Below are 57,671 nucleotides of genomic sequence, written 5' to 3'. Positions count from 1 at the left end.
GAAGGCGCTCTGGCTCGGCGTCAGACTCTTGCAGTCCGTGTTGTAGTAGGCGCGGGCCGCCGCCTGGCAGCCGTAGGCGCCGCGCCCGTAGTACGCGGTGTTCAGATAGCCGGCGAGAATGTCGCCCTTGTCCATGGTCGCGCCGACCTTGACGGAGATGAACAGCTCCTTGACCTTGCGCGTGAGCGTCTGCGACTGGTCCAGGTAGGTGTTCTTCACGAACTGCTGGGTGATGGTGGAACCACTCTGTGTGGCCCCGCCCTTGGCCATGTTCACGACCGCGCGGGCGATACCCATCGGGTCGACGCCGGCGTCGTCGTAGAAACTGGCGTTCTCCGCGGAGATCACCGCGTTCTGCAAGTCCTTGTCTATGTCGTTCAGCGGCACGATCTGGCGGTTGAGGTCACCACTACCGCCCGAGACGACCATCTGCGTGTTGTCCGACCAGTAGTAGACGTTCTTCTCGACCTTGGACGCGGCCTGTGCCGTGGGAACCTCCACCAGCCACAGCCCGATGCCCACGGCACCGACAAGCATCACGAAGAAGAAGAGGAAGGTCCCGGTCACCAGCTTCCAGGACGGGACCCAGCGCCGGAAACCGTCCTTGCCCGCGCGCGGGTAGTCGATGAAGCGCTTCTTCGCGGGGCGCCCATCACCCCCCGCTCCACGGCCGCGACCGCCACCGCCGCCGGCACGCCGGCCGCCGCCGTGGCCACCGCGGCCCGCGCCCCCGGCATCGGGATCGGCTCCTCGTCTGCGGCCGGTGCCGCGCTGTGCGGCGCGCCGGGCTTCGGCCCGGCCGCCATAAGGACGCTCCTCCCCATGCGGGGCGGATTCCGACCCGGTGGCGCTATGCGGTTGGGCCGCGCGGCGGCCTGAAGACTGCTGCGCGGCGCGCCGGGCCGCTGCTCGTCCGCCGCTCTGTGGCTGCGGCGGCTTGCGACGGTGCTCGCTCATGGAACGACTACTCCTCGGGCAGGCGCTATCGCCTGAAAGCGGCAGGTGGCTTCCGGTCCCCCCGATGTGCGCTCCGGCCGCCACCGGCAACCGGGCACACTGCATCCAGGACGAGGACGCCTGCGGGCGTCGCTTGGTTCCCAGTGCTGTGCATGGCGAACAGAGTACGCACGGTCAAAACCCGCGAAGGCGTGATCTTCACTCCATAACAGTCAGTTCGCGTCCCACGAATTGGTGATGTGACGCCGTTCACCATGGCTGCCCTTGTTCCCACCAGGATCACGGTTCTATCGTCTGGATGTATCGAGCCGATACATCAGCTCGGCATAAAGGACTGGGAGACAGGAGAGGCGGGAATGGGCAGACGCTCGGGCATCCTTGAGTTCGCCGTCCTCGGCCTGCTCCGCGAGTCCCCGATGCACGGTTATGAGCTGCGGAAACGCCTCAACACCTCGCTTGGGGTGTTCCGTGCGTTCAGTTACGGCAGCCTCTATCCATGCCTCAAGACGCTGGTCGCCAATGGCTGGTTGATCGAGGAGCCCGGCAGCGCGCCCGAGGAAGCTCTCGCGGCGACGCTCGCCGGCCGCCGCGCGAAAATCGTCTACCGGTTGACGGCGGAGGGGAAAGAGCGCTTCGAGGAGTTGCTCGCCCACACCGGCCCGGACGCGTGGGAGGACGAGCACTTCGGCGTCCGCTTCGCCTTCTTCGGGCAGACGTCGCGGGATGTGCGGATGCGGGTCCTGGAGGGGCGGCGCAGCCGCCTCGAGGAGCGCCTGGAGAAGATGCGCGCTTCTTTGGCCCGTACCCGTGAGCGGCTCGACGACTACACCCTCGAGCTGCAGCGGCATGGCATGGAGTCGGTGGAGCGTGAAGTCCGCTGGCTGAACGAGCTGATTGAGAGCGAGCGGGCCGGGCGCGATCAGCGCGGCGGCCCCGCGGACCAGGACCGGTCTCAGGAGCAGGAGCTGGACCGGTCACCCGAGCTGGCCCCGCCAGGAGAGCAGGACCAGTCAGGAGATACGGGCGGCCTGCCCCGGCACCGGGGTGGTTCCCGGCCGGATCCGTCCGATGACACCGCCAAGTGAGGCCCCGCATCCCGCAGGGCTTCGTCGAGTACACACAGGGAGCAACCGGAATGGGTTCGGTTCGTGTAGCCATCGTCGGCGTGGGCAACTGCGCCGCCTCGCTGGTGCAGGGCGTCGAGTTCTACAAGGACGCCGACCCGGATACCCGCGTGCCGGGTCTGATGCACGTCCAGTTCGGCGACTACCACGTGCGTGACGTGGAGTTCGTGGCCGCGTTCGACGTGGACGCGAAGAAGGTCGGCCTCGACCTCGCCGACGCGATCGGCGCCAGCGAGAACAACACCATCAAGATCTGCGACGTGCCCTCGACCGGTGTCACCGTCCAGCGCGGCCACACCCTCGACGGTCTGGGCAAGTACTACCGCCAGACGATCGACGAGTCCGAGGAGACCCCGGTCGACGTCGTCCAGATCCTCAAGGACAAGCAGGTCGACGTTCTGGTCTGCTACCTCCCGGTGGGTTCCGAGGACGCCGCGAAGTTCTACGCCCAGTGCGCCATCGACGCCAAGGTCGCCTTCGTCAACGCGCTTCCGGTCTTCATCGCCGGCACCAAGGAGTGGGCGGACAAGTTCACCGAGGCGGGCGTGCCGATCGTCGGAGACGACATCAAGTCGCAGGTCGGTGCCACGATCACGCACCGGGTGCTGACCAAGCTGTTCGAGGACCGCGGTGTGGTCCTGGACCGCACCATGCAGCTGAACGTCGGCGGCAACATGGACTTCAAGAACATGCTGGAGCGTGAGCGCCTGGAGTCCAAGAAGATCTCCAAGACGCAGGCCGTCACCTCCCAGATCACGGACCGCGAGCTGGGCGCCGACAACGTGCACATCGGCCCGTCCGACTTCGTGGCCTGGCTGGACGACCGCAAGTGGGCCTACGTCCGGCTCGAGGGCCGCGCGTTCGGCGATGTCCCGCTGAACCTGGAGTACAAGCTCGAGGTGTGGGACTCCCCGAACTCCGCGGGCGTCATCATCGACGCGGTGCGCGCCGCGAAGATCGCCAAGGACCGCGGCATCGGGGGCCCGATCCTCTCGGCCTCCTCGTACTTCATGAAGTCGCCGCCGGTGCAGTACTTCGACGACCAGGCGCGGGAGAGCGTCGAGAAGTTCATCAAGGGTGAAGTCGAGCGCTAGCGAGACAAAGCGCTGTGCGCTGAGCGAGAGCAAGCGCTGCGCGTTAACACGGCTTGATCACGGGCCTCCGGGTAATCCACCCGGAGGCCCGTGTGGTGTGTGAGGCTGGCGCCATGCCCGTTGTGCGTGACCTCCGCGTACTGCTACAGCTGCGCGACTTCCGGCACCTTCTGGCCGTTCGCCTGCTGTCCCAGACGGCCGACGGCGTCTACCAGGTCGCGCTGGCCGCCCATGTGGTCTTCTCCCCCGAGAAGGAGACCTCAGCCGCGGCGATCGCCTCCGCCATGGCGGTCCTCCTGCTCCCCTATTCCCTGCTGGGCCCCTTCGCCGGGGTCCTGCTGGACCGGTGGCGCCGCCGCCAGGTCCTCCTCCATGGCAACGCCCTGCGTTCCGCGCTGGCCGCCGGGACGGCCGTTCTGATCCTCGCGCAGGTTCCCGACTGGCTCTTCTACGTCTCCGCCTTGTCGGTCACGGGCGTCAACCGCTTCGTGCTGGCCGGGCTCTCCGCCTCGCTGCCGCGCGTCGTCGACAGCCAGGAGCGCTTGATCATGGCCAACTCCCTGTCCCCGACCGCGGGAACGCTCGCGGCCACCCTTGGCGGCGCCCTGGCCCTCGTCGTGCGCATCGCGGTCCCGGACGGCGCGTCGTCGGACGCCGTTGTGGTCCTGATGGGCGCGACGCTCTATCTCAGCGCCGCGATCGCTGCGCTGAGGATGGCGCCCGGACTTCTGGGGCCCGACCCGTCGGCGCTCCAGCCGCGTCTGCGTGCGGCCCTGTTGAGCACCGTACGCGGCCTGGTCGCCGGTGTGCGCCATCTCCTGGAGCGCCGAGATCCCACGGTGGCTCTGGCGGGGATGACAGCGATGCGCTTCTGCTACGGCGCGCTGACGGTGATGGTGTTGATGCTCTGCCGATACGCATGGGCCAAGACCGAGTCGGACGGCTTGGCACTCCTGGGATTCGCCGTGGCCCTCTCGGGCGCGGGCTTCTTCGCGGCGGCAGTGGTCACGCCCGGGGCGGTGGCCCGGCTGAGCCCCGCCTCCGACCCGGACGGCCGACTGCGCTGGATGGTGACGTGCGCGGCGGCGGCGACCGTTTTGGTGCCGGGGCTGGGGCTGTTCTTCGAACCGGCTCCGATGCTCGCCGCCGCCTTCGTCCTCGGACTCGTCACCCAGGGCGCCAAGATCTCCACCGACACCGTGGTGCAGTCCTCGATCGCCGACGACTTCCGCGGCCGGATCTTCTCCCTGTACGACGTGCTCTTCAATGCGGCCTTCGTCGGGGGAGCGGCGGTCGCCGCACTGACGCTGCCCCCCGACGGACGCTCGGCCACCCTGGTGATCCTGGTGGCCGTGCTCTACGCAGCGACCGCCCTCGTCGCCATGTTTCACGTGAAACATGGCGAGCGCGAGGCGGGGCGGACCGATGTTTCACGTGAAACCTGATGCGTCAGCTCCGCAGACGCTTCAGCCCTGAGGCTGAGCCGCCCACCAGTCCTGGAGCGCCGTGACTGCGGCGTCCCGCTCCATGGGGCCGTGCTCCAGGCGCAGCTCCAGAAGATGCTTGTACGCCTTGCCGACCTGCGGGCCCGGTCCGATCCCGAGAATCTTCATGATCTCGTTGCCGTCCAGGTCCGGCCGGATGGCATCCAGCTGCTCCTGCTGCTGCAACCGCGCGATGCGCTCCTCCAGCCCGTCGTATGCGCGCGACAGAGCGCCGGCCTTCCTCTTATTACGCGTGGTGCAGTCCGAGCGGGTCAGCTTGTGCAGCCGCTCCAGGAGCGGTCCCGCGTCCCGTACATAGCGCCGTACCGCCGAGTCCGTCCATTCGCCGGTGCCATAGCCGTGGAAGCGCAAGTGCAGCTCGACCAAATGGGAGACGTCCTTCACCAGCTCATTGGAGTACTTGAGCTTGGTCATCCGCGACTTGGTCATCTTGGCGCCCACCACCTCATGGTGGTGGAAGGAGACCCGGCCGTCCTTCTCGAAGCGGCGCGTCTTGGGCTTCCCGATGTCGTGCAGCAGGGCCGCCAGCCGCAGCACCAGATCGGGCCCGTCCTTCTCCAGGGCGATGGCCTGCTCCAGCACGGTCAGCGTGTGCTCGTACACATCCTTGTGACGGTGGTGCTCATCACGCTCCAGGCGCAGCGCCGGAAGCTCCGGGAGGACATGGTCGGCAAGCCCGGTGTCGACCAGGAGCCGCAGCCCCTTGACGGGGCGGGCGGCCAGGATCAGCTTGTTGAGCTCGTCACGTACCCGCTCCGCCGAGACGATCTCGATCCGCCCGGCCATCGCCTTCATCGCGGCGATCACCTCGGGCGCCACATCGAAGTCGAGCTGGGCCGCGAAGCGCGCGGCGCGCATCATCCGCAGCGGGTCGTCGGAGAAGGACTCCTCAGGGGTGCCGGGTGTGCGCAGCACCTTCGCGGCGAGGTCTTCCAGGCCGTTGTGCGGGTCGATGAATTCCTTCCGCGGGAGCGCGACGGCCATCGCGTTCACCGTGAAGTCCCGACGGACCAGGTCTTCGTCGATGGAGTCGCCGTACGAGACCTCGGGCTTCCTCGACGTGCGGTCGTAGGCTTCTGACCGATAAGTCGTGATTTCGATCTGGAAGCTCTGACTCGACCCGTTTCCGTTCCCGCCCTCCTTACGGCAGCCGACCGTGCCGAAGGCGATGCCGACCTCCCAGACCGCGTCGGCCCACGGACGGACGATCTTCAGCACGTCCTCCGGACGTGCGTCCGTGGTGAAATCCAGATCGTTACCAAGACGGCCCAGAAGCGCATCCCGTACCGATCCGCCGACCAGGGCAAGGCCGAACCCCGCCGCCTCGAAGCGGCGGGCGAGGTCGTCGGCTACGGGAGACACCCGCAGGAGCTCGCCCACGGCGCGGCGCTGCACCTGGCTGAGCTCGTTGTTCGACTGCGGGTAGTGGCTGTCAGTGTTGGCGTTCGGCACAACAGAACAGGGTACGTGTCCGCACGCCCGGGAGCCTCCTCGCCGACCCGACGCATCGAACCGGTGACGATCTTGTGGAGCCCTCCACAGCACTTCATCACAGCGGACATCGTTACCATTTCGTGGACGCATTTTGTGGGACGACTGACGATCACTGACGACGAGGGACGGGCGAGCGCGTGGCCGAGCCGGCAGAGCTCCAGGGGACAACTTCCGCTCGCGCCCGTCGTTGGCTGCGGCGCACGGCAGCGGTGCTCACCGCTGCGCCCGTGCTCGCGGGTGTGCTGCAGATCCCGGCGGCTCCCGGTGCCCACGCCCGGACCGCCCCGGCCCGGACCGCGCCCACCCAGCAGACCGCACCGGCTCAGGCCAAGGCCACCGGTTCGCGCACCGTCGATGTCGCCATCGACTCGCTCACTCCCACCACACCGTCCGGGAACGACACACTCACCGTCAGCGGCACCGTCACCAACCACGGCAGCTCGACGATCAGCGCCTCCTCCGTCGGCCTCACGGTCGGCCCGACCATGAACGGCCGCAACGACATCGATACGGCCGCCAAGCGGAAGGGCTATGAGATCGGCCTCGACGGCACCGAGGTCTCCGACAAGTACAAGCAGAAGATTGGCAAACTCCCCGTCGGCATCAGCCGTGACTTCACCCTCTCCATACCGGTCAGGGAGCTCCACCTCGGCGGGAACGGCGTCTATCAGCTCGGTGTCACCCTCAGCGGCCAGACGCGGAGCCAGCCCTGGTCGCAGGTCATGGGCATCGAGCGGACCTTCCTGCCCTGGCAGCCGAGCGCCGCCACCAAGAAGAGCAAGCTCACCTTCCTGTGGCCGCTCATCTCCTCCACCCACCTGGCCGCCCGGACGGGTACCGGCGCCAATGAGCAGCAGACGCCGATCTTCCAGAACGACGACCTCACGGCGGAGCTCGCCCCCGGCGGACGGCTGCACCAACTCGTCGCGCTCGGCAAGAACCTGCCGGTCACCTGGGTGATCGACCCGGACCTGCTCGCCACGGTCGACGCGATGACCAAGCCGTACGAGGTCCAGAGCCAGACGGAGAACGAGACGACGGACGGCCGGGGCCAGGCCGTGGCCAAGCAGTGGCTCAACGACCTGCAGCAGGCCGTCGAGGGACACCAGGTGGTGGCCCTGCCCTTCGCCGATCCCGACCTCGCCTCGCTCGCGCACCGCGGCAAGAACTCGGGCGCCCTCAGCCACCTCCAGACCGCCACCGCGCTCGCCTCGACGACCGTGGACACCGTTCTCCATGTGAAGCCCCGTACGGACTTCGCCTGGCCGGTGAACGGCGCCATCGACTCCTCGATCGTGGACGTCGCCACCTCCGCCGGCGCGCACAACATCATCGCCCGCAGCGACAGCCTGCGCGAGACGGGCAACCTGCCCTACACCCCCACAGCGGCCCGCCAGATCGGCGGAGGCAACACGGCGGTGGTCGCGGACGCACGGCTGTCCACCGCTTTCATGGGCGACATGACGCGGGCAGAGAACGCCACGCTGGCCGTCCAGAAGTTCCTCGCCCAGACCCAGATGATCACCCTGCAGGCGCCGGACAAGCAGCGGAGCATCGTCGTGGCTCCGCAGCGGACGCCCACCACCAGCCAGGCGCAGGCCATGGCGGCGGCCCTGAACGGCCTGTCCGGAAGCTGGACACAGCCGCTCAGCCTGGGGCAGGCCGCCAAGGCCCAGCCCGACCCGCTCGCCACCCACCGGGTTCCCGCCGCCCGCTCGTACCCGGCCGCGCTGCGCCGCCAGGAGCTGCCCACCGACGGATTCGAGAAGATCCGGCTGACCCAGGCCGCCCTCGACAAGTTCGAGGTGATCCTCACCGCCAAGGACCGCGTGGTCACCCCGTTCGGCGCCGCGATCATGCGGGAGATCTCCACATCGTGGCGCCAAGACCTGCGAGGCTCGACCGGCTTCCGCGACTCCGTCCAGGCCTACCTCCAGGACCTCACGGAGAAGGTGCGCCTCATCAACAAGACGGACATGACCCTGTCCGGGCGCAGCGCCACGATTCCGGTGACCGTCCAGAACAACCTGCTGCAACCCGTCGAGCTGCGGCTGGTCCTCCGGTCCCAGCAGGGCAACCGCCTGGAGGTCAGCGACCCCCAGGTGGTCACGGTCCAGGGTGGACACAGCCAGTCGGTGAAGTTCGGCACCACAGCCAACGCGAACGGACGCGCCTGGGTGACGGCCCAGCTGTACACCGTGGACGGCCAGGCATACGGCCCCGAGATGTCGTTCAAGGTGAATGTCACCGAAATCACGTCCACGGTCATTCTGGTGATCGCGGGCGGGGTGCTGCTGCTCGTTCTCGCCGGGATCCGGATCTACCTCCAGCGCAAGCGGTCCGCCGCCAGGAGTGATGAAGACGCTGCGGGGAACGGCGAGAAGCAGGACGGAGAGACGGCGGAGGACGAGCCGACCGAGCCCGGCGAGGGGGAGCGCCCGGGCACCCTGGTGCCCGGGCAGGCGAGTGACCCGGCGACGGACACCGGATCGCAAAGCGCTGGCCCCTCCGGCTCAGGTGAGAAAGTGGACCATTGAGCGATGGCGTGGCCGACCGGCCGCAGCGGACTATGAGGTGGGGTAGCGATGAACGCGCCGTATGACGGTGATCGCGGCCAGGGCGCGGGCAACGACCCCGCCGGCCGGGTACCGCCGCCGCAGAGCGGCCCGTACGCCCACCAGAGCCCTTACGGACCGGAGCCGCATCAGCAGGATCCGTATCTGGGGGACCCCCGCGACATCTCGTACAGCCAGCTGCCGTACGTGCAGGACCCCTATATGCAGGATCCGTACGTCACCGGTTCGTTCACGCCCTATCCGTACACGGCGCAGGACCCCTACGCCGCGCGCCAGGACTCCTACGGCCACGATCCGCTGACGGACCCGCTGACGGATCCGCTGTACGACCAGGGCCAGGGCGCATACCACCAGCCTCAGTCCGGCGGCTACCAGCAGCCCTACCAGCACCAGCCCGCGCCCCCGCAGGGCCACGATCCGCGGCTGTGGTCGGCCGAGGCCGCCGCCCCCGAGGGCCCCGCCCACCAGCAGTACGGCGGCGACATCGAGGCCACGCAGTATCTGGGTACCGGCCCGCAGGCCGGCTACGCCGCCGGGGAACAGCAGCAGCCGGACGCCTTCGCGCACCTCTTCCGCGACCAGCAGCCCTACGAGCCCCAGCGCCCCCAGCAGCAGCCCCCGGCCGGGTATCCGCCCGCGGGATCCCCGCAGGGGCAGGCGCCGCTGTCCGGACCACCCGGCCCCGTTCCCGCCCAGCCGGCCGCCCCCGCGGGGGCGGCCGCGGCGGTGGCCGAGCCCGAGACGGCTGAGCCGGAGAAGAAGCGCTCGGGCGGCCGCGCGGGAAACCTGCTCAAGTCCAGCGCGGTGATGGCGGCCGGAACGCTGGTCTCCCGGCTCACCGGATTCGTCCGCCAGCTGGTGATCGTCGCCGCCATCGGCGCGGCCACCCTCGGCGACACCTACGCCGTCGCCTACCAGCTGCCCGCGATGATCTACTTCCTCACTGTGGGCGGCGGCCTCAACTCCGTCTTCGTCCCGCAGCTCGTCCGCTCCATGAAGGAGGACGAGGACGGCGGCGACGCCTACGCCAACCGTCTGCTGACCCTGGTGATGGTCGTCCTCGCGGTCCTCGTCGCGGTATCGGTGTTCGCGGCCCCCACCCTCGTCCGCATGCTCTCGCCGTCCATCGCAGGCAATCCCCAGGCCAACGAGGTGGCGGTCACCTTCGCCCGCTACTGCCTGCCCACCATCTTCTTCATGGGCGTGCACGTCGTGGTCGGTCAGATCCTCAACGCCCGCGGCAGCTTCGGCGCCATGATGTGGACCCCGGTCCTCAACAACATCGTCGTCATCGCCAGCTTCGCCATGTTCATCTGGGTGTTCGGCACCTTCAGCTCCTCCGAGTTGGGCGTCACCAACATCACCGACGAGGGGGTCCGGCTGCTGGGCGTGGGCACCCTCCTCGGCCTCACCGTCCAGGCGCTGGCGATGTTCCCCTATCTCCGTGCGGCCGGCTTCCGCTTCCGGCCCCGCTTCGACTGGCGCGGCCACGGCCTGGGCAAGGCCGCCAAGCTCGCCAAGTGGACCGTACTGTTCGTGCTCGCCAACCAGGCGGGCAACGTCGTGGTGACCCGGCTCGCCACCGCGGCCGGTGCGAAGGCCGACAACCAGGGCTACCCCGGCACCGGCCTCCTCGGCTACCAGAGCGCGCAGCTCATCTGGGGTATGCCGCAGGCGATCATCACCGTCTCCGTCATGGCCGCCCTGCTGCCCCGGATCTCCCGCGCGGCGCACGACGGGGACACCGGCGCGGTCCGCGACGACATCTCGCAGGGCCTGCGCACCTCCGCCGTCGCCATCGTCCCGCTCGCCCTCGGGTTCGTCGCGCTCGGCATCCCCATGTGCACCCTGATGTTCGGCTCCTCCGGAACCGAACAGGCCCGCTCCATGGGCTACATCCTGATGGCCTTCGGTCTCGGACTCATCCCGTTCTCGGTGCAGTACGTCGTCCTGCGCGGCTTCTATGCCTACGAAGACACCCGCACCCCCTTCTACAACACGGTGATCGTCGCCGCCGTCAACGCCGCTGCCTCCGCACTCTCCTACCTCGTCCTCCCCGCCCGCTGGGCCGTGGCGGGCATGGCCGCCTCCTACGGCCTGGCCTACGCCATCGGCGTGGGCGTGGCCTGGAAGCGCCTCCGCAAGCAGCTGGGCGGCGATCTGGACGGTCGGCACGTCGTCCGCACCTACACCCGTCTGGTGGGTGCCGGCATTCCGGCCGCCCTCATCGGCGGAGCGGCCGCCTACGTCATCACCGGGGCCGTGGGCTCCGGCGTGGGGGGATCTCTAGCGGCTCTGGCCGGTGGTGGTCTCGTTCTTATCGCGGTCTTCTACATTGCGGCGAAACGGATGCGCATTGAAGAGCTGACCGCCATGGTCGGTATGGTCCGCGGACGACTTGGTCGCTGATCGTTCAGCACAACCATCGTCTGCCACCGTGTGTCGTGCATAGCGGCGGACTGTGGGCACAATTGTCTTGGCTCGGAGTAGGCGCAACGGATGGGGAGGCAGGAACGACGGTGGCGGAACGGAGCACGGCTGCCGTCGACGTGGCCGACAACAGCGGAGATGAGCCGCTGACCGCCGAGGCGGGCAAGGCCACGTCCGACGGGGTGGGAACCGAAACGAAAGCCGAAAAGGAAGCGCAGGCCGCGGGCACCGACACCAAGGGCGCCGCGGCCGATACGAGCGCCCCCGAGCTGCACAGCGGCCACAAGCTGGCCAGACGCTACCGCCTGGAGGAATGCGTCACCCGTCTGGACGGATTCAGCAGCTGGCGTGCCGTGGACGAGAAACTCCGCCGCGCTGTCGGAGTCCATGTGCTGCCGGCCGACCATCCGCGGGCCCGCCCGGTGCTGGCCGCCGCCCGTTCGGCGGCGCTGCTCGGTGATCCCCGCTTCGTCCAAGTCCTCGACGCCGTCGAGGAGAACGACCTCGTCTACGTGGTCCACGAGTGGCTTCCCGACGCCACCGAACTCACCGCCGTACTCGCCTCCGGCCCGCTCGAGCCGCATGACGCCTACCAGCTCGTCAGCCAGGTGTCCCAGGCCATGGCCGCGGCCCACCGCGAAGGCCTCGCGCATCTGCGGCTGAACCCGGGCTCCGTGCTGCGCACCGAATCGGGCCAGTACCGCATTCGCGGCCTCGCCGTCATGGCCGCCCTGCGCGGCATCAGCTCCGACCACCCGCAGCGCACCGACACCGAAGCCATCGGCGCGCTGCTGTACGCCGCCCTGACCCAGCGCTGGCCGTACGAGAGGGACGCCTACGGCCTGTCCGGGCTACCCAAGGGCGTCGGGCTGATCGCGCCCGACCAGGTCCGCGCGGGGGTCCACCGCGGCCTGTCCGAGCTGGCGATGCGCGCGCTCGTCAACGACGGCGCCACCGCCTCCCGGCAGGACCAGCCCTGCACCACCCCCGAAGAGCTCTCCAAGGCCGTCGCCGCCATGCCGCGGATCCGCCCGCCGGAGCCCACCTTCACTGCCCCGGACGCCTTCCAGCGCACCACGTACCAGCAGGGCGTCTACGGCCGGCCGCCGCACCACGGCCGGCCGTCCCCCGCCACCGGCCAGGCCGTCCCCGTGCCGCCTCCGCCCCCGCTGCAGAGCCGCACCGGCAAGGCCCTCAAGTGGACCGTCTCGGCCCTGCTTATCGCGGCCCTCGGCCTCGGCAGCTGGCAGCTCGCGGACACCCTCCTCAAGGAGGAGAAGAAGTCCCCTCCGAGCCGGTCACAGCAGAAGGGGAACGACGACAAGCCCACGAAGCCGACCAGCAAGCCGATCAAGATCGTCAAAGCTCAGGAGTTCGCCCCTGGCACCCAGGCGCAGAACCCCGCTGAGGTCAAGCTCACCTACGACAGGGACCCATCGACGTCCTGGCGCACCAGCAGCTACATCGACGGTCCGGAATTCGCCCCGACCGTCAAGAAGGGCGTCGGAATCATCTACGACCTGGGTTCCGAGCGGACGCTGGACAGCGCCACCCTCGGGCTGCAGTACGGAGGCTCGTACACGAAGGTCTCGCTGTATGCCACGGGTTCCCTCTCCCCGTCCGTCTCGGCGTCCGACCCCGTCGCTTCGTTCCAAAAGCTTGGCTCGGCCAAGGTCGAGAGCAAGTCCGCCGAGCTGAAGATCAAGAGCAAGGTGAAGACCCGCTACGTCCTCGTCTGGCTGACCGCGCTTCCCTACTCCGACCCGGAACCCAATTACGAACACCCCTACAAGCAGGCCATCACGGACGTGAAGTTCACCGGCTGAGTCGGCCGGACGGGGAGGGGCTCCAGGGTGGACAACGCCAGGTTCGGCGACACGAGCGACGGCGAGCTCCTCAAGCGCCATGTCGCCGGCGACCCGGATGCCTTCGGTGAACTCGTGCGACGCCACCGCGACAGACTCTGGGCGGTGGCGCTGCGCACGCTCGGCGACCGTGAGGAGGCTGCCGACGCGGTCCAGGACGCGCTCGTGTCCGCCTACCGGGCCGCTCACACCTTCCGCGGCCAGTCGGCCGTCACGACCTGGCTCCACCGCATCACGGTGAACGCCTGCCTGGACCGGGCCCGTAAGGCCGCCTCCCGTCGTACCTCCCCCGTGGCTGAAACGGAACGGCTCGAGCAGCTTCTGGAACCCCACGAGTCGGCCGCCGCACCGGCGGAGCGTGGAGACCTCCACCGAGAGCTGCTTGGCGCGCTCCGCACCCTGCCCCCCGAGCAGCGGGCGGCCCTCGTACTCGTCGATATGCAGGGCTACCCCGTGGCCGAAGCCGCGAGAATCCTGGAGGTCCCCACCGGCACGGTCAAAAGCCGCTGCGCCCGGGGACGCGCACGTCTGCTGCCCATGCTGACCCATCTCCATCCGAACGGGAGGGGTAACGACTCGCCGAGCGGGGCAAGGAACCGGACGCAGGGGACATCCGTCCCACCGACGGCAGGACCGAACGACACAGATGCCGTGAAGGGCGGAGGTGGCCGAGCGTGACATCGTCGACCGACACGGACGAGCACCCGGAGGTCACGGAGATCTCCGCACTCGCCGAGGGGCTGCTGCCCCCCGACCGCACTGCCGATGTGCGCGGCCACCTCGCCGCCTGTGAGCTGTGCGCCGACGTACAAGCCTCCCTGGACGAGATCCGGTCGCTGCTGGGCACCCTCCCGGGTCCGGTGCAGATGCCCGCCGATATCGCGGGGCGTATCGACGCGGCGCTCGCCGCGGAAGCCCTCCTCGATGCGACCACCCCGGATGACTGCGTCGATGTTTCACGTGAAACTTCGACCCTCGACTCCTCGGCCGAAGCGGCTCCGAACGTTTCACGTGAAACATCGGAGCCGACCCGCCCCCGGAAGACGAGCAGCGACTCGACACCTTCGTCCGGCGCTGCCGAGCGACCGGCGGGGCGTCCGCGAGCCGCCACCGGACCGGGCCGTACGAAGTCCCGGCCCGACGCCCGGCGCCCGCAGCCCCGGCGCTGGCCCAGGGCCGTCCTCGGCTCCGCCTGCGCGGCTGCCGTGATCGGTCTCGGCACCTTCCTCATGCAGTCGGGCTCCACCGCCGGCAACGATGCGGGCAGCACACAGGCGTCGGAGAGGCAGCCCTCGTCCACTACGGAGACGCTCTCCGCGGCGACCCTCCAGGCCCGGGTGCACGCCCTCCTCGCCGACCAGAAGCCCTCGACCGCCTCCGGCGATGTGCGGGCACAGGACACCCCGGACATGCCGTTGCGCGCCGAGGACCCCCCGGTGCCCAGCTGTGTACAGGCGGGCACCGGTCGCTCGGAGACCCCACTTGCCGCGCAGGAGGACACCTACGCCGGCAAGGAGGTCTATCTTGTGGTGCTGCCGCACGAAGCCGACAACAAGCTCGTCGACGCCTTCGTGATCGAATCGGCGTGCGTCGCACAGTCACCGTCGAATGCCGGGACCCGCCTCGTGGCCCGCACCTACCCGCGAGACTGAGGCGCGCGGCACACGGCACACGGAAGGCCGCCTGACGCCACCCGGGAATGCGCGACCCGTAGGATCCGTTGGGTGGGGTGGTAGCGGTTTTCCGGGGGACTCCGGATGTCGCCGCCCTCAGTCAGTACTCGGCACTCGGCAGAGACAAGGAAGACATCCGTGAGCGACGTCCGCAACGTGATCATCATCGGTTCCGGGCCCGCGGGCTATACGGCCGCGCTCTACACCGCCCGGGCTTCCTTGAAGCCGCTGGTCTTCGAAGGCTCCGTGACCGCCGGTGGTGCCCTGATGAACACCACCGACGTGGAGAACTTCCCCGGCTTCCGTGACGGGATCATGGGCCCCGACCTGATGGACAACATGCGGGCCCAGGCGGAGCGCTTCGGCGCCGAGCTGGTCCCGGACGATGTTGTCTCGGTCGACCTCACCGAGGACATCAAGACCGTCACCGACTCCGCCGGTACGGTCCACCGGGCCAAGACGGTCATCGTCACCACCGGCTCGCAGCACCGCAAGCTGGGCCTGGCCCATGAGGACGAGCTCTCCGGTCGTGGCGTGTCCTGGTGCGCCACCTGTGACGGGTTCTTCTTCAAGGACCAGGACATCGCCGTCATCGGTGGTGGCGACACCGCGATGGAGGAAGCGACCTTCCTCTCCCGCTTCGCCAAGTCGGTCACCGTGGTCCACCGCCGTGACACGTTGCGGGCCAGCAAGGCGATGCAGGAGCGCGCCTTCGCCGACCCCAAGATCTCCTTCATCTGGGACAGCGAGGTCACCGAGATCCGCGGCGACAACAAGCTCGCCGGGCTGACTCTGCGGGACGTCAAGACCGGCGAGACCTCCGAGCTGCCGGCCACCGGTCTGTTCATCGCCATCGGCCACGACCCGCGCACCGAGCTCTTCAAGGGCCAGCTCGACCTGGACGACGAGGGCTACCTGAAGGTCGCGTCACCCTCGACCCGGACCAACCTGGCCGGTGTCTTCGCCGCGGGCGATGTCGTGGACCACACCTACCGTCAGGCGATCAGCGCGGCCGGCACGGGCTGCTCCGCGGCACTCGATGCCGAGCGGTACCTCGCCGCTCTCGCCGATGGCGCGAACGCCACCGCCTGACCCCACCTACCCCCCTCTGCACCAAATCGATAAAGGAGATGAACCATGGCCGGTGCCACGGTGACCGTCACAGACGCCGACTTCGAGGAGACCGTCCTCAAGAGCGACAAGCCTGTGCTCGTCGACTTCTGGGCCGCGTGGTGCGGTCCGTGCCGCCAGATCGCCCCGTCTCTGGAGGCCATCGCGGCTGAGCACGGCGACAAGATCATCATCGCCAAGCTCAACATCGACGAGAACCCGGCGACCGCCGCGAAGTACGGCGTGATGTCGATCCCGACGCTGAACGTCTACCAGGGCGGCGAGGTCGCCAAGACCATCGTCGGCGCCAAGCCCAAGGCCGCCATCGAGCGCGACCTGGCCGACTTCATCGGCTGACCCCATCAGCCATCGCTCCACCACGAAGGGGCTGCCCCGCTTGGGGCAGCCCCTTCGTGTTTCACGTGAAACCACGGCCCGTACGCACCGGCTTTCACACGCACCGCCCTCGTACGCACCGCCCTCACACGAACGGCCCTACAGCGGCCGGAGCGCCGGCTCCTTCTGAACCGCACCGAGTAGCCGGTCCAGCGCCAGCTCGACGTCCTCCTTCCAGGAGATCGTCGTCCGCAGCTCCAGCCTCAAACGCGGATACCGCGGATGCGGCCGCACCGTCTTGAAGCCCACGGCGAGCAAATGGTCCGCGGGCAGCACACAGGCCGGTTCCTTCCAGGTGGCGTCCCCGAAGGCCTCGATCGCCTTGAACCCGCGCCGTATCAGATCCTTGGCCACCGTCTGCACCATCACCCGGCCCAGCCCCTGCCCCTGGTACCCAGGCATCAGCCAGGCCGTCATCAGCTGCACGGCGTCCGCCGCGACGGGGCTCGTCGGAAAGGCCGTGGATCGCGGCACATACGCCGGGGGCGCGTAGAGCACAAAGCCCACCGGCACATCGTCCACATAGACCACCCGGCCGCAGGAGCCCCACTCCAGCAGAACAGCCGAGATCCAGGCTTCCTTCTCCAGCTCCGGACGTCCGGCCCTTACCGCGGCTTCGCCGCTGACCGGGTCGAGCTCCCAGAAGACACAGGAGCGACAGCGCTTCGGGATGTCCGGGAGGTTGTCCAGTGTGAGCGGTACGAGCCGACGCCCCATGAAGCCAGTCCCTCACTTCCGTCGTCGGCCGCGCTCCGAGCGGCCGCCAGCGCACTACGCCCCCTGAGCAGACTGCCGACGAATCCGCCGACGGCCCCCAGGCCCAATCCCGTTGCCAGCAGCCCCGTGCGACTCACCGATCGCACGGCCTTGCCCTCCGCATAAGACGCCTCCACATGGATCCGCCCTACCTGATCGCATCGTATCCGTGCCGAGATTGCACCGATACCGCCCTTGAGCAAAGAGCGGGTCGTGTTCCGACCACGCCGGAATACGACCCGCCCCGCTCTGCCCGTAAGACCGGTGTCCTACTCTTCTGCCACTTCCGATTCTGTTGCTTCCGAGAGTCGCTGCTCCAGAACCGGTCCCTCGCCCGGGGCGAGCGTGCCGAGGATGCGCTCCAGATCGTCCATCGAGGCAAACTCGACGACGATCTTTCCCTTCTTCTGACCGAGGTCCACCTTCACCCGGGTCTCAAAGCGGTCGGAGAGCCTGGAGGCGAGATCCGTGAGCGCGGGGGAGATCTTCGTGCCCGCGCGCGGCCCCTTCGCCTTCGTCTTGTTCCCCGACCGTGAGCCCATCAGGGTCACGATCTCTTCGACCGACCGCACCGAGAGCCCTTCGGCGACGATCCGATACGCCAGCCGGTCCTGCTCCTCCGGGTCATCGACGCCGAGCAACGCACGGGCGTGGCCCGCGGAGAGCACGCCCGCCGCGACCCGGCTCTGCACCTTGGGGGACAGCTTCAGCAGCCGGAGCGTATTGGAGACCTGGGGGCGGGAACGCCCGATGCGGTCCGCCAGCTCGTCATGCGTGCAGTCGAAGTCCTTCAGCAGCTGGTCGTAGGCGAATGCCTCTTCCAAGGGGTTGAGCTGTGCGCGATGCAGATTCTCCAGCAGCGCGTCCAGCAGAAGCTTCTCGTCCTCGGTCGCCCTGACGATCGCCGGAATCTTCTCCAGCCCCGCCTCCCGGCAGGCCCGCCAGCGGCGCTCGCCCATGATGAGCTCATAGCGCTCGGGAGCCAACTGCCTGACGACGATGGGCTGGAGAAGCCCGACCTCCTGGATCGAGGTGACCAGCTCGGCAAGAGCGTCCTCGTCGAACACCTCACGCGGCTGCCGCGGATTGGGGGTGATGAAGTCCAGCGGCAGCTCGGCGAAGTGTGCTCCGGCCACCTCCTCCACGACGGGCGGCAGGGCTTCCTCCTGCTGCTGTTGCGGCACGGCTTCCGTCTCCGGCGGAAGGCCATGAGACGGCAGCGAGGTCACCTTGGCCGCAGCCACGCCACGTTCCTGGGTCAGCACCGGGACCGCCGACGGCGAGGTGGAGACCGCCGTCGCCGTGACCGGTCCCGCCGCCTGCGCGGGCCCGGAGCCATCCGTCCCCTTCGGCGCGGGAGGGATCAGAGCCCCGAGCCCACGGCCCAGTCCTCTGCGTCGCTCACTCACTGAATCCCCTCCTGCATGCTGCTGTGCTGGTCGTGCGGGCTGATCTCTGGGACGGTATGTGCCCGCTGGGCGTCATAGTGGACGTTGGCCCCTCTGAGCGCGATCTCTCGGGCCGCTTCCAGGTAGGACAGCGCTCCACTGGACCCCGGGTCGTAGGTGAGGACTGTCTGCCCATAGCTGGGAGCCTCGGAGATGCGCACCGATCTGGGGATGCTCGTCCGCAGGACTTCATGGCCGAAGTGGCTGCGGACCTCGTCGGCGACCTGCGACGCCAGCCGGGTCCGGCCGTCGTACATCGTGAGCAGGATCGTCGAGACATGGAGCTTGGGGTTGAGATGCCCCCGCACCAGGTCGACATTGCGCAGCAGCTGCCCCAGCCCCTCCAGAGCGTAGTACTCGCACTGGATCGGGATCAGGACCTCGGCTCCGGCGACGAGCGCGTTGACCGTCAGCAGGCCCAGCGACGGAGGGCAGTCGATGAGGATGTAGTCCAGTGGCTGCTCATATGCCTGGATAGCCCGCTCCAGCCGGCTCTCCCGCGCCACGAGCGAGACCAGTTCGATCTCCGCACCTGCCAGATCGATCGTGGCCGGGGCGCAGAACAGCCCCTCCACATCGGGAACGGGCTGCACCACGTCGGACAGGGGCTTGCTGTCCACCAGCACGTCATAGATCGACGGCACCTCGGCGTGGTGATCGATTCCCAGTGCCGTCGAGGCATTGCCCTGCGGATCGAGGTCGATGACCAGCACCCGGCCGCCGTGGAGGGCCAGAGAAGCGGCCAGATTGACCGTGGTGGTGGTCTTGCCGACCCCGCCCTTCTGATTGGCGACCACGATCACCCGGGTCTGTTCCGGCCTGGGCAGTCCCTCGCCCGCGCGGCCCAGGGCTTGGACCGCCAGTTCGGCGGCACGACCAATGGGGGTGTCGTCCATCGGGGGCGGTGTTTCACGTGAAACATCCTCCCCCGCCGATTCAGTACGGGGGCCGGGGACCGGATCGGTCATCGGCCCCGCGATGTTGGCGTCGGACCGCAAGGATTCACTCTCCTCGACATCAGGCTCGCGATGAACAGAGCCTGCCATGCTTTTGGGGTTGTGAACCAGCGAGGCCCGTTCTCCTGTGGATGAATCCACATCCCGTCGGGGCCGACGGTCGCGCGGCAGTGCGGCCGCGCGCCCACGACTGATGATTCCATGCAACAAGGAGCGACGTTTCACGTGAAACACGATGCACGGACAGCCTCACCGATTCGTCACGACACTCCGCTATGCGTAGTTTTGGAAGCTTGTATGGAGTAGCCGAGCCCGCCCTATGGAGCAATGCCGGCCCAGGGAAGATCCTGGATGGGCCTCGGCCCCTCAGCGGCGGCGCCGGGGACCCTTGCGGGCCGCCTTGGCCCGCTTGGCGGCGAAACGCACGCCGCCGGGGCTCTCCCCGACCTCGACCCGCACCACGGTGGAGAGTGGATCGACGATCCCCTCCCCGACATGGAGGACCGAGGTCCCGACCACCCCGAGCTTGCTCAGCGCGGCGCGGGCGTGCTTCAGCTCCTCCTCCGCCGTGTCCCCCTTGAGCAACAGCATCTCTCCGTACGGGCGCAGCAGCGGAACTCCCCAGCCGGCCAGCCGGTCCAGCGGAGCCACGGCACGCGCCGTCACCACATGCATCGGGGGCAGCTTCCCCAGGACCTCCTCGGCCCGACCCCGCACCACCGTCACATGCTCAAGACCCAGCAGCTCGACCACTTCCTGGAGGAAGTTCGTACGGCGCAGCAGCGGCTCCAGCAGCGTGATCCGCAGATCCGGGCGGGTCAGGGCCAGCGGGATGCCGGGCAGCCCGGCCCCCGAGCCCACATCGCATACGGTGACGCCCTCGGGCACCACCTCGGAGAGCACCGCGCAGTTCAGCAGATGGCGCTCCCACAGCCGCGGCACCTCGCGAGGCCCGATCAGACCGCGGGTCACCCCGACGTCGGCGAGCAGTTCGGCGTACCGGACGGCCTCCAAGAAGCGCTCACCGAATACCTCCCGCGCCTCCTCGGGGGCCGGGGGGAGCTCCGCTGCTTCCGTCACGGGGACCGTCCTTCCATACCGAACACTGTGGTGAACGCTGATGCTGCGAGGGCTGACAGCTGATGCAAGGCTGACAAGATTCGGCCCCGTCTGCGAGCAGACGGGGCCGTGTGGATCATGAGGCTGGACCGGTTCAGACCGGAAGCACGACCACGCGACGCTGGGGCTCCTCGCCCTCCGATTCGCTGCGCAGTCCGGCGGCGGCCACCGCGTCGTGCACGACCTTCCGCTCGAACGGCGTCATCGGCTTCAGCTTCACCGGCTCACCGGTGCCCTTGGCCTCCTCCGCGGCCTTGGTGCCCAGCTCGGTGAGCTCGGCGCGCTTACGGGCCCGGTACCCGGCGATATCGAGCATGAGCCGGCTGCGGTCGCCGGTCTCCCGGTGCACCGCGAGCCGGGTCAGCTCCTGGAGCGCCTCCAGCACCTCACCGTCCCGGCCCACCAGCTTCTGCAGGTCCCGACTGGTCGAATCACTGATGATCGACACCGCGGCACGGTCGGCCTCGACGTCCATGTCGATGTCACCGTCGAGGTCCGCGATGTCCAGCAGCCCCTCGAGGTAGTCGGCCGCAATCTCCCCCTCCTGCTCGAGGCGGGTCAGGGTGTCGACACCCTCGGCAGCCGGGGTGGTGCCTTCCGTCACGGATGGACTCCTTCTTACTTCTTGGACGGGTGCTTGGGGCGCTGCTGGCCCTTGCGCTGCCCGGACTTGGCGGTGCGGGAGGAGCCGGAAGCCGAGCCGCCGGCCGGCTTACCGCCCTGCGCGCCCTTCTTCTGCGCCACGCTGGGCTGCTGCTTCTGCGAGCCCGACTCCTCCGAGTCGGACTTGTCCAGCGAGGTCTTGGCGACCTGCGGCTGGGACTGCGCCCTGGCGTGGCCCGTGGCGCCCGACTGGCGCCGCGACTTGCTCTGCCGCTTGGGCTGCTGCCGGTTCGCGCGAGCCGTCTCGGCCGCCTGCTTGGCCTCGACCTCGGCCGGCTCCTCCTTGAGCTTGCCCTGGGCCCGCAGCCGCTCCTGGCGTGCCTTGAAGGCGACGCTGCCGGGGGTCGGGTTACGGCGGATGACGAACATCTGCTGACCCATGGTCCACACGTTGGTGGTCAGCCAGTAGACGAGGACACCGACGGGGAAGTTGATACCGAAGACGGCGAACATGACCGGGAAGACGTACATCAGCATCTTCTGCTGCTGCATGAACGGCGTCTTCACCGTCAGGTCGACGTTCTTGGTCATCAGCTGGCGCTGGGTGAAGAACTGCGACGCCGACATCAGGACGATCATGACGATCGTCACGACCCGGACGTCCGTCAGCGAGGCGCCGAGAGACTCGACCTTCGAGGCGGACGACATGAACTTCACGGACAGCGGAGCACCGAAGATGTGCGCCGAGCGGGCGCTGTCCAACAGCGACTGGTCGATGAAACCGACCGTGCGGTTGTTCGCGATGTGGTTCAGGACCTGGTACAGCGAGATGAAGAACGGTGACTGCGCCAGAATCGGGAGACAGCTCGAGAGCGGGTTGGTACCCGTCTCCTTGTAGAGCTTCATCATCTCTTCGGACTGGCGCTGCCGGTCGCTCTTGTAGCGCTCCTGGATCGCCTTCATCTTCGGCTGGAGCGCCTGCATGTTCCGCGTCGCCTTGATCTGCTTCACGAAGAGCGGGATCAGGCAGATACGGATCAGTACCACCAGCGAAACGATGGACAGACCCCACGCCCAGCCACTGTCCCGGTCGAAGATGAGGCTGTAGAACGCGTGGAACTGGACGATGATCCAGGAAACTACGTCATAAAGAGGACCGAGGATCGTGTCCACGAATCAGGCTCCTTGGGCGTTGGGCTGGGTCTCGGGCTGTGGGGCAGGCTCCCCGGCGGAGTGCCCGCCGAGGCGGTTGCGCAGCCGCTGGTGCCAGACCGGGCGCTTCCGGGGAGGAACGTGGTCGACGCCACCGAGCGACCACGGGTTGCAGCGCAAGATGCGCCACGCCGTCAGCGCCGTTCCTTTCACCGCGCCGTGCCGGTCAATGGCCGTGTAGCCGTAGTGCGAGCACGACGGGTAGTACTTGCAGACCGGTCCCAGCATCGGGCTGATGGTCCACTGGTACAGCTTGATCAACCACAGCAGCGGGTACTTCATCGCGGCACCCCTCCCAGTAGCCGCCGCACTGCGGTGTCGAGGTCACGGGCCAGCTGGTCGTGGCCCGCTTCGCCCGCACCGGGCAGCGCCCGTACGACCACAAGGCTACCTGCGGGAAAAAGTTCGAGGCGGTCGCGCATGAGATGGCGCAGCCTCCGCTTCACCAGGTTGCGTACGACGGCACCGCCGACCGCCTTGCTTACGACGAAACCCGCACGCGCAGGGGGAGCACTCTCCCCAGGTGCGTGCGGGTCCGTTTCACCGCTGGCAAGGCCGCTGCGATAGTGCACGACGAGGAGCGGGCGTCCGGCCCGGCGCCCTCGGCGTACCGCGGCTGCAAAGTCCTCGCGCCGCCTCAGCCGTTTTTCGGTAGGCAGCACGTCATGGACCTTGGGTCAGGCTGCTCAGGCCGACAGACGGGCGCGACCCTTGCTACGGCGGGACGCGAGAATCGCGCGGCCGGCACGGGTACGCATACGCAGCCGGAAGCCGTGGGTCTTCGCGCGGCGGCGGTTGTTCGGCTGGAAGGTGCGCTTGCTCACTCGGGGGCTCCAGAAATGAATCGGGTGGTGGCGGGACATCGCCTGGCTGTCACCGTGCGCCCACGAGTAGCTCGCAATACGCCCGAGTGCACCGCTTCATAATCGCCGGACCTGGGGTCCGCGACCCTTGCCCATCGGAGGCAGGCGGCAGCAGCCATCGACAACTCGACCTGGTTACGGTACGCGCGATTACGCCATCCGGTCAAACCGGCGCCGCCCGGTGGCGCGGCCGGGTGGCGCCCCGCGAAGACGCGGCCCCCTTGGGCCCGGGGGCAAGGGAACGCGCGGCGACATCGCATGGCACATTTGTACACACCCTGTGGACAACGACTTGAACCGCACAGCCCGGCCTGACTACCGTGGCTGGGCTCCGATTCCTTCCCGCCCGTCCCGAGAACCGCATATTCGTGGGACCTGTCGGCGTCCCCCCACCCAGCGAGTGAGAGAGCGTGCCCTGTGGCTGACGTACCCGCCGATCTTGCCGCAGTGTGGCCACGTGTGCTCGAGCGGCTGCTCGGAGAGGGCGCGGGCCAGGGCGGACAAGGCGTCGAGGCCAAGGACGAACATTGGATCAAGCGGTGCCAGCCGCTCGCCCTCGTCGCCGACACCGCGCTGCTGGCCGTGCCCAATGAATTCGCCAAGGGCGTGCTGGAGGGCCGGCTGGCCCCGATCGTCAGCGAAACGCTCAGCCGCGAGTGCGGCCGCCCGATCCGGATCGCGATCACCGTCGACGACTCCGCCGGCGAGCCGATGGTCCCGCAGCAGCCACAGCGCGACACGTACGAAAGTCGCGACACCCGCGAGAGTCGTGACTCTTACGAGAATCGTGACTCGTATGAGAGTCGCGACGCCTACGAGGGCTACGACAACCGCGACAGCTATGGCAGCCGGGACGGATACGGCCGTCCGGCGGGCGATGAGCTGCCGGCGGCCCGCCCCGCCTACCCCGGCTATGACCAGCACCGGCCCGAGCCCGGCGCCTGGCCCCGGCCGCGCGACTACGGCTGGCAGCAGCCCCGGCTCGGCGGCTTCCCCGAGGGCGACCCGTACGCCACCCAGCGTCCCCAGCCCGGCTATGACCAGCAGCTCTACGATCAGCAGCCGCACTCGGACTACCGGGGCGCGGGCGCGGAGCGGCCTGGGCCCGGACCTGGCCCGGGTTCCGGCCCGGGGCCCGACCGGTCGCCGTACGAGCAGCCGCGCCGGGAGCTCCCCGACCCGCTGGATCGTTCTCGCGGCGGCCCGCCCGTGCTGCCCTCGCAGACCGGTGCCCCCGGCCCGCTCGCCGCGCAGCCGGCGCCGGCGCCCGGCCCTGGTGAGCCGACCGCGCGCCTGAACCCGAAGTACCTCTTCGACACCTTCGTCATCGGCGCGTCGAACCGCTTCGCGCACGCCGCGGCGGTCGCCGTCGCCGAGGCGCCCGCCAAGGCGTACAACCCCTTGTTCATCTACGGGGAGTCCGGGCTCGGCAAGACCCACCTGCTGCATGCGATCGGGCACTACGCGCGCAGCCTCTACCCGGGGACGCGGGTGCGCTATGTGAGCTCCGAGGAGTTCACCAACGAGTTCATCAACTCCATCCGCGACGGCAAGGCGGACGCGTTCCGCAAGCGCTACCGCGACATGGACATCCTTCTGGTCGACGACATCCAGTTCCTCGCGAGCAAGGAGTCGACGCAGGAGGAGTTCTTCCACACCTTCAACACGCTCCACAACGCGAACAAGCAGATCGTGCTGTCCTCCGACCGGCCGCCCAAGCAGCTGGTGACCCTGGAGGACCGGCTCCGCAACCGCTTCGAGTGGGGACTGATCACCGATGTGCAGCCGCCGGAGCTGGAGACGCGTATCGCGATCCTGCGCAAGAAGGCGGTGCAGGAGCAGCTGAACGCCCCGCCGGAGGTGCTGGAGTTCATCGCTTCCCGTATCTCGCGCAATATCCGCGAGCTGGAGGGGGCGCTGATCCGGGTCACGGCCTTCGCCAGCCTGAACCGCCAGCCGGTGGACCTCGGCCTGACCGAGATCGTGCTGAAGGACCTGATCCCCGGCGGCGAGGACGCGGCCCCGGAGATCACCGCCACCGCGATCATGGCCGCGACTGCCGACTACTTCGGGCATACGGTCGACGATCTGTGCGGCGCCTCGCGCAGCCGGGTGCTGGTCACCGCGCGGCAGATCGCGATGTATCTGTGCCGTGAGCTGACCGATCTGTCGCTGCCCAAGATCGGGGCGCAGTTCGGCGGCCGGGACCATACGACCGTCATGCACGCCGACCGCAAGATCCGGGCGCTGATGGCCGAGCGGCGCTCCATCTACAACCAGGTCACCGAGCTGACCAACCGCATCAAGAACGGCTGACGCGGCACAGGGCGCGGCACACGGCGCGGCTCTCGCGCCGGATTCCGCCCAGGGCGCTTGGGGAGGAACGACTCCCGCAAGCGCCCTTCGTCGTTTCCGGGCCCGTTCCGTCGCTCCGGAGCCGCCCCGGCCGGGCTCCGCTCCGCCCGCCGGCCGCCCCGGCCCGGCCGTCCGCGCCCCGGCGACGCCTCCGCGACACGGACGGCCTGTTCGATTCCATGCCCTCGGAGGCCGCTTCTCCACAGGTCAGCGGCCAATCCACCATCCACACCCTGGGGATGTCCCGGCTGTCCAGACTGTGTCCACAGGGGCGGCTGCCGACAGGACATCGGAGGAGGTCAGGGGGGTGTGGAATTGTGACAATCAACAGTCCACAGACTGTGGACGACGGAGTTACCCACAGGGCGGTCTCCGCGTTGTCCACCGCCCGCCCACAGCCAAGGCCCCGTCACCCACAGCTTCTCCACACCCTCATCCACTGTTCGGCAAGGAAACGGGCGTGGTCACCGAGACGAGTGAAAGGCGTCACACCAACGAGCCGGGTTGGGCTGTGGGGAAGGTGGGTAAAACTGGGGACACAGCTGGGGAGAACCGGGGCTCGCCTGTGCATCGGGTGTGCAGAACTCGGCGGCATCCACAGCAGAGCCTGTTTGTCCACTGCCGTCGCCCACAGGCCCGGTGGATAAAAAACTGATGCTGACCTGCGAGAAGTCAGTTGTCCACGGTTTCCACAGGCCCTACTACTACGACCACTTAGTTAGAGCGAGAAATTCGTTTCGAAGTGGGGCCTGTGCACAACCGGGCTCCGAGCCGCCCGACACCTCGGGCGCCGATTTGACCCCGAGCCGCACCGACTGTCGGCGGCGTACGTCAGACTGGTCTCCGGCGATTGCGCCGACGACGAAGGCCAGCAGGGCGAGCCAGCAACAGCAGGAGGCGGTTCCGGTGAAGATCCGGGTGGAGCGCGATGTACTCGCGGAGGCAGTGGCCTGGGCGGCCCGCAGCCTTCCGGCCCGTCCGCCGGTGCCCGTCCTCGCGGGGCTGCTGCTGAAGGCGGAAGAGAGCACCCTCAGCCTCTCCGGCTTCGACTACGAGGTCTCGGCCCGGGTGTCGGTGGAAGCCGATGTGGAGGACGACGGCACGGTCCTGGTCTCCGGCCGCCTCCTCGCCGACATCTGCCGCGCCCTCCCCAACCGCCCTGTGGAGATCTCCACTGACGGTGTGCGGGTGACCGTCGTCTGCGGCTCGTCGCGATTCACACTCCACACCCTGCCTGTGGAGGAGTACCCCGCCCTGCCGCAGATGCCGACGGCGACCGGCACCGTGCCCGGCGATGTCTTCGCCTCCGCCGCCGCCCAGGTGGCCATCGCGGCCGGCCGCGACGACACCCTGCCGGTGCTCACCGGTGTGCGGATCGAGATCGAGGGCGACACGGTCACGCTGGCCTCCACCGACCGCTACCGCTTCGCGGTCCGCGAGTTCCTGTGGAAGCCCGAGACGCCCGACATCTCCGCGGTCGCGCTCGTGCCCGCCAAGACGCTCCTGGACACCGCCAAGTCGCTGACCAGCGGTGACACCGTGGCCCTCGCCCTGTCCGGCTCGGGCGCCGGGGAGGGCCTGATCGGTTTCGAGGGCGCCGGGCGCCGCACCACGACCCGGCTGCTCGAAGGCGACCTCCCCAAGTACCGCACGCTCTTCCCGACCGAGTTCAACTCCGTCGCGGTGATCGAGACCGCTCCGTTCGTGGAGGCGGTCAAGCGCGTCGCCCTGGTCGCCGAGCGCAACACCCCGGTCCGGCTCACCTTCGAGCAGGGCGTGCTGATCCTGGAGGCCGGGTCGAGCGACGACGCACAGGCTGTGGAGCGCGTCGACGCCCAGCTCGATGGCGACGACATCTCGATCGCCTTCAACCCGACCTTCCTGCTGGACGGGCTGAGCGCGATCGATTCTCCGGTCGCCCAGCTGTCGTTCACCACCTCGACCAAGCCCGCTCTGCTCAGTGGCAAGCCGGCCATGGACGCCGAGGCGGACGAGGCGTACAAGTACCTGATCATGCCGGTGCGGCTCAGCGGATGAGCGGGTGTGGCCCACAGTTGAGCGACAACCCCTGGGCGTAGGCTCGGACTCAGGTGCGAAACGCAATGACTACGGCATAAAGGATCACTGATGGAGCTCGGTCTCGTCGGTCTCGGCAAGATGGGCGGCAATATGCGCGAGCGCATGCGCCGCGCAGGTCACACCGTCATCGGGTACGACCGCAACCCGGACCTCGCCGACGTCCACAGCCTCGACGACCTTGTGGACAAGCTCAAGGGACCGCGTGTGGTGTGGATCATGGTGCCGGCCGGCATCGCGACCCAGACCACCATCGAGGAGCTGGCCGAGCTGCTGTCGCCGGGCGACATCGTGGTCGACGGTGGCAACTCCCGCTGGACCGACGACGAGCGGCACGCCGAGCAGCTGAACGCCAAGGGCATCGGCTTTGTCGACTGCGGCGTCTCCGGCGGCGTCTGGGGCCTGGAGAACGGCTATGCGCTGATGTACGGCGGCGCGGCCGAGCATGTGGCGCGGGTCCAGCCGATCTTCGATGCGCTCAAGCCCGAGGGTGACTTCGGGGCAGTTCACGCCGGGCGGGTCGGTGCCGGCCATTTCGCGAAGATGGTCCACAACGGCATCGAGTACGCGATGATGCAGGCCTACGCCGAGGGCTGGGAGCTGCTGGAGGCCGTGGACTCGGTCACCGACGTCCGCGAGGTCTTCCGCTCCTGGCAGGAGGGCACCGTCATCCGCTCCTGGCTGTTGGACCTCGCGGTCAACGCCCTGGACGACGACGAGCACCTGGAGAAGCTGCGGGGCTACGCGGAGGACTCCGGCGAGGGCCGCTGGACCGTCGAGGCGGCCATCGACAACGCCGTGCCGCTGCCCGCCATCACGGCCTCGCTCTTCGCCCGGTTCGCGTCCCGCCAGGACGACTCCCCGCAGATGAAGATGATCGCCGCACTGCGCAACCAGTTCGGCGGCCACGCGGTCGAGAACAAGAAGTAACCAGCCCCCGTAAGGGAGCCGCCGGGGGAGGTCGGCGCGCCACCATGCATGTAACGCATCTGTCGCTCGCCGACTTCCGCTCATACGCCCGGGCCGAGGTCGCTCTCGGCCCGGGCGTCACGGCTTTTGTGGGCCCCAACGGCCAGGGGAAGACCAACCTCGTCGAGGCCGTCGGCTATGTGGCCACGCTCGGCAGCCATCGCGTCTCCGCCGACGCCCCGCTGGTGCGGATGGGCGCGGACCGGGCGATCGTGCGGGCCGCGATCGTCGAGGGCGACCGGCAGCAGCTGGTCGAGCTGGAGCTGAACCCCGGTAAGGCCAACCGCGCCAGAATCAATAGATCCTCGCAGGTCAGACCGCGCGATGTGCTTGGCATCCTGCGCACGGTCCTGTTCGCGCCCGAGGACCTGGCCCTGGTCAAGGGGGATCCCGGGGAGCGTCGGCGCTTCCTGGACGAGCTGGTCACCGCGCGCTCACCGCGCATGGCCGGGGTCCGCGCCGACTATGAGCGGGTGCTCAAGCAGCGCAACACCCTGCTCAAGACCGCCGCGTTGGCCCGGCGTCACGGCGGCGGCCGTGGTTCCGGGGGCGACGGGGCGCTGTCCACTCTCGACGTATGGGACCAGCATCTGGCGCGCGCCGGTGCGGAATTGCTCGCCCAGCGCCTCGATCTGATCGCCGCGCTGCAGCCGCTGACCGACAAGGCGTATGAGCAACTGGCGCCGGGGGGCGGCCCGATCGGTTTCGACTACCGCAGTTCCATGGGCGACGGCCTGGCGGCCGCGGGCACCCGCGAGGAGCTGTACGAGCAGCTTTCGGCCGCGCTCACGGCCGCCCGTAAGCAGGAGATCGAGCGCGGGGTGACGTTGGTCGGCCCGCACCGCGACGATCTGATCCTGCGGCTCGGGGAGCTTCCGGCGAAGGGCTATGCGAGCCATGGCGAGTCCTGGTCGTATGCGCTGGCCCTGCGCCTGGCCTCGTACGACCTGCTGCGCGCGGACATCTCATGGGCACCCGGCGGGCCTTCCGCCGAGGCAGCCGAGGTCGGCGGGGGCGGTGAGGCCGGGGCGGTCCGGCGGGCGGGCGAGCCCGTGCTGGTGCTGGACGACGTCTTCGCGGAGCTCGACGAGCGGCGCCGGGAGCGGTTGGCCGAGTTGGTCGCGCCCGGCGAGCAGGTGCTGGTGACGGCGGCCGTGGAGGACGACGTCCCCGGAGTGCTGGCGGGCGCCCGCTACGCGGTGTCCGAAGGGGAGGTGCGGCCCCTGTGACCGAGCAGCCCGCACAGCCGCCCACTCCGCCGGAGCCCTCGGGGGTCGACCTGGCGCGGGTGGCGCTGCGCGCCGCCAAGGAGCAGGCGCGCGCCCGTGGTGCGGCGGCGCAGCAGAAGAAGCAGGCGCGCCGAGGGGGCTTGCGCTCCGGTGCGCGCGCCGACGGGCGCGATCCGCTGCCGCTCGGTGCCGCGATCAACCGGCTGATCACCGAGCGGGGCTGGGAGACCCCCGCCGCGGTGGGCGGGGTGATGGGCCGCTGGCCCCAGATGGTGGGACCGGAGGTGGCGCAGCACTGCGAGCCGCAGCGGTACGACGAGGAGGCTCGGGTGCTGACGGTGCGGTGCGACTCGACGGCGTGGGCGACCCAGCTGCGGCTGCTGGCCCCGCAGCTGGTGGCCCGGCTCAACGCGGACCTCGGCCAGGGCACGGTCAAGCTGATCAAGGTCTTGGGTCCGGGCGGCCCGGCCCGTCGTTATGGATCGCTGCGCGCCCCCGGCTCCACGGGCCCGGGCGACACCTACGGCTGAGGCAGTCCTCCGTGCGCCCCCGTTGCGCAGGTGGCGGGGCGGCCGTGAAGGGGGTGGCCGCTGGGGCGTCTGTCATGGTTGCCGGTGGTTGACGACCCGAAGCGCTGAGTGGCGGTGTGAGCCTCTTAAACCCCATCCCCAGATATGGGGAGTCGGCGACGACCGGTTCAGGGCGGCACATGCGTACTCAGGCACCGGCAAGCCCCCATTCTTGTCGGCGCTACCGGTAGACTGGGCGCGTACACCGTCGCCGCTTGCGCACCGAGCGCTCGCGGACACATGTTGAACGACGCAGCCGCTCCCGCCTGCCCCGGAGACGGCTCGTGCTGTGCCAGAAAGGGCGCTTCGTGGCCGATTCCGGCAACCCCAACGAGAACATCCCGTCCGAGATCCCGTCCGAGGACGTCGACGGGGCTTTGGCCCCGCCGTCCTATGACGCCAGTGCGATCACCGTCCTGGAGGGCCTGGACGCGGTCCGCAAGCGACCCGGTATGTACATCGGTTCCACCGGTGAGCGCGGCCTCCACCACCTTGTCCAAGAGGTGGTGGACAACTCCGTGGACGAGGCCCTGGCCGGTCACGCGGACACCATCGAGGTGACGATCCTGGCCGATGGCGGGGTTCGCGTGGTCGACAATGGCCGCGGTATCCCGGTCGACCTGCATCCGGTGGAGAAGAAGCCGGCCGTCGAGGTCGTGCTGACCGTGCTGCACGCGGGCGGCAAGTTCGGCGGCGGCGGCTACGCCGTCTCCGGCGGTCTGCACGGCGTCGGCGTCTCCGTGGTCAACGCGCTGTCGACGAAGGTCTCGGTCGAGGTCAAGCGGGACGGCTACCGCTGGACCCAGGACTACAAGCTTGGCGTGCCCACCGCGCCGCTGGCCAAGAACGAGCAGATCACGGAGACCGGTACGACGGTCACCTTCTGGGCCGACCCGGATGTCTTCGAGACGACCGAGTACTCCTTCGAGACGCTGTCGCGGCGCTTCCAGGAGATGGCGTTCCTCAACAAGGGCCTGTCCATCTCGCTGACGGACGAGCGCGAGGCCCATGTGGACGAGGAGGGCAAGCCGCTCTCCGTGACGTACTGCTACGAGGGCGGCATCGTCGACTTCGTGCAGTACCTGAACTCCCGCAAGGGGGAGCTGGTCCACCCCACGGTCATCGGCTTCGAGGCCGAGGACAAGGAGCGGATGCTCTCGGTCGAGATCGCGATGCAGTGGAACACCCAGTACACCGAGGGTGTCTACAGCTTCGCGAACACGATCCACACCCATGAGGGCGGCACCCACGAGGAGGGCTTCCGCGCCGCGCTGACGTACTTGATCAACAAGTACGCGCGGGACAAGAAGCTGCTCCGGGAAAAGGATGACAATCTCACCGGTGAGGACATCCGCGAGGGCCTGACCGCGATCATCTCGGTCAAGCTCGGCGAGCCGCAGTTCGAGGGTCAGACGAAGACCAAGCTGGGCAACACGGAGGCGAAGACCTTCGTCCAGAAGATCGTCCATGAGCACCTGGCCGACTGGCTCGACCGCTACCCCAACGAGGCGGCGGACATCGTCCGCAAGTCCATCCAGGCGGCCACGGCCCGGGTCGCGGCCCGTAAGGCCCGCGATCTGACCCGCCGCAAGGGGCTGCTGGAGACCGCGTCACTGCCGGGCAAGCTGGCCGACTGCCAGTCCAACGACCCGTCCAAGTGCGAGATCTTCATCGTCGAGGGTGACTCCGCCGGCGGCTCGGCCAAGGCCGGCCGTAACCCGCAGTACCAGGCGATCCTGCCCATCCGAGGCAAGATCCTCAACGTCGAGAAGGCGCGGGTCGACAAGATCCTCCAGAACAACGAGGTCCAGGCGCTGATCTCGGCGTTCGGCACCGGTGTGCACGAGGACTTCGACATCAGCAAGCTCCGCTATCACAAGATCATCCTGATGGCGGACGCCGACGTCGACGGCCAGCACATCAACACCCTGCTGCTCACCTTCCTCTTCCGCTTTATGCGCCCGCTGGTCGAGGCGGGCCATGTCTTCCTGTCCCGCCCGCCGCTCTACAAGATCAAGTGGGGCCGGGACGACTTCGAGTACGCGTACTCGGACCGCGAGCGGGACGCGCTGATCCAGGCGGGCCGTGAGCAGGGCAAGCGCATCAAGGAGGACTCGGTCCAGCGCTTCAAGGGTCTGGGCGAGATGAACGCCGAGGAGCTGCGCGTGACCACCATGGACGTGGACCACCGCGTCCTGGGCCAGGTCACCCTGGACGACGCCGCGCAGGCCGACGATCTGTTCTCGGTCCTGATGGGCGAGGACGTCGAGGCCCGGCGCTCGTTCATCCAGCGCAACGCCAAGGACGTCCGCTTCCTCGACATCTGAGTCGGCCCCGAGCAGCCGCAGACGACAGAAGGACTTTGACCAGCAATGGCCGACGAGAACACCCCGAACACGCCAGAAGACCAGACCCAGGGGGCCACCCTCCGCGTCGAGCCGGTGGGCCTCGAGACGGAGATGCAGCGCTCGTACCTCGACTACGCGATGAGCGTGATCGTGAGCCGTGCGCTGCCCGACGTCCGGGACGGCCTCAAGCCGGTGCACCGCCGTGTGCTGTACGCGATGTACGACGGCGGGTACCGCCCCGAGAAGGGCTTCTACAAGTGCGCCCGCGTCGTCGGCGACGTGATGGGCACGTACCACCCGCACGGCGACTCGTCCATCTACGACGCCCTGGTGCGGCTGGCCCAGCCGTGGTCCATGCGGATGCCGCTGGTCGACTCCAACGGCAACTTCGGCTCCCCGGGCAACGACCCGGCGGCGGCCATGCGCTACACCGAGTGCAAGATGGCGCCGCTGTCCATGGAGATGATCCGGGACATCGACGAGGACACCGTCGACTTCCAGGACAACTACGACGGGCGTAACCAGGAGCCGACGGTTCTGCCGGCCCGCTTCCCGAACCTGCTGATCAACGGCTCGGCGGGGATCGCGGTCGGCATGGCCACCAACATCCCGCCGCACAACCTCCGCGAGGTGGCCGAGGGCGCCCAGTGGTTCCTGGCCAACCCGGAGGCCACACCGGAGGAGCTGCTCGACGCGCTCATCGACCGGATCAAGGGCCCGGACTTCCCCACCGGCGCCCTGGTCGTCGGCCGCAAGGGCATCGAGGAGGCGTACCGCACCGGTCGCGGCTCGATCACGATGCGCGCGGTCGTCGAGGTCGAGGAGATCCAGGGCCGTCAGTGCCTGGTGGTCACCGAGCTGCCGTACCAGGTCAACCCGGACAATCTGGCGCAGAAGATCGCCGACCTGGTGAAGGAAGCCAGGATCGGCGGCATCGCGGACGTCCGCGACGAGACGTCCTCGCGGACCGGGCAGCGCCTGGTCATCGTGTTGAAGCGGGACGCGGTCGCCAAGGTCGTGCTCAACAACCTCTACAAGCACACCGACCTCCAGACCAACTTCGGCGCGAACATGCTGGCGCTGGTCGACGGGGTGCCGCGCACCCTCTCGCTGGACGCCTTCATCCGCAACTGGGTCACCCACCAGATCGAGGTCATCGTCCGCCGGACGCGCTTCAGGCTGCGCAAGGCCGAGGAGCGGGCCCACATCCTGCGCGGTCTGCTCAAGGCGCTGGACGCGATCGACGAGGTCATCGCGCTGATCCGGCGCAGTGACACGGTGGAGATCGCGCGCGGGGGCCTGATGGACCTGCTGACGATCGACGAGATCCAGGCCAACGCGATCCTGGAGATGCAGCTGCGGCGGCTCGCCGCCCTGGAGCGTCAGAAGATCATCCAGGAGCACGACGAGCTGCAGGCCAAGATCAATGAGTACAACGCGATCCTGGCCTCGCCCGAGCGGCAGCGGCAGATCATCAGCGAGGAGCTGACCGCGATCGTCGAGAAGTACGGCGACGACCGGCGTACCAAGCTGATCCCCTTCGACGGTGACATGTCCATCGAGGACCTGATCGCCGAGGAGGACATCGTCGTCACGATCACCCGTGGCGGCTATGTGAAGCGTACGAAGACCGAGGACTACCGCTCGCAGAAGCGCGGCGGTAAGGGCGTGCGCGGCACCAAGCTCAAGCAGGACGACATCGTCGACCACTTCTTCGTCTCGACCACCCACCACTGGCTGCTGTTCTTCACCAACAAGGGCCGGGTCTACCGGGCGAAGGCGTACGAGCTGCCGGACGCGGGCCGGGAGGCGCGCGGCCAGCACGTCGCGAACCTGCTGGCGTTCCAGCCGGATGAGCAGATCGCGCAGATCCTGGCGATCCGCGACTACGAGGCGGCGCCGTATCTGGTGCTGGCGACGAAGTCGGGTCTGGTGAAGAAGACCCCGCTCAAGGACTACGACTCCCCGCGGTCGGGTGGTGTGATCGCCATCAACCTCCGGGAGACGGAGGACGGCCGGGAGGACGAGCTGATCGGGGCCGAGCTGGTTTCGGCCGAGGACGATCTGCTGCTGATCAGCAAGAAGGCACAGTCGATCAGGTTCACGGCCACGGATGAGTCGCTGCGGCCGATGGGACGGGCGACCTCCGGCGTCAAGGGCATGAGCTTCCGCGAGGACGACGAGCTCTTGTCGATGAATGTCGTCCGGCCCGGTACGTTCGTGTTCACCGCCACCGACGGTGGGTACGCGAAGCGGACGAATGTCGACGAGTACCGTGTCCAGGGCCGCGGCGGCCTCGGTATCAAGGCCGCCAAGATCGTGGAGGACCGCGGTTCCCTCGTCGGGGCTCTGGTGGTCGAGGAAAGTGATGAGATCCTTGCCATCACGCTCAGCGGTGGCGTAATCCGTACCCGTGTGAACGAGGTCAGGGAGACGGGCCGTGACACCATGGGCGTCCAACTGATCAACCTGGGCAAGCGCGATGCCGTCGTCGGTATCGCCCGGAACGCCGAGGCCGGTCGTGAGGCTGAAGAGGTCGAGGACGAGTCCGAGACCGTGAGCGAAGCAGCCGAGGGGGCCGCGTCCGAGGCGGCCGAGGGCACAGCGCCCCCGGCCGACGAGACCGAGGAGTAGGTCGTGAGTGGAGCCACGGGTCCCGCGGCGGGCGGCGGCGGAATGGATACCGGCCATGGGCCGGTGCCGGGCGCCGCACCCGCCGGGAGCGGATCACCCGCTTCGGCAGGCGCCCGTGGCCCCTCCACCGACTCCCATGGGGGTACCGTGACGGACATCAGGCAGCCGCAGCCGCCGTACGAGAGCTACCCGGGCAGCCCGCTGCCCGGTGAGCGGCCGGGCCAGCCACAGCCCGCGCAGCCGTACCACCCGCCGCAGGCGTATGCGCCGCCGAGCACCCCGCCGAGCACCGGCGGGGCCGCCAGGGGCGGCTCGGGGCAGCAGCAGACCGCGGTGCGCCGCCCGCGCACCGAGTCGGGCGCCCGCTCGGCCCCGCGTACCCGCAAGGCGCGGCTGCGGGTCGCCAGGGCGGACCCGTGGTCGGTGATGAAGGTCAGCTTCCTGCTCGCGATCGCGCTGGGCATCTGCACCGTGGTCGCCGCGGCGGTGCTGTGGATGGTCATGGACGGGATGGGCGTCTTCAGCGCCGTGGGCGGGACGATCAGCGAGGCCACGGAGTCGAAGAAGGGCACCGGCTTCGACCTGGAGTCCTTCCTGTCGCTGCCGCGAGTGCTGGCCTTCACCGGGGTCATCGCAGCGATCAATGTGGTGCTGGCCACGGCGCTGGCCACCCTGGGGGCCTTCATCTACAACCTGTCGGCGGGCTTCGTCGGCGGTGTGGAGCTCACGCTCGCCGAGGACGAGTAGCGGCCGCCTGTAACCGATTTTGGGACAGGGCTGGTCGTGCGCTAATCTTTCGGTGCAGCGCGGGGCTATAGCTCAGACGGTTAGAGCGCTTCCCTGATAAGGAAGAGGCCACAGGTTCAAGTCCTGTTAGCCCCACCGGTGCGATCAGCCCGGACGGAGATCCTCTCTTCGTCCGGGCTGATTCCGTAACGGCGCCCGGGCAGTTGATGAACGGCTGTCGGCCGGCCAATGCCGGGCATAGGTCACCGAACGGTATCGGCCGGTGTGTATCATCGGGCGCCAGAGGTCCCCTACGTCAAGGAAAGAGACGAGGTAGCGCGGTGAAGAAGCTTCTCCTGGTCGCACTGGCCGCCATCGGCGGGCTCCTCGTGTACCGCCAGATCCAGGCGGATCGCGCCGAGCAGGATCTGTGGACGGAGGCGACCGACTCCGTGCCCGCAGGTTCGGGTGTGTGAGACCAACAGCTCTGTACAGGGCCCCGACCGCTGGAGCGGTCGGGGCCCTGTCGGCTTTACTGGCGGCTGTCGCGGGACTCCTCGCGGCAACCGTCTTCTTTGTTCACTCTTGCAAATGAAATGCTTGCATAAGCAAAGTTGAACGGGCTGTGCGGCCGGTACGACGAGGAGTGACCCGCGATGGATGACCGCAGCAAGGTCAGGACCGGCCTCGCCGCGGTGGCCGCGCTGTGCGCGGTGGCCACGGCGCCAGGACCGGCCGGCCAGGCCTGGGCCGCGCCCGCGGACGGGGCCGCCGGGGCGCGGCCGTACCGGACCGAGGGGACCTTGATCCACGGCACCGACGCCGCCGAGGGCGCCCCGCTGCTCAAGCCGGGGCTCGGCTACGTCGACAGCATCGCGGCGGGCCAGAAGCGGTACTACAGCGTCCGTCTGGACACCGCGTCCGGCGCGTATGTCTCGGCGGTCGCGGCGCCCCGCCCGGGGGCGGGCGTCGTCTCGTACCAGGACCGGGTCAAGGTGACGCTGGAGAGCCCCGACGGCACCACCTGCGACAGCTCCGACCGGAAGATCGAGGCGAACGGTGTGGCCTATCCGCTCGCCGACTACGCGGCACGCCAGGCCGCGTCGGGCTCGGTGGCCTCCTGCCGGAAGTCGGGCCGGTACGTCGTCACGGTGGAGCGCGGAGCCGGCTCCCAGGACCCCGACAGCTGGCCGCTGGAGCTCAGGCTGATGGTGGAGCCGCCGGTGAAGGGCGGGGACACCGGGCAGGCCCCGGAGGGCAGTTGGCACGCCACCCCGCCCGAGCTGCCCGATGGCAAGGCGCGGTGGCGGCCGGGCGGCACGGGGTTCAACGACGCGCGTCCGTTGTCCACCGGGGTGTGGGCGGATCAGATCAGGCCGGGCGAGACCCACTTCTACCGGGTGCCGATCGACTGGGGACAGCGGCTCGACGCCACCGCCGAACTGCCCGCCGCGAAGACCGGAGAGACGGCCGGGGTCAACGACGCGCTGGGGCTTCGGGTCTTCAACCCGGCGCGCGGCCTGACGAAGAAGGGCTCCTTCGAGGCATACGAGGGCCGGAAGGCGCAGGTGGAGGCGGACACCGTCCCCGTGGCGTACGGCAACCGCTCGGCGCGGGCCGACTACTCCGTGCGCAAGATGAGCTTCGCCGGGTGGTACTACCTGGCGGTCACGGTGAATCCGGACGTCACGCGGTTCTTCAAGGACACGGTGCCGCTCACCCTGCGGGTGCGGATCTCGGGCACCGCGAAGGCCGGGCCGACGTACGACGGGGACGCGGTCCGGGCGGGCTTCGGCCTCACGGACGCCGAGCGGCGGGGGGCCGCCCAGGGACCGGCGACCGGGGACGATGCCGGGGCAGCGGTGGCCGACGCCACGGCCGAGGGCCGGCTGCGGCTGGTGGGCTATGTGAGCTACGCCGTCGGCGCGCTGCTGCTGCTCGGGCTCGGGGGGTGGACGCTGGCGGCCCGGCGCCGTGCCCCGGCCGCCGCGGCCCCGGCATCCGGGCCGGGCAGGCACCGGCGGTACGGGCCGCCGCCTGCCTGGTAGGTGGCGCCGGCGCGGTGGGCGGCGGCCGCTTGGCGGGTGACGCCCGCTTGGCGGACGGCGCCCGCCTGGTGGGTGGCGCCTGCCTGGTGGGTGGCCACGGCCCGTGGCCGTCGGGTCAGCCCGCGGTCAGTAACGCCCATGTGCCGACCGCGAAGCACACGGCCGCGGCGATCAGGATCGCGATCGTCGTCTTCCGGGACGGTCCGGGGCGGCGTCGGGCGGTGGGGGGAACCTGCGGCTGCGGAGCGGTGTATGGACGAGTAGGAGGGAATTCGTGCTGGGCCGCCGGGGCGGAAGCCGTGGCCGGAGTGGGAGTGGGGGTAGGCGTATGCGCGGGCGGGGGGCCTGGCTGTTGCCGCGGATCGGGCGTGGCCTGCGGCGGCTGTGCGGGTCGTACGGGCCGTGGAGGCGTCGTGGGCTGCGCGGGCGCCGGCTGGGACGCCGGCGGCTGCGGAAGGCCGGAGTACGGCGTGTGGGGGGCGTGCGGGGGGTACGGGGTTTGGGGCTGCCCGGTCGGGAACTGGCCGGTGTGCGGCTGCCCGGTGGGCGGCTGGGGGGCCGAGGGCGGTGGTGGGGCCGGGTGCTGCGGTATCCCGGTGTGCGGCGTCTGGGGCTGGGGCGGCGGCAGTTGGAAGCTGCCGGTGTCCGACATCGACGGTTGCGAAACGGACGGCTGCGAAACCGACGATTCGGATGGTTGTGGCCGGGACGGCTTGGACGGGGGTGGCGTGCTGGGCCCCTGGGGGCCCGGTGGCTGGGGTGTCGGGCCGCTGTGCGCGTGGGCCGTGCTGGTGCTGGTGCTGGTGCTGGTGCCGGTGCTGGTGTCAGCGTCGGCCTCGGTGTGCGCGCCCGCCCGTTGGATCGTCCGGAAGGGACCCTCGGACCCGAACCCCTCGGGGAGCGGCCCGAGATGGTCGAAGACCTCGATCACCTCGTCGTCGATGCCGGGCTCGGGCAGCATCTCGGTGGCCGCGAGAAGCGCCTTGCGCGCCCCTGTGGCCGTGCGGAACCGGTCCTCGGGATCGGGCTGCAGCAGATTTGCGATCACCTGCCACAGCGGCTCGGGCACCCCCGTGGGCGCGTTCGGCACACCCTGCTCGAACAGCTTGATCAGGGCTTCCGCGTCCGGTTTGTGCCCGCTGAGCAGATACAGCGCCACCAGCCCGACCGCGAAGAGGTCGGCGGGGAAGTCCGGCTCCTCGCCCATCATCTGCTCGGGCGCGAAGTAACCGGGCGTACCCATCACGTAGTTGGCCTCGGTGAGCCGGGGTTCCCCCTTCGTCAGCGCGATGCCGAAGTCGGACAGCCGCACATGCGGCCGGCCCGTCCCGGTGGCCTCCAGCAGGATGTTCGCGGGTTTGATGTCGCGGTGCACCACGCCTTCCGCGTGCACCGCCGCCAGGCCGGAAAGCAACTGGTCGAGCAGCGTGCACACATAGCGCGGCGGCAGCGGGCCGTAGTCCCCGATGAGGTGGGCGAACGAGCCGCCGCCCACCAGGTCCATGGTGAACAGCACCTTGTCGTCGTCCGCCGCCCAGCTGGCCGGTGCCAGCACATAGGGGTGGTCGATGCGCAGCGCCTGTTCCCGTACGAACCGCAGCAGGGTGTGCGCATCGCGCTGCTGCAGCACCTTCGCCGCGACGTAGCGGCGGCGCCGGTGGTCCCAGACGCGCCATACGGCGCCCACGCCACCGCGCCCGATCGGGTCGACCAGCTCGTACCGGCCCGCGAAGACTTCACCCATCGCGCGGCCCCCGCCCACTCATCGGCTCGTCAGCAGTCCGTCAGCCCATCAGTTCTGGTGCGCCTCGTAGTGGGCGACCGCCTCGGCGGTCCGCCCGGCGCCGTACACCCGGAGGAACTCTGCCAGCTCCGGGTGGGTGGGGGCGAGGGTGTCGGCGGCGTCGATGATGTCGCCCGCGGCGGACACCGAGCGCAGCAGCGACTGGATCTCGCGGACCACGCGCCGCACGGTGGGGGCGCCGGTGCTCGCCGTGGTCTGTGTGGTGTTCAGCACGGAGCCCCCCGCGGACTTCTTGATCTCCTCCATGCGCTCGGCGGCCTCGGCGGCGCTGACCCGGCCGTCCGCCGCCTGGCTCGACAGCTCCTGCAGGGCCTGTACCCGCTGGACGACGGCCGGGTTGCCGATCTTGGCTCGCTGGCCGCTCATCAGCTGCGAGAGCATGGGCGCGGACAGACCGAGGACGGCGGCGAGGCGGGCCTGGTTGAGGCCGAGGTCGTCGATGAGACGGCGGAAGAGCGCCCCCAGCGGTTCCCCGTACCAGCTGCGCTGCAGCTCCCGTGCGCGGGCGGTGGCATCCTGCTGTGCTGCGTCCATTCGCTCTCCCCTTCGCTTCGCTGCAGCGAATCTTGCGTGGCATCCTACGGAGGGCGGTACGCGCGAGCGATACCCGGTCGGGAAAGGTGGCCACAACCAGGTATCCTGATCGGCGACGGGGCCTTAGCTCAGTTGGTAGAGCGCCGTCTTTGCATGGCGGATGTCAGGAGTTCGACTCTCCTAGGCTCCACTTTCGTCACCGGCCAGGACACCAGAAGCGTGCCCTGGCCGGTTTTTCTTGCCGCCCAAGTCCCGCGGGTCCCTTGGTGCGGTTGGCCCGCGCGGGCCCGCAGCGCCGTTCCGGGGCATTGTCCTCCCACATGTTGCCCGGTGTTGCCGCTCTCGCCGTTGTCGCGTGCAACACCTCCGGAATGCCTCACGCTGGCCTCAACTCGGGCATGTGGTCCGGGAGTCGTCTGGTCGGCGCGATCCGCCGTGCGGGGAGACAAGATGCGTGAGCTGCGGCCCTTGGGTGAGGGTCTGAGCCAGGAATGCCGGGATTTCGCCTTGGCGCTGCGGGACCTGTTCAAAGGGCTGGACGTCTCGGTACGCAGATATGCCGCGCGCAGGTATCGCGATCCGGGCACGCTCTCGCGCTATCTGAGCGGGACGCGCATCCCGCCGTGGGAGTTCGTGCAGGACCTGTTCACCGATCTCGCCGAGCGGCGGGGCACCGCGGCGACCCCGGCCGCGATCGAGCTGGTGCGGGAGCTGCACCGGGCCGCGGTGCACACGAGCGGATCGCCCGGCCACGCCATGGAGATCCTCCAGCATCAGCTGGCGGATGCCGACCGGGAGGCCAGGACGTCAAGCGTGACGGAGGACGTGCTGGGGGAGGCGCTGCTCGACCGGCAGCACCGGATCGCCGATCTCGAGGTGCGGCTGAACCAGCTGGAAGCGGCGTGGGCGACGGAGCGCACCCGGGCGGACACGCTGGAGCTGGGTCTTCCCGACCAAGCGGAGCTGATCAAGGAGCGGGACATGCTCCAGCGCGAGGTGAAGCGCCTCACGGAGGAGCTGGAGGATGTGCGGCTGCGCGGGTTACTGGCGGAGGACCGCTGCCAGATGCTGGAGCGGCAGCTGGCCATGGTGGAGTCCCAGCGCCCGGCCGCGGCCCCGGCGCCGGACGGGGTGCCCGACGCCCCCGCGGAGCCCGTGATGTCCAGGCCCTGCTCGGGGCCTCGTCCCAAGATCCTCGTGGTCGACGACCAGCACAACAACCTGCTGGCCATGGCAGCCGTGCTGGCCAAGCTGGACCAGGAGCTGGTGACCGCGTCCTCGGGGCAGGAAGCTCTCAAGGCCCTGCTAGACCACGACGACTTCGCGGTGATCCTGCTGGACGTGCAGATGCCGGAGATGGACGGCTATGAGACCGCGGCCCATATCCAGCGGCGGCGCCGCAACCGGGACATCCCGATCATCTTCATGACCGCGATGGGCGCCGACCCGGAGCACTCCTCCCGGGGATACGCGGCCGGTGCGGTGGACTACATCGCCAAGCCGTTCGACCCTTGGGCGTTGCGCGCCAAGGTCTCCGTCTTCACGGAGATCTTCCTGGAGCGGCGCCGGTACAGCGAGCGCGTTGCCGCCCACTGACCGGCCGGGGGAGGCCGGCAGCGGGAGGGGAATGGCGAAGGGCGGGGACGCGGTGGTCTCCCGCCCTTCCGGGTGTGCTGCCCGGCGCCCGGCCCGGCTCAGCGATCGTTCTCGTTCGCCTGCTTGCTCTGCGCCTCCGGGTCGAGTGTGGACTGGTCGCTGCCGTCCACCGACGTCAGCGGCTCGCGCCCGCTCAGCTCGGTCGCAGCCGGGGGCTCGACCAGCCAGTCGGGGTTGGCCTGCCTGTCCCACCACTTCCACGCGGTGAAGATCCCGGCGCCCACGAGGCCGACGAAGGCGGTGCGCTTGGCGATGCGGCCGGTGCGGTCCCTCCTGCGGCGGCGCCTGGCGAGCTTGTGGATGTCGGCCGCGGTCACATGGTCACGCAGGGCGGCGAGAGCCGCGGTGCTGCGGGTGACGGCCTCCTCGCACACCGGCCCGGCGGTGGCGCGCGCCTCGGCCACCGCGTGCTGGACGCGCGGTGCGGTGTACCGGGCGGCCTTGCGCGCCGCCTTGCGGGTGCGGGCGGCCGCCCGGGTGGCCGCGTCGTCGACCCCGCGCGGCAGGGTGCCGCGGGCCTGGGTCAGCCGCGGCGCGATATGCACGTGGTACTGACTGCCTGCGGTGTGGCGGGCCTGGTGCGCGGCGTGCGAGACCTTCGGCCCCAGCTGTACGCGAGCCGTGTGCGCGTAGCGCGTGGCGGCGTCCTTGGCCGTACCGGCGTAGGGCGCCACCACCTCCGCCGCGTGCAGGACGCTGCCCTTGGCGGTGCCGGTCGCGGCTCGCACGCTCTCCATGCGGGTCACGGGATCCTCCCCTTTCCGTTTCATGGAAGATCATGCCTATTTATGACGATCATGCCTGTGCACAGGATGCCGGGCACGCGCGGCCGGGCATCCGGGGCACGTACGGGTTCCCGTCCGGGTCGGCATGAATCGTGTGTGCCGCGCGCCGCTTCGTGGGTACGCGTCGTCGCGGCGTCCGTGCGAGGATCAAGGGACCGCAATGAAAACTATGGAAGGTAGATCGTGGCTGAGCAGCTCTACGCCACCCTGAAGACGAACAATGGCGACATCGTGGTCCGGCTGCTGCCGAACCACGCTCCCAAGACGGTCAAGAACTTCGTGGAGCTCGCCGAGGGCACCCGTGAGTGGACCCACCCGGCGACGGGCAAGCGGGCCAAGGAGAAGCTGTACGACGGCACCGTCTTCCACCGCGTGATCAGCGGCTTCATGATCCAGGGCGGTGACCCGCTGGGCAACGGCACTGGTGGCCCCGGCTACGAGTTCGGCGACGAGTTCCACCCGGACCTGGCGTTCAACAAGCCGTACCTCCTGGCGATGGCCAACGCCGGCCCGGGCACCAACGGCTCGCAGTTCTTCATCACCGTGGCGCCGACCGCGTGGCTGACCGGTAAGCACACCATCTTCGGCGAGGTCGTCGACGAGGCGAGCAAGAAGGTCATCGACGCGATCGCGGGCACCTCGACCAACCCGCGCACCGACCGCCCGCTCAACGACGTCGTCATCGAGTCGGTCGTCGTGGAGACCCGCGAGGGCTGAAACCGAGGGCTGACCTCGAGGCCGTCATCGCCACGCGGCGGAGCCGCATGTCGACGCAGCCGGCTGCCGCCGCGTTGGCGGGCCCGCGCCGGGCCGCGCCGGACCGGTGGCGGGAACTCCGCGCCCCGCCTGTCCGTCTTGACGGCAGGCAGGCGGGCACGTGGGCCCGGTGCGAGCATGGAGTGCAGGGCAAGGGGAGACGATGGAGGACCAGGCGGTCTGCTGCTATCGGCATCCGCAGCGGGAGACCGGCATAAGCTGTGTCCGCTGCGAGCGGCCGATCTGCCCGGAGTGCATGATCAGCGCCTCGGTGGGTTTCCAGTGCCCGGAGTGCGTGCGCGGTGGTGGGCAGGGCTCCTCCGGCGGGCCTGTCCCGGCGGGTCACCCGGTGCGGGACGCCCGGCCGCGCACGATAGCGGGCGGCGCGCTCACCGCGGACCCGCGGCTGGTGACCAAGATCCTCATCGGCCTCAATCTCGCCGTGTGGTTCGTGGCGCTCGCGATCGGCGACCGGTTTGTGAACGCGCTGGACCTGGTGGGCCGGGCGTACGACCCCACCGCGGCCGATCTTGTGGGGGTCGCCGAGGGCCAGTGGTATCGGCTGGTCACCGCGATGTTCCTGCACCAGCAGGCGTATCACATCGCCTTCAACATGCTTTCGCTGTGGTGGCTCGGCGGGCCGCTGGAGGCGGCGCTCGGCCGGGCGCGCTATCTCGCGGTGTATCTGCTGGCCGGGCTGGGCGGCAGCGCGCTGTCGTATCTGCTCGCCGCGCAGAACCAGCCCTCGCTCGGCGCCTCCGGGGCGATCTTCGGCCTGCTCGGCGCGACGGCGGTCCTGATGCGCCGCCTCAACTACGACATGCGGCCGGTCATCGCGCTGCTCGTGCTCAACCTGATCTTCACATTCGCCTGGTCCCGTATCGCCTGGCAGGCCCATGTCGGCGGCCTGGTCGTGGGCACGGCGGTGGCGTACGGGATGGTGCACGCGCCGCGCGAGAAGCGCGCGCTGGTGCAGCGGCTCACCTGCGCGCTGATGCTGCTCGCGATCGTCGCGGTGGTGTGGCTGCGGACGGTCCAGCTCACCGGCTGACCGGGCGGCACCGGCCGTACGCAACCGGCCGTACGCAAGCGCCGCTGCCGCGGCCCCGGCCGTATTGGGGATATCCACAGCACAGTTGTCCACAGCAAGTGCCTGATCTTGTGCAAGCTGTGGAGAACATCAGTGCGGGCCCGCACTCATCTGCGTTTCCCCAGGCAGAGGCAGGTGTGAACGGTCGAACGGATGTGTTCGGCCGATCACACCGGCGTCAATGCGGCGGAAGTTATCCACAGATCTTCTGAGTTTTCCCCGGCTGTGGATAACTCTGTGGACGACCGGGGCGCGGAGGATCGGAGGGACGATCCTACTTCCACTGAGTGGAGACCACGAACCCGGCGGCGATGAAGCCGAAACCGACCACGATGTTCCAGTTGCCCAGGGAGTCGACGGGCATATCCCCGGTCGTCACGTAGAACATCACGATCCAGGCGAGGCCGATGAGGAACATCGCCAGCATCAACGGAGCCACCCACCGGCGGCCGCTGTGCAGGCTGATGTTAGTGGCCTGCTTCGCCGGCGGCGGAGTGAAGTCGTCCTTCTTGCGGATCCGTGACTTCGGCACGAGGAACTCTCCTGTCGATGCGCTGCGTGACCGCGCGGTATTGATACGGACGGCACCGGGTCGGGGCTGGGGCGGGGGACCAGACCCTTCACTCGGGGCGTCCGTTAGCGTAGTCCTTCCGCGGCGTCGTAAGGAGTAAGGGTACGTTGAGCAATTCCGCCGGCACCCCCGACCCAGGCCCCCGCCGCCCCGCCTTCCGCCCCGTCCGGCTGCTGACCGCCGCGGTTTTCGCGCTCGCCGGACTGATCTTCTGGACCAGCTTCGACACCGCGCAGGGCACCAATCTCCGCAGCGACGAGTCGATGCTGAGGCTGTCCGACCTCATCCAGGAGCGCAGCCGCAAGAACGCCGGGCTCGACGACAGCACCGCCCAGCTGCGCTCGCGGGTCGACGCCCTCGCCCGCCGCGACAACGGCGCCACGGACGCCGAGCGCCGCAGGCTCGCCGCGCTGGAGCGAAACGCGGGCACCCAGAAGCTCACCGGAACGGGGCTCTCCGTCACCCTCACCGACGCCCCGCCGAACGCGACGGCGAAGATCCCCGGAGTGCCCGAGCCGCAACCCAACGACCTGGTCATCCACCAGCAGGACCTGCAGGCCGTGGTCAACGCGCTGTGGCAGGGCGGAGCGCGGGGGATCAAGGTCATGGACCAGCGGCTGATCTCGACCAGCGCGGTGCGCTGCGTCGGCAACACCCTGATCCTCCAGGGCCGGGTCTACTCGCCGCCGTACACCATCACCGCCGTCGGCGACCGGGGCAAGCTGCGCGCCGCGCTGGCCGCCTCCCCCGCGATCGAGAACTACCGCAGCTATGTCGAGGCGTACGGGCTCGGCTGGAAAGTCGCCCAGCACGACAGGGTGACTCTTCCCGGCTACTCCGGCACAGTGGACCTGCACTACGCCCAGCCCCGGTGAAACGCGTCATCGCGAGAACGCGACAGGCGCGGTGAACATGGACAGGTGTGCGGTCGATGAGGGTGCGACTGATCGTCAGGACGCTCAGTGAGATCTGTCTCACCGTGGGCACCCTGATCGTCCTCTTTGTCGTCTATGTCCTGTACTGGACCGGCGTCCTCGCCGACCGCGCGATGGACGGGGAGATCGACCGGCTCCAGGACCGATGGGCGACCGGCCCGGTCGCGGGCGCCGAGGCGACGGAGCCCCCGGCAGTCCGCCGCCCCGGGCCGGAGCCGTACCGGGACGGCGCGTCATTCGCGATCATGTACATCCCCCGCTTCGGCGCCGACTGGGCCAAGCCGGTCCTTCAGGGCACTGGGACCGACACCCTGAAGAAGGGCCTTGGCCACTACACCCGCACCGCCCAGCTCGGTGCCCGCGGCAATTTCGCCGTCGCCGGGCACCGCCGCACCTACGGCGACCCGTTCAAGGACTTCCCCCGGCTGCGCCCCGGCGACGCCGTAGTGCTCAGCGACGGCACGACCTGGTACACGTACCGCATCGACAAGCGGCCCTACCGCACGCTGCCCACCGACGTCGGCGTCATCGACCCGGTGCCGCGCGCGTCCGGGTTCCGGGGGCCGGGCCGCTATCTGACCCTCACGACCTGTGAGCCGGAGTGGGGGCACAGCCATCGGCTGATCGCCTGGGCACATCTGGACGCCACCCGTCCAGTGACCGAAGGCAAGCCGGAAGCTTTGCTCAGCTGACCCACCGGCCCCGGGCCCGGCCCCTTACTCTGGTGCTGCAGTCGACTTCTTCGTCGTGAGTAGGGATGGCATGTACGGCTGGATCTGGCGGCATCTGCCGGGCAACGCATGGGTGCGGGCGCTGATTTCGCTCGTACTGGTGCTGGCGATCGTCTTCGTGCTCTTCCAGTACGTCTTCCCGTGGGCGGAGCCCCTGCTGCCGTTCGGCGATGTGACGGTCGACGAGGGAATGGCGGGCCCCCGGTGAGCGCGCGCATCCTGGTCGTCGACAACTACGACAGCTTCGTCTTCAACCTGGTCCAGTACCTCTACCAACTCGGCGCCGAGTGCGAGGTGCTGCGCAACGACGAGGTGGCCCTCGGCCACGCCCAGGACGGCTTCGACGGCGTCCTGCTGTCCCCGGGCCCCGGCACCCCCGAGGAGGCGGGCGTCTGCGTCGACATGGTGCGGCACTGCGCGCGCACCGGCGTGCCGGTCTTCGGTGTCTGCCTGGGGATGCAGTCCATGGCCGTCGCGTACGGCGGGGTCGTCGGGCGCGCCCCCGAGCTGCTGCACGGCAAGACCTCGCGCGTGACGCACGAGGGCACCGGCGTCTTCAAGGGCCTTCCGTCGCCCTTCACCGCCACCCGCTACCACTCGCTGGCCGTCGAACGGGACACCGTCCCGGACGAGTTGGAGATCACGGCCTGGACGGAGACGGGCATCGCGATGGGGCTGCGCCACCGTCGGCTGCCCGTGGAGGGCGTGCAGTTCCATCCCGAGTCGGTGCTCACCGAGTGGGGGCACCGGATGCTCGCCAACTGGCTCGAGGAGTGCGGCGACACGGGGGCGGTGGGGCGGTCGGCGGGTCTGGCCCCCGTGGTGGGGGCGGTCGGCGGTAAGGCCGGCGAGTGACCGCACTGCGCCCCGAGCGCGAGGGCGCGCCCCAAGGCGCCCAGGAGCCCGACCCATACGCGCCGTACGAGCCGAATGAGCCGCCCGGCGCCTACGGGGGCACGGACGCGTTCGCGGCGGCGGTGGAGCGGCTGGACGACCCCCTGACCGATCCGCTGCCCAGATCCTCGCCCGGACTCGTACCAGGGACCGTGACCGGGCCCGGCGCGGGGCCCGCCACCGGGCCCGCTACGAGGCCCACCGCCGGGCCTGCCGCGGGGCCTTCGACGGGGCCCATGACGGGGCGTACCACCGGGCCCATGACGGGGCCCATGGCCGAACCTCCGCCAGGGCCCGTCAGAACGCCCGCTGCCGGGCCTGTGGCGGGTCGGGCGGCGCCGTCCGTGCCTGGAGCGCCTGGACCCGCCCCGACCGCTGAGCGGCCTCCTGGAGGCCCGCCCAGAGCCCGCCATCGCCGCCCCGCCCCCGCGGCGCCCGCCGGGCCCGCCACACCCGCTGACGCGGACGCGACGGCCGTGCTGCCGCGGGTGTCCGGGGCGGGGGCTCCGGCACAGGCGCCGACTGGGCAAACGCCGACTGGGCAAACGCCAGGCGGACAGGCGACAGGCAGGCGACGGGCGGCGCGCGACGACGAGACCGTGGCGCTGCGCGCGGTCCGGGCGGGGACGGCCGACGGGCCCAAGGCCGCCGCTCCCCCTCCGGGCGACGACGAGACGGTGCTGCTGCGGCAGATCGCGGCCGACCCCGCCGAGGAGGCTGCCGCGGACGGCCCGCAGGAGCCGCCGCCCGGGGGCCGGGCCGCGCGCAGGCGCGCCGCTCAGGCGGCGGCCAAGCGCGGCGGCGGCAGACGGGGAGCCCGCGCGCGCGGCGGGGCGGGGGGCGCGGGCGACGATACGGGCACCGCCACCGCCACCCCGGCCGGAAGCGGGCCACAGACGGCGAAGCCCCGCACCCGTATGGAGGCCAAGCGCGCCGCCCGGGCGCGCAAGGACAGCCCGGCCGTCATCGCGAGCCGTGTCGTCGGTGAGCTGTTCATCACGGTCGGCGTGCTGATGCTGCTCTTCGTGACCTACCAGCTGTGGTACACCAACATCCTGGCCCATCAGCAGGCGAACGGCGCCGCCAACAGCCTCCAGAAGAAGTGGGATCGGGAGGGCGGGGCGAACCGTGATCCCGGTACGTTCTCGCCCGGCGAGGGCTTCGCGATCCTCTACATCCCCAAGCTGGACGTCAAGGCCCCCATCGCCGAAGGGATCAGCAAGCAGAAGGTCCTCGACCACGGCATGGTCGGCCACTACGGCAGCGGCAAGCTGAAGACCGCGATGCCGTGGGACAAGAAGGGCAACTTCGCGCTGGCCGGGCACCGCAACACCCATGGTGAGCCGTTCCGGTACATCAATAACCTCAAGCCCGGCGACAAGATCGTCGTGGAGACGCAGAACGCGTTCTTCACCTACGAGATGACCAGCATCCTGCCGCAGACCCAGCCCTCGAACACAGGAGTGATCGGTCCGGTGCCGCCCGGCTCGGGCTTTACGGAACCGGGCCGCTACATCACCCTGACGACCTGCACCCCCGAGTTCACCAGCAAATACCGCATGATCGTCTGGGGCAAGATGGTCGACGAGCGGCCTCGGAGCAAGGGCAAGCCGGACGCGTTGGTCCAGTGAGCGAGCGCGGCCGGGAAGGCCAGAACGACCAGGTAGTCAGAAAGACCGGGACGACCGGAAAAAGGGGTAGGACGCGGTGGCACGGACCGACCAAGACGAGCGGCCGGGCGAACTGCCCGCCGCGCCCGCGCGGCAGGGCCGCCCCCGCCGGGGGCGGATAGCCGCGGCCGTCGGCATTCTGGGCGAGCTGCTGATCACCGTGGGGGTGCTCCTCGCCCTCTTCGTCGTCTACTCGCTGTGGTGGACGAATGTGCTGGCCGACCGCGAGGCGAAGAAGCAGGGCGACCGGGTGCGCCGGCAGTGGGCGCAGCAGGAGGGGCCCGGCCGGCTCGACACCAAGGACGGCATCGGCTTTCTGCATGTGCCGGCCATGCACAACGGCGAGGTGCTGGTCAAGAAGGGCACGGCGACGGAGACGCTGAACGACGGCGTCGCCGGCTACTACACCAAGCCGGTGAAGTCGGCGATGCCGTGGGACAAGAAGGGCAACTTCACCCTGGCCGCGCACCGGGACGGGCACGGCGCCAAGTTCCACAACATCGACAAGCTGGACAAGGGTGACGCGATCGTCTTCGAGACCCGGGACGTCTGGTACATCTACAAGGTCTACGCGGAGCTGTCCGAGACCTCGAAGTACAACGTGCGGGTGCTCAGCCCGGTCCCCAAGGAGTCGGGGAAGACGAAGCCGGGCCGCTACATCACGCTCTCGACATGCACACCGGTCTACACCTCGCGCCACCGGTACATCGTGTGGGGCGAGCTGGAGCGTACGGAGAAGGTCGACGCGGACCGTACGCCGCCCAAGGAGCTGCGTTAACCGCCAGGCCCGACCACGGGGAAGCCCCGGCCGCCCGATTCCCGGGCGCCGGGGCTTCTTGCCGAGGCGACTGCTGCCGCGCGGAGCGCGCGTCCTAGGGCCCGCCGGTGGGGCCGCCGAACGGGATGGTGCCGCCGTCGCCGCCGCCGTCACCGCCCCCGTTGTTGCCCTGGCCACTGTCGAAGGTGGTCAGGTTGACGACCTGGCCCTTGGGCACCTGCTGGCCCTCCGCCGGGTCGGAGAACAGCACCCTGGAGTCCTCGTTCTGCGATCCGGAGACGGTGCCGACGGTGAGGCCGGCGTCCTCGAGGGCCTTCTTGGCGTCCTTGAGCTTCTGGCCGCGCAGCTGGGGCACCGCGACGTTCTGCTGCTGCGCGGGGGCCTTGGCGACGGTCAGGGTGACGGTCGTGTTGGGCAGGACCTGCTCGTTGGGCTGGGGGTTCTGGCTGATGACCGTGCCCGCCTCGACGTCGGCGTTCTCGACCTCCGTGGTCTGCACCTTCAGGCCCGCGCCCTCGAGCGTGGAGGTGGCGTCCGCGAGCTTCTTGGTGGTGACGTCAGGGACGGTGACCTTCGACTGGGCCCGGGCGACGGTCAGGGTGATCTCGGTGCCCGGCGCGACCTTCTTGCCGCCCTTGGGGTCCTGGTCGATGACCTTGTCCGCGGTCTGGTCGGACTCCTCGGTCGTCTTGTTGACCTTGAAGCCCTTGGCCTCGAGCTGCTGCTTGGCGCTCTCGAACTGGATGTTGATGACGTCGGGGACTTCGACCTTCTCGGCGGGCTTGGGGCCCTTGGACATGGTCAGCCGGACCGTGCCGCCGCGCTCGATGGCCTTCTCGCCCTTCGCGCTCTGCTCGCAGACCGTGTTCTTGTCCGCATCGCAGAAGATGGGGCTGCCGGTCACCTTGACCTTGAAGTCCGCGTTTACGCCCTGTTGCCTGGCCTCTGAGAGGGTCAGCCCCTTCAGCGACGGCACATCGACGTTCTCGCTGTTGTTGTTCCCACTGAAGATCTCCTTGCCGATGAAGATCGCTCCGACCAGCACCAGGATGCCGGCCAGGACCAGCAGGATCGTCGAGAGGTTGCTCTTCTTCTCGGGCCCGCGCCTGCGGTCGGGGCGCTCGTCGTAGCCGAAGCCCCCATCGTCGTCGCGCATCGGCGGCAGCATCGAGGTCTGGGCGCCGACGTCCTGCGACCGCAGCATGGTCGTGGGCTGGTCCTCGCCGCCGTAGCCGACCGCGCCCAGCGCGGCGGTGGCGGCGACGGGCTGGCCCTCCAGGGCCGCTTCGATGTCGGCGCGCATCTCGTCGGCGGACTGGTAGCGGTAGTCCGGGTCCTTGACCAGGGCCCGCAGCACGATCGCGTCCATTTCCGGGGTGATCTCCGGATCGAACGTGCTCGGCGGCTGCGGCTCCTCCCGTACGTGCTGATAGGCGACGGCGACCGGTGAGTCGCCGATGAACGGCGGGCGCACGGTCAGCAGCTCGTACAGCAGACAGCCGGTGGAGTAGAGGTCGCTGCGCGCGTCGACGGTCTCGCCCTTGGCCTGCTCGGGGGAGAGGTACTGGGCGGTGCCGATCACGGCGGCGGTCTGCGTCATGGTCATACCGGCGTCGCCCATGGCCCGGGCGATGCCGAAGTCCATGACCTTGACCTGGCCGTTCCTGGTGAGCATGACGTTCGCCGGCTTGATGTCACGGTGGACGATGCCGTTGCGGTGCGAGTACTCCAGAGCTTGGAGAATCCCGACGGTCATCTCCAGGGACCGTTCGGGGAGCAGCTTTCTGCCGGAGTGCAGCAGCTCCCGCAGGGTGGATCCGTCGACGTACTCCATCACGATGTACGGGATCGAGACCCCGTCGACGTAGTCCTCGCCGGTGTCGTAGACCGCGACGATCGCGGCGTGGTTGAGCGAGGCGGCCGACTGGGCCTCTCGGCGGAACCGGGCTTGGAAGGACGGGTCGCGGGCCAGATCCACCCGGAGCGTCTTCACGGCGACAGTGCGGCCGAGGCGGGTGTCATGCGCGAGGTAGACCTCGGCCATGCCACCGCGGCCGAGCACAGAGCCCAGCTCATACCGGCCGCCGAGGCGACGCGGCTCTTCCATAGCTACTCCAGCCCTCTTCCGTCATTCCCGGCCGCACCCGTAGGGGCCCGGCGGTGTGCTGCTCGGGCATACCGTACCCGGGACGCCGTGCCGGACCCGGCCTCGGTCGCTACTTGATACGTGACCGGTACGGCGACGTGCGGGATCGGCACCAGGACGTGACCGGGGTCACTTCTCTCCGGCGAGCACCGCCTTCATCACGTCCTTGGCGATCGGCGCGGCGAGCCTGCCGCCGGCGATGTCGTCACGGACGGTGTCGGAGCCCTCGATGACGACCGCGACCGCGACCGGCGAGGAGCCGTCCTTGCCCTTGGCGTAGGAGATGAACCACGCGTAGGGGTTCTTGCTGTTGGCGACGCCGTGCTGGGCGGTACCGGTCTTGCCGCCCACCGTGACGCCCGGGATCCTGGCGGAGGTTCCGGTGCCGACCTGGACCACCGTCTCCATCATCTCCTGCAGCTTCTGGGCGTTGTCCTCGGAGAGCGGCGTGCTCATCTGCTCGGGCTGCGTCTGCTCGATGACGTTCAGGTTCGGGGCGCGCAGCTTGTCGACCATGTACGGCTTCATGAGCTTGCCGTCGTTGGCGACCGCGGCGGCGACCATGGCCATCTGCAGCGGGGTGGCGCGGTTGTCGAACTGGCCGATGGAGGACAGGGCGTTGGACGGCCGGTCCATCTTCTCGGGGTAGACGCTGGCGTCGGCGCGGACGGGCGTGAACTGCTCCTTGTTGAAGCCGAACTTCTCGGCCTCCTCGCGCATCTTGTCCACCCGGAGGTCGTCACCGACCTTGCCGAAGACGGTGTTGCAGGAGTAGCGCAGGGCGACGCGGAGGCTGGCGTTCTCGCAGGGGATGTTCCCCTCGTTCTTCAGGTTCTGGGTGGACAGCGGCAGTTTCCACGGCAGCGGCGACCGGGTGGGCTCGTCGATGTCCTTGTACAAGCCGTTCTCCAGCGCCGCGGCCGCCGTGACGACCTTGAAGGTGGAGCCCGGCGGGTAGGTCTGACGCAGCGCCCGGTTGAGCATCGGGTCGTCCGGGTTCTGCTTCTTGTCGAGCGCCTTCCAGGCGGCCCCGTCCTTCTTGCTCGCGCCGGCGATGGTGGAGGGGTCGTAGCTGGGGGTGCTGGCGAGCGCGAGGATCTTGCCGGTGCGCGGGTCGATCGCGGCGACGGCGCCCTTCTTGTTGCCCAGGCCCTTGAACGCGGCTTCCTGTGCCTTGGGGTTCAGGGTGGTGATGACGTCACCGCCCTTCTTCTCCTTGCCGGTGAGCATGTCGACGGTCCGGTTGAAGAAGAGGCGGTCGTCGTCGCCGGTGAGGATGCCGTCCTCGAGGTTCTCGAGCTGGTTGGTGCCGTAGACCTGCGAGGCGTAGCCGGTGACCGGCGCCCACATCTCGCCGTTCTTGTAGGTGCGCTTGTACTTGTAGTCGATGCCGTTGGTCTCGACGGAGCCCGTGATGGCGTCGCCGCCCTCGACGATGATGTTGCCTCGCGGCTGGCTGTAGCGGGCGATGTCGACACGGTGGTTGTGCTTATGGTTCTTGAGCGTGTCGGCCTGGACGTACTGGATCCAGTTGTCCCGCAGCAGCAGGGCGAAGACGAGGAGTCCGCAGAAGATCGCGATTCGGCGCAGGGGCTTGTTCACGGTCGGACCACCTGGGTCATCTCGGCGTCGGTGGACGGCGCGGGGGCCGGCGCCGGGCGGCGGGCGGTGTCGCTGATCCTGATGAGGATCGCGATGAGCGCCCAGTTGGCGAGCACGGACGAGCCGCCGTAGGCGACGAACGGCATGGTCATACCGGTCAGCGGGATCAGGCCCATCACACCGCCGGCGACGACGAAGACCTGGATGGCGAAGGCCGCGGACAGGCCGATGGACAACAGCTTGCCGAACGGGTCGCGGGCGGCGAGGGCGGTGCGCACGCCGCGCTCCACGATCAGGCCGTACAGCAGCAGGATCGCCATGGTGCCGGCCAGGCCCAGCTCCTCGCCCACGGTGGCGAGGATGAAGTCGGAGTTGGCGGCGAACCCGATGAGGTCGGAGGCGCCCTGGCCGAGGCCGGTGCCGAAGACGCCACCGGAGCCGAAGGACATCAGGGCCTGGGCGATCTGGTCGGTGGTGGCCCAGCTCGGGGGGTGCTCCTGATAGACGGCGAAGGGGTGCAGCCACGCCATCACTCGGACCTTGACGTGCGGTTCGAAGGACGCGACGCCGACCGCGCCGGCCGCCGACATCAGCATGCCGAAGACGATCCAGCTGGTGCGCTCGGTGGCGACGTACAGCATGACGACGAACATGCCGAAGAACAGCAGCGAGGTGCCCAGGTCGGTCTCGAAGACGAGGATGAGGATGCTCATCGCCCAGACGACGAGGATCGGTCCCAGGTCGCGGCCGCGCGGCAGGTACAGGCCCATGAAGCGGCGGCTGGCCAGGGCGAGGGCGTCCCGCTTGACCATCAGGTAGCCGGAGAAGAACACCGCGATGATGATCTTCGCGAACTCGGCCGGCTGGATGGAGAAGCTGCCGACCCGGACCCAGATCCGGGCGCCGAAGACCGGCGGGAAGAAGACCGGGAGGATGAGCAGGATCAGCGCGCCGACCATGGAGATGTAGGTGTAGCGCTGGAGGATCCGGTGGTCCTTGAGGAAGATCAGGACGCCCACGAACAGGGCCACGGCCATCGCCGAGTAGATCAGCTGGTTGGGGGCCGCGGCCGAGAAGACCTGGCCGGCGTTCTCGGCGCGCTGGGCCAGTCGCCGGGACTGGTCGAGACGCCAGATGATCACCAGGCCGAGGCCGTTGAGCAGGGTGGCGATCGGCAGCAGCAGCGGGTCGGCGTACGGGGCGAACTTACGCACCACCAGGTGGCCCACCCCGGCGAGCAGGCCGAGGCCCAGGCCGTAACTGAGCATGCCCGAGGGCAGCTCGTCACTGAGGGCCAAGCCCGCGTTGGCGTACGCGAAGACCGGGACGATCACCGCGAAGACCAGCAGCGCGAGCTCGGTGTTGCGTCTGCTCGGCGGGCCGATCGTGCTGATGGTGGTCGTATTGCTGGTACTGCTCATGGATCAACGGCCCCCTACGGCTTCACTGCTGGGCACTGCTGCACTGCGGGACCAACTTCTGCTCTTCCTCGGAGAGGGTGGGGCCGGGCTTGGGCGTGGCGCTGGACGAGGGCTTCGACGAAGGCGTGGACGACGGCGACTTCGTGTCCTTGTCGTTCGTGTTCGGCTGCTGCTGCTGACCACCCGGCGCCGGCGGCGTCGTGGCCTCTCCCGCGTTCGTCGTCAGCTCGTTGTCGGTCTGGGCCTTGCCGCCGGCGGAACCGCCCGCCTTGTCCTTGTTCTTGTCCTTGCCGTTGGTGAGGTCCTGCTGCTTCTCCTCGGCCTGGCGCTGCGCATCCGACTTCTTGCAGGCGCTGGCGAGGGTGGCCAGGTCCTTGGTCTTGTCCTTGGCCTGGTTGAGGCTGCCGACCGCGATGGTGTCCTCGACCCGGCTGCGCTGGTCCACCGGGAGGTACTTGAGTTCGATCTCACGGTGGTCCTCATGGACCTTGTTGAGCTTGATCCAGGCGAGGTCCTGGCTGATGCCCTGGTAGATCGCCACATGGTCGCCGTTGGCGCCCACGTAGTACTGCGTCTGCGTCCAGCGGTAACCGCCGTAGAGGCCGCCGCCGACCACTGCGAGGCCCAGCGCGATGTACAGCGACCGCTTGATCCACTTCTTGCGGCCGCCCTTCTTGGTGAAGTCGCCGTCCGCGTACGCCCCGTAGCTGCCCTCGGGCGGGCCGCCGAGCGACGGGTCGCCGCTCCCCGGCGGGCCGAAGCCCCCCTGGGCCTCCCCCGGCGCCATCCCCCGGTTGCGCCCGAGCTCCGCGGCCCGGCCCGCGGGAGTGTGCGCGGCGCCGCCGTCCCCGAGGGAGGTCTGGTTCTCGGCGACCGCGCCCACGATGACGGGGGTGTCGTTGAGCTGCCCGGCGAGGGTGTCGCTGCCGTCGACGTCGAGGACGTCGGCGACGATGCAGGTGATGTTGTCGGGGCCACCGCCGCGCAGCGCGAGCTGGATGAGCTCCTGAATGGTCTCGTGCGGGCCGTGGTAGCTGGCGAGGGTGTCCTCGAGGGTCTGGTGGCTGACCACGCCGGACAGGCCGTCGGAGCAGATCAGATACCGGTCCCCGGCCCGGACCTCCCGGATGGACAGATCGGGCTCGACATGGTCGCCGCTGCCCAGGGCGCGCATCAGCAGGGAGCGCTGCGGGTGGGTGCCCGCCTCCTCCTCGGTGATCCGGCCCTCGTCGACGAGGCGCTGCACCCAGGTGTGGTCCTGGGTGATCTGGGTGAGCACGCCGTCGCGCAGCAGATACGCGCGCGAGTCGCCGACGTGGACGAGGCCGAGCCGCTGGCCGGTCCACAGCAGGGCGGTGAGCGTGGTGCCCATGCCCTCCAGCTGCGGATCCTCTTCGACCATCATGCGCAACTGGTCATTGGCGCGCTGCACGGCGCTGCCCAGGGAGGTCAGGATGTCCGAGCCCGGGACGTCGTCGTCGAGCTGGACGAGAGTGGAGATCACTTCCGAGCTGGCGACCTCACCGGCGGCCTGGCCGCCCATGCCGTCGGCGATGGCGAGCAGCCGGGGGCCGGCGTAGCCGGAGTCCTCGTTGCCCTCCCGGATCATGCCTTTGTGCGATCCGGCGGCGAAACGCAGTGACAGACTCATGCGCACCTCGCCCGTCGGCTCCGGGTACAGCCCCTTGCCAACCACGCTGCCCACCCTCCGGTCGTCATGGTCGTACTACTTCCGCAGCTCGATGACGGTCTTGCCGATACGAATCGGCGCGCCCAGCGGAATCGGTGTCGGTGTGGTGAGTCGGGTCCGGTCGAGATACGTGCCGTTGGTGGACCCGAGGTCCTCGACGATCCACTGACCGTCGCGGTCCGGGTAGATCCTGGCATGCCGGCTGGAGGCGTAGTCGTCGTCCAGCACGATGGTCGAGTCATGGGCCCGGCCGAGGCTGATGGTCTGCCCCTGGAGGGCGACCGTGGTGCCCGCGAGCGTGCCCTCGGAGACGACCAGCTTGGTGGGTGCGCCGCGGCGGCCGCGGCTCGCGCCCCGGCCGGCCGGCTGCTGGCGCTGGGGCGGAGGCGTCGCTGCCTGCCGCTGCTGCGGCCGGTCGGGGGCGCCGCGCCGCGCCGAACCGCGCTGGGTCACGCGGGTCCCGAACAGGTCGC

General features: G+C 69.3%; 49 protein-coding genes and 2 tRNA genes (2 of these 51 cut by a window edge). 31 read left to right on the top strand and 20 right to left on the bottom strand.

The features are described 5' to 3' along the window. Positions 1–957: the 5' portion of a transglycosylase domain-containing protein gene (locus tag ACFV2X_RS18180; RefSeq protein ID WP_385617298.1), read on the bottom strand. It extends 1,743 nt beyond the left edge of the window; only the first 957 of its 2,700 coding nucleotides appear in the window; it begins with the start codon at positions 955–957; its stop codon lies beyond the left edge, outside the window. A gap of 356 nt (positions 958–1,313) precedes the next feature. Between ACFV2X_RS18180 and ACFV2X_RS18175 the strand changes: the two genes are divergently transcribed. The 3 genes from ACFV2X_RS18175 to ACFV2X_RS18165 all read left to right on the top strand — a co-directional run bounded on the left by ACFV2X_RS18175 (position 1,314) and on the right by ACFV2X_RS18165 (position 4,620). Further along, positions 1,314–2,042, top strand: a complete 729-nt coding sequence (locus ACFV2X_RS18175; RefSeq protein WP_385617296.1) for a PadR family transcriptional regulator — start codon at positions 1,314–1,316, stop codon at positions 2,040–2,042. Between the two features lie 50 nt (positions 2,043–2,092). Next, positions 2,093–3,175 (top strand): inositol-3-phosphate synthase, encoded by a 1,083-nt coding sequence (locus ACFV2X_RS18170; RefSeq protein WP_089507394.1) that lies wholly within the window; start codon positions 2,093–2,095, stop codon positions 3,173–3,175. 113 nt (positions 3,176–3,288) lie between these two features. Beyond that, a complete protein-coding gene (locus ACFV2X_RS18165; RefSeq protein ID WP_385617293.1) occupies positions 3,289–4,620 on the top strand; it encodes an MFS transporter in 1,332 nt (443 codons plus the stop codon). Between the two features lie 21 nt (positions 4,621–4,641). On the opposite strand, the gene ACFV2X_RS18160 is transcribed toward ACFV2X_RS18165, so the two are convergent. Continuing rightward, positions 4,642–6,132, bottom strand: coding sequence for a CCA tRNA nucleotidyltransferase (locus tag ACFV2X_RS18160; RefSeq protein WP_385617291.1), 1,491 nt, complete (start codon positions 6,130–6,132; stop codon positions 4,642–4,644). Between the two features lie 179 nt (positions 6,133–6,311). Here ACFV2X_RS18160 and ACFV2X_RS18155 point away from each other — a divergent pair, with 179 nt between their 5' ends. From ACFV2X_RS18155 to trxA, 7 genes are all read left to right on the top strand, one after another. Further along, a complete protein-coding gene (locus ACFV2X_RS18155; RefSeq protein ID WP_385617289.1) occupies positions 6,312–8,711 on the top strand; it encodes a DUF6049 family protein in 2,400 nt (799 codons plus the stop codon). Between the two features lie 48 nt (positions 8,712–8,759). After that, entirely contained in the window at positions 8,760–11,159 is a 2,400-nt protein-coding gene (murJ, locus tag ACFV2X_RS18150) for a murein biosynthesis integral membrane protein MurJ (RefSeq protein WP_385617287.1), read from the top strand. 110 nt (positions 11,160–11,269) lie between these two features. Further along, positions 11,270–13,006 (top strand): protein kinase family protein, encoded by a 1,737-nt coding sequence (locus ACFV2X_RS18145; protein WP_385617285.1) that lies wholly within the window; start codon positions 11,270–11,272, stop codon positions 13,004–13,006. 27 nt (positions 13,007–13,033) lie between these two features. Beyond that, positions 13,034–13,723, top strand: coding sequence for an RNA polymerase sigma factor SigM (gene sigM, locus ACFV2X_RS18140; RefSeq protein ID WP_385617283.1), 690 nt, complete (start codon positions 13,034–13,036; stop codon positions 13,721–13,723). Further along, complete coding sequence (locus ACFV2X_RS18135; protein WP_385617281.1) at positions 13,720–14,697, top strand: hypothetical protein; 978 nt, start codon at positions 13,720–13,722, stop codon at positions 14,695–14,697. The genes sigM and ACFV2X_RS18135 overlap by 4 nt, the downstream gene beginning before the upstream one ends. Positions 14,698–14,856: 159 nt before the next feature. Next, positions 14,857–15,810, top strand: a complete 954-nt coding sequence (gene trxB / locus ACFV2X_RS18130; protein ID WP_385617279.1) for a thioredoxin-disulfide reductase — start codon at positions 14,857–14,859, stop codon at positions 15,808–15,810. A 45-nt stretch (positions 15,811–15,855) separates the two neighbouring features. Then, a complete protein-coding gene (gene trxA, locus ACFV2X_RS18125; protein ID WP_089507403.1) occupies positions 15,856–16,185 on the top strand; it encodes a thioredoxin in 330 nt (109 codons plus the stop codon). A 138-nt stretch (positions 16,186–16,323) separates the two neighbouring features. On the opposite strand, the gene ACFV2X_RS18120 is transcribed toward trxA, so the two are convergent. The 9 genes from ACFV2X_RS18120 to rpmH form a co-directional block, all read right to left on the bottom strand. Then, the gene (locus ACFV2X_RS18120) at positions 16,324–16,941 is read right to left on the bottom strand and encodes a GNAT family N-acetyltransferase (RefSeq protein ID WP_385617276.1); all 618 of its coding nucleotides are present in this window, start codon (positions 16,939–16,941) and stop codon (positions 16,324–16,326) included. Positions 16,942–17,249: 308 nt separating this feature from the next. Beyond that, the gene (locus ACFV2X_RS18115; RefSeq protein ID WP_385617274.1) at positions 17,250–18,389 is read right to left on the bottom strand and encodes a ParB/RepB/Spo0J family partition protein; all 1,140 of its coding nucleotides are present in this window, start codon (positions 18,387–18,389) and stop codon (positions 17,250–17,252) included. Next, positions 18,386–19,474 (bottom strand): ParA family protein, encoded by a 1,089-nt coding sequence (locus ACFV2X_RS18110; protein ID WP_358637920.1) that lies wholly within the window; start codon positions 19,472–19,474, stop codon positions 18,386–18,388. The genes ACFV2X_RS18115 and ACFV2X_RS18110 overlap by 4 nt, the downstream gene beginning before the upstream one ends. 276 nt (positions 19,475–19,750) lie before the next feature. Further along, positions 19,751–20,464, bottom strand: coding sequence for a 16S rRNA (guanine(527)-N(7))-methyltransferase RsmG (gene rsmG, locus ACFV2X_RS18105; RefSeq protein ID WP_089507407.1), 714 nt, complete (start codon positions 20,462–20,464; stop codon positions 19,751–19,753). A 133-nt stretch (positions 20,465–20,597) separates the two neighbouring features. After that, positions 20,598–21,107: a R3H domain-containing nucleic acid-binding protein gene (locus tag ACFV2X_RS18100; protein WP_014177964.1), complete on the bottom strand. Its 510-nt coding sequence runs from the start codon at positions 21,105–21,107 to the stop codon at positions 20,598–20,600. A gap of 14 nt (positions 21,108–21,121) precedes the next feature. Further along, positions 21,122–22,279 (bottom strand): membrane protein insertase YidC, encoded by a 1,158-nt coding sequence (gene yidC, locus ACFV2X_RS18095; protein WP_385617271.1) that lies wholly within the window; start codon positions 22,277–22,279, stop codon positions 21,122–21,124. A 3-nt stretch (positions 22,280–22,282) separates the two neighbouring features. Then, the gene (gene yidD, locus ACFV2X_RS18090; RefSeq protein WP_089507409.1) at positions 22,283–22,600 is read right to left on the bottom strand and encodes a membrane protein insertion efficiency factor YidD; all 318 of its coding nucleotides are present in this window, start codon (positions 22,598–22,600) and stop codon (positions 22,283–22,285) included. After that, positions 22,597–22,980, bottom strand: a complete 384-nt coding sequence (gene rnpA, locus ACFV2X_RS18085) for a ribonuclease P protein component (protein WP_089507410.1) — start codon at positions 22,978–22,980, stop codon at positions 22,597–22,599. The genes yidD and rnpA overlap by 4 nt, the downstream gene beginning before the upstream one ends. A 24-nt stretch (positions 22,981–23,004) precedes the next feature. After that, a complete protein-coding gene (gene rpmH / locus ACFV2X_RS18080) occupies positions 23,005–23,142 on the bottom strand; it encodes a 50S ribosomal protein L34 (protein WP_003956500.1) in 138 nt (45 codons plus the stop codon). Between the two features lie 456 nt (positions 23,143–23,598). Between rpmH and dnaA the strand changes: the two genes are divergently transcribed. The 11 genes from dnaA (at position 23,599) to ACFV2X_RS18025 (ending at position 38,135) form a co-directional block, all read left to right on the top strand. Continuing rightward, positions 23,599–25,497, top strand: a complete 1,899-nt coding sequence (gene dnaA, locus ACFV2X_RS18075; protein ID WP_385617268.1) for a chromosomal replication initiator protein DnaA — start codon at positions 23,599–23,601, stop codon at positions 25,495–25,497. Between the two features lie 945 nt (positions 25,498–26,442). Next, entirely contained in the window at positions 26,443–27,573 is a 1,131-nt protein-coding gene (gene dnaN, locus ACFV2X_RS18070) for a DNA polymerase III subunit beta (protein ID WP_089507412.1), read from the top strand. A gap of 90 nt (positions 27,574–27,663) precedes the next feature. Beyond that, positions 27,664–28,542 carry a phosphogluconate dehydrogenase (NAD(+)-dependent, decarboxylating) gene (gene gnd / locus ACFV2X_RS18065; protein WP_385617265.1) on the top strand — a complete coding sequence of 293 codons (879 nt, stop codon included), beginning with the start codon at positions 27,664–27,666 and terminating at the stop codon, positions 28,540–28,542. A 44-nt stretch (positions 28,543–28,586) separates the two neighbouring features. Continuing rightward, on the top strand, positions 28,587–29,810 hold the full coding sequence (gene recF, locus ACFV2X_RS18060; protein WP_385617263.1) for a DNA replication/repair protein RecF: 1,224 nt from the start codon (positions 28,587–28,589) through the stop codon (positions 29,808–29,810). Further along, a complete protein-coding gene (locus ACFV2X_RS18055) occupies positions 29,807–30,340 on the top strand; it encodes a DUF721 domain-containing protein (protein ID WP_385617261.1) in 534 nt (177 codons plus the stop codon). Before recF ends, ACFV2X_RS18055 begins: the two co-directional genes overlap by 4 nt. A 323-nt stretch (positions 30,341–30,663) precedes the next feature. After that, positions 30,664–32,706: a DNA topoisomerase (ATP-hydrolyzing) subunit B gene (gene gyrB / locus ACFV2X_RS18050; protein WP_385617259.1), complete on the top strand. Its 2,043-nt coding sequence runs from the start codon at positions 30,664–30,666 to the stop codon at positions 32,704–32,706. Positions 32,707–32,751: 45 nt separating this feature from the next. Then, on the top strand, positions 32,752–35,361 hold the full coding sequence (gene gyrA / locus ACFV2X_RS18045) for a DNA gyrase subunit A (RefSeq protein ID WP_385617257.1): 2,610 nt from the start codon (positions 32,752–32,754) through the stop codon (positions 35,359–35,361). A gap of 147 nt (positions 35,362–35,508) precedes the next feature. Continuing rightward, positions 35,509–36,108 carry a DUF3566 domain-containing protein gene (locus ACFV2X_RS18040; RefSeq protein WP_385617255.1) on the top strand — a complete coding sequence of 200 codons (600 nt, stop codon included), beginning with the start codon at positions 35,509–35,511 and terminating at the stop codon, positions 36,106–36,108. A 61-nt stretch (positions 36,109–36,169) separates the two neighbouring features. Beyond that, positions 36,170–36,243 (top strand) — tRNA-Ile (locus ACFV2X_RS18035). A gap of 185 nt (positions 36,244–36,428) precedes the next feature. Then, entirely contained in the window at positions 36,429–36,563 is a 135-nt protein-coding gene (locus ACFV2X_RS18030) for a DLW-39 family protein (RefSeq protein WP_003958712.1), read from the top strand. Positions 36,564–36,743: 180 nt separating this feature from the next. Continuing rightward, entirely contained in the window at positions 36,744–38,135 is a 1,392-nt protein-coding gene (locus ACFV2X_RS18025) for a hypothetical protein (RefSeq protein ID WP_385617253.1), read from the top strand. Positions 38,136–38,250: 115 nt separating this feature from the next. On the opposite strand, the gene ACFV2X_RS18020 is transcribed toward ACFV2X_RS18025, so the two are convergent. Further along, complete coding sequence (locus ACFV2X_RS18020; protein ID WP_385617251.1) at positions 38,251–39,879, bottom strand: protein kinase; 1,629 nt, start codon at positions 39,877–39,879, stop codon at positions 38,251–38,253. 48 nt (positions 39,880–39,927) lie between these two features. Beyond that, positions 39,928–40,473 (bottom strand): transcriptional regulator, encoded by a 546-nt coding sequence (locus tag ACFV2X_RS18015; protein ID WP_014177978.1) that lies wholly within the window; start codon positions 40,471–40,473, stop codon positions 39,928–39,930. Positions 40,474–40,590: 117 nt separating this feature from the next. On the opposite strand from ACFV2X_RS18015, the gene ACFV2X_RS18010 reads away from it, so the two are divergent. Together ACFV2X_RS18010 and ACFV2X_RS18005 are read left to right on the top strand one after the other, a co-directional pair. Next, positions 40,591–40,663: transfer RNA gene (locus ACFV2X_RS18010), tRNA-Ala, on the top strand. A 260-nt stretch (positions 40,664–40,923) separates the two neighbouring features. Then, positions 40,924–42,069, top strand: a complete 1,146-nt coding sequence (locus ACFV2X_RS18005; RefSeq protein WP_385617248.1) for a response regulator — start codon at positions 40,924–40,926, stop codon at positions 42,067–42,069. 98 nt (positions 42,070–42,167) lie between these two features. Here the strand turns inward: ACFV2X_RS18005 and ACFV2X_RS18000 are convergent, their stop codons facing one another. Then, the gene (locus ACFV2X_RS18000; protein WP_385617246.1) at positions 42,168–42,875 is read right to left on the bottom strand and encodes a DUF5324 family protein; all 708 of its coding nucleotides are present in this window, start codon (positions 42,873–42,875) and stop codon (positions 42,168–42,170) included. A 222-nt stretch (positions 42,876–43,097) separates the two neighbouring features. On the opposite strand from ACFV2X_RS18000, the gene ACFV2X_RS17995 reads away from it, so the two are divergent. Then, on the top strand, positions 43,098–43,631 hold the full coding sequence (locus ACFV2X_RS17995) for a peptidylprolyl isomerase (RefSeq protein ID WP_358637784.1): 534 nt from the start codon (positions 43,098–43,100) through the stop codon (positions 43,629–43,631). A gap of 202 nt (positions 43,632–43,833) precedes the next feature. Further along, complete coding sequence (locus ACFV2X_RS17990) at positions 43,834–44,721, top strand: rhomboid family intramembrane serine protease (RefSeq protein ID WP_385617244.1); 888 nt, start codon at positions 43,834–43,836, stop codon at positions 44,719–44,721. Positions 44,722–45,034: 313 nt separating this feature from the next. Here the strand turns inward: ACFV2X_RS17990 and crgA are convergent, their stop codons facing one another. After that, a complete protein-coding gene (gene crgA, locus ACFV2X_RS17985; protein WP_014177983.1) occupies positions 45,035–45,292 on the bottom strand; it encodes a cell division protein CrgA in 258 nt (85 codons plus the stop codon). A gap of 146 nt (positions 45,293–45,438) precedes the next feature. On the opposite strand from crgA, the gene ACFV2X_RS17980 reads away from it, so the two are divergent. The 6 genes from ACFV2X_RS17980 to ACFV2X_RS17955 all read left to right on the top strand — a co-directional run bounded on the left by ACFV2X_RS17980 (position 45,439) and on the right by ACFV2X_RS17955 (position 50,339). Then, positions 45,439–46,206 (top strand): DUF881 domain-containing protein, encoded by a 768-nt coding sequence (locus ACFV2X_RS17980; protein WP_385617241.1) that lies wholly within the window; start codon positions 45,439–45,441, stop codon positions 46,204–46,206. A 56-nt stretch (positions 46,207–46,262) separates the two neighbouring features. Next, entirely contained in the window at positions 46,263–46,958 is a 696-nt protein-coding gene (locus tag ACFV2X_RS17975) for a class E sortase (RefSeq protein WP_385617239.1), read from the top strand. Positions 46,959–47,013: 55 nt separating this feature from the next. Continuing rightward, the gene (locus ACFV2X_RS17970) at positions 47,014–47,205 is read left to right on the top strand and encodes a hypothetical protein (protein WP_143667732.1); all 192 of its coding nucleotides are present in this window, start codon (positions 47,014–47,016) and stop codon (positions 47,203–47,205) included. Beyond that, the gene (locus tag ACFV2X_RS17965) at positions 47,202–47,852 is read left to right on the top strand and encodes an aminodeoxychorismate/anthranilate synthase component II (RefSeq protein WP_089507425.1); all 651 of its coding nucleotides are present in this window, start codon (positions 47,202–47,204) and stop codon (positions 47,850–47,852) included. The genes ACFV2X_RS17970 and ACFV2X_RS17965 overlap by 4 nt, the downstream gene beginning before the upstream one ends. Further along, positions 47,849–49,522, top strand: coding sequence for a class E sortase (locus ACFV2X_RS17960; RefSeq protein WP_385617237.1), 1,674 nt, complete (start codon positions 47,849–47,851; stop codon positions 49,520–49,522). The genes ACFV2X_RS17965 and ACFV2X_RS17960 overlap by 4 nt, the downstream gene beginning before the upstream one ends. Positions 49,523–49,598: 76 nt before the next feature. Further along, entirely contained in the window at positions 49,599–50,339 is a 741-nt protein-coding gene (locus ACFV2X_RS17955; protein ID WP_385617235.1) for a class E sortase, read from the top strand. A 94-nt stretch (positions 50,340–50,433) separates the two neighbouring features. Here the strand turns inward: ACFV2X_RS17955 and pknB are convergent, their stop codons facing one another. The 5 genes from pknB to ACFV2X_RS17930 all read right to left on the bottom strand — a co-directional run. Further along, complete coding sequence (pknB, locus tag ACFV2X_RS17950) at positions 50,434–52,446, bottom strand: Stk1 family PASTA domain-containing Ser/Thr kinase (RefSeq protein ID WP_385617233.1); 2,013 nt, start codon at positions 52,444–52,446, stop codon at positions 50,434–50,436. A gap of 168 nt (positions 52,447–52,614) precedes the next feature. Then, positions 52,615–54,087, bottom strand: a complete 1,473-nt coding sequence (locus ACFV2X_RS17945) for a peptidoglycan D,D-transpeptidase FtsI family protein (protein WP_385617231.1) — start codon at positions 54,085–54,087, stop codon at positions 52,615–52,617. Further along, positions 54,084–55,508 (bottom strand): FtsW/RodA/SpoVE family cell cycle protein, encoded by a 1,425-nt coding sequence (locus ACFV2X_RS17940; protein ID WP_385617229.1) that lies wholly within the window; start codon positions 55,506–55,508, stop codon positions 54,084–54,086. The genes ACFV2X_RS17945 and ACFV2X_RS17940 overlap by 4 nt, the downstream gene beginning before the upstream one ends. 22 nt (positions 55,509–55,530) lie before the next feature. Beyond that, positions 55,531–57,159 carry a PP2C family protein-serine/threonine phosphatase gene (locus ACFV2X_RS17935; protein ID WP_385617227.1) on the bottom strand — a complete coding sequence of 543 codons (1,629 nt, stop codon included), beginning with the start codon at positions 57,157–57,159 and terminating at the stop codon, positions 55,531–55,533. Between the two features lie 75 nt (positions 57,160–57,234). Continuing rightward, positions 57,235–57,671, bottom strand: the 3' portion of a protein-coding gene (locus ACFV2X_RS17930) for an FHA domain-containing protein (RefSeq protein ID WP_385617225.1). The gene runs 88 nt beyond the window's last position; only the last 437 of its 525 coding nucleotides appear in the window; its start codon lies beyond the right edge, outside the window — the gene reads right to left on this strand; the stop codon is at positions 57,235–57,237.

The organism is Streptomyces sp. NPDC059679 (assembly GCF_042734105.1).
Classification (GTDB): Bacteria; Actinomycetota; Actinomycetes; order Streptomycetales; family Streptomycetaceae; genus Streptomyces.
Note: the sequence above shows the minus strand (reverse complement) of the source record. Positions and strands in the feature narration are given on the sequence as shown.

What these genes read in the sequence shown, in the direction of transcription:
- ACFV2X_RS18175 (WP_385617296.1), top strand. Translation starts at nt 1,314, where the DNA reads ATGGGCAGACGCTCGGGCATCCTTGAGTTCGCCGTCCTCGGCCTGCTC.
- ACFV2X_RS18170 (WP_089507394.1), top strand. Translation starts at nt 2,093, where the DNA reads ATGGGTTCGGTTCGTGTAGCCATCGTCGGCGTGGGCAACTGCGCCGCC.
- ACFV2X_RS18165 (WP_385617293.1), top strand. Translation starts at nt 3,289, where the DNA reads ATGCCCGTTGTGCGTGACCTCCGCGTACTGCTACAGCTGCGCGACTTC.
- murJ (WP_385617287.1), top strand. Translation starts at nt 8,760, where the DNA reads ATGAACGCGCCGTATGACGGTGATCGCGGCCAGGGCGCGGGCAACGAC.
- trxA (WP_089507403.1), top strand. Translation starts at nt 15,856, where the DNA reads ATGGCCGGTGCCACGGTGACCGTCACAGACGCCGACTTCGAGGAGACC.
- ACFV2X_RS18120 (WP_385617276.1), bottom strand. Translation starts at nt 16,941, where the DNA reads ATGGGGCGTCGGCTCGTACCGCTCACACTGGACAACCTCCCGGACATC.
- ACFV2X_RS18110 (WP_358637920.1), bottom strand. Translation starts at nt 19,474, where the DNA reads ATGGCAGGCTCTGTTCATCGCGAGCCTGATGTCGAGGAGAGTGAATCC.
- yidD (WP_089507409.1), bottom strand. Translation starts at nt 22,600, where the DNA reads ATGAAGTACCCGCTGCTGTGGTTGATCAAGCTGTACCAGTGGACCATC.
- gnd (WP_385617265.1), top strand. Translation starts at nt 27,664, where the DNA reads ATGGAGCTCGGTCTCGTCGGTCTCGGCAAGATGGGCGGCAATATGCGC.
- recF (WP_385617263.1), top strand. Translation starts at nt 28,587, where the DNA reads ATGCATGTAACGCATCTGTCGCTCGCCGACTTCCGCTCATACGCCCGG.
- gyrA (WP_385617257.1), top strand. Translation starts at nt 32,752, where the DNA reads ATGGCCGACGAGAACACCCCGAACACGCCAGAAGACCAGACCCAGGGG.
- ACFV2X_RS18025 (WP_385617253.1), top strand. Translation starts at nt 36,744, where the DNA reads ATGGATGACCGCAGCAAGGTCAGGACCGGCCTCGCCGCGGTGGCCGCG.
- ACFV2X_RS18020 (WP_385617251.1), bottom strand. Translation starts at nt 39,879, where the DNA reads ATGGGTGAAGTCTTCGCGGGCCGGTACGAGCTGGTCGACCCGATCGGG.
- ACFV2X_RS18015 (WP_014177978.1), bottom strand. Translation starts at nt 40,473, where the DNA reads ATGGACGCAGCACAGCAGGATGCCACCGCCCGCGCACGGGAGCTGCAG.
- ACFV2X_RS18005 (WP_385617248.1), top strand. Translation starts at nt 40,924, where the DNA reads ATGCGTGAGCTGCGGCCCTTGGGTGAGGGTCTGAGCCAGGAATGCCGG.
- ACFV2X_RS17990 (WP_385617244.1), top strand. Translation starts at nt 43,834, where the DNA reads ATGGAGGACCAGGCGGTCTGCTGCTATCGGCATCCGCAGCGGGAGACC.
- ACFV2X_RS17975 (WP_385617239.1), top strand. Translation starts at nt 46,263, where the DNA reads ATGAGGGTGCGACTGATCGTCAGGACGCTCAGTGAGATCTGTCTCACC.
- pknB (WP_385617233.1), bottom strand. Translation starts at nt 52,446, where the DNA reads ATGGAAGAGCCGCGTCGCCTCGGCGGCCGGTATGAGCTGGGCTCTGTG.
- ACFV2X_RS17940 (WP_385617229.1), bottom strand. Translation starts at nt 55,508, where the DNA reads ATGAGCAGTACCAGCAATACGACCACCATCAGCACGATCGGCCCGCCG.
- ACFV2X_RS17935 (WP_385617227.1), bottom strand. Translation starts at nt 57,159, where the DNA reads ATGAGTCTGTCACTGCGTTTCGCCGCCGGATCGCACAAAGGCATGATC.